Here is a 56,996-nt window from a genome sequence, read left to right as displayed (position 1 = left end):
GAGCCAGGCGTAGGTGCGCCGTTCGATGCCGGCCGGAATCCCGGCGTCCGCGGGATCCGTCCCGTCCTCCACCCCGACCTCGATCGGCCAGTCCTGCCCGTACTCACGGATCAGTCCGATGTCGATCGTGGGCTCGGGATCCTGCGAGAACCACACCTGTCGTTCATGAGGTTCGCCGAGCTTGACGGGCCCTTCGAAGGCGCCTTCGTTCTCGGCGACCTTGCTGCGGACGTAGACGAACTGACTCTCCTTCACCGCCTCGACGTCACTGCGCAGGGCGACGGAGGCGATACGGTCGAGCGTCACGACGGCGCTGTGAGTGGCCCCGCCCGTGCTGCTCGCGCCGGGCCGGGCCGCCGTACCGCCCCCGTGCCGCCCTGCGCCGACCCCGACGGTGAGCGTGGCGGCGACCGCGACGGCGACCGAGGCGGCGACGAGAGCGGGCCGCGAGAACCTGCGGGGACGGGGCAGAGAGCGGGTGCTCTCCGCACGGCGCTCGCGATCACGGTCGATGAGCTGCATCAGAACGTCCTTGTGATGGGAGTGACGCCCAGGAGACAGCCGCTGCTCGACGGGAACGACGGGCAACAGCCGCGCCAGCTCCTCACGCTCCTCGCGCTCCTCCTGCTCGGGACCGGCCGGAGTGGAGTTCATCGGGCTTCCTCCTGAAGGGGCAGGGCCACGAACGCGGCCTCACTCTCTACCTCTCCGCGACGGGAACGCGGTTCCATGAATCCCGTACGAGTGCCGGATCCCGTATGCGCGCCAGGCGCCGTACGCTCCCTACGCGCTGTACGAGCGGTACGAGCGGTACGAGCCGCATGTGTCGTCGTACGCCCCGCAGCCCCGGGGGCACGGCCGCCATCCCCCGCCTCCCGCTCCACGAACTCCCGAAGCCGAGCACGGGCCCGGGACAACCGGGACCGCACGGTCCCCACAGGCACCCCCAGCGCCTCCGCCGCCTGCGCGTAATCGAGCCCGGCCCACACGCACAGCGCGATGACCTCCCGCTCGTGCCGCCGCAGCCGCTTCAACACCCGCTGCACCTCAGCGAGCCGCCGAGCGTCGTCGATCCGCGAGACGGCCTCGTCGGCGAAGTCGTCAACGGCCTCCGGCTCCCCCCGCCGCGAAGCGAGAAAGGCCAGCCGCCGCCGCAGACTCCGCTGAGCGTTGAGGGCCTTGTTGGTGGCGATCCCCAGCAACCAGGGCCGCAGGGACCCCCCACCCTCCAGAACGTCCCCCCGCCCCCGCCAGGCAGCGAGAAACGTCTCCGACATGACCTCCTCGGCCACGGACCAGTCACCGGTCAGCCGAAGGGCATGGTTGTAAACGGCGGAGGCATGGGCCTCGTACAGCTCGCCGAACGCCTCCCGCTCCCCGCCCCGGACACGCACCCGCAGCCGACGGGCATAGCCGTCGTCACCGTCATCGTCTTCGTTGGACCTCACACTCGTACCTCTCCGGGGCGGGGGGAAGGTTCCAGTGGCGCTGCTCACAGACCGCCGGCCGCATCCCGCCCCCGAAAGCACCCCGTCAATGACAGCATCCGCGATACGATACGTATCGTCTTACTTCGACTAAGGGGAGTCGCCTCATGGAACGCTTCGTGGATGCAGCGCGCGGTGTGCGCTTGTGGGTGGAGGATCGTGGCCCCGCCGACGCTCCGCCACTACTGATGATCATGGGTGCTCAGGCGTCGGGCCTGGGGTGGCCGGACGCATTACTGGACAAGCTCACCTCCCACCATCGCGTCATCCGCTACGACCACCGTGACACCGGCCGCTCCACCTGGTCGTTCGACGAGCAGCCATATCCACTCACCGAACTGGCAGCGGACGCCGTCACCGTGTTGGACCGCCTCGGTGTCGAACGCGCCCACATCGTCGGCATGTCCCTGGGAGGGATGCTCGCCCAACTGCTCATCGCGGACCATCCCGACCGGTTGCTCAGTGTCACCCTGATCGGCACCAGCGCACTCAGCACCACCCCGTACACACACCCCGACGGAACACGGATCCCGCCCGAGGAGCTTCCCGGCGTCGCCCCCCACCTGCTGGAAATGTGGGCCCGCCCGATAGAGGACCGCGGACTGGATGCGGAGTTGGAGCGACGAGTCGAGCACTGGCGGGCCCTGGGGGGCACCCAGCTCCCCTTCGACGCCGACTACGCCCGCACCCTCGAACTGAACATCATCAAGCACACCGGGCACTACGCCACCAGCACCGCACACGCCCGCGCCGATGCATCCGGCATGGACCGCACCGAGCAACTCGCGCACACGAACATGCCCACCCTCGTCATCTCCGCGCCGGCCGAACCCGTCACCCCGCCCCCACACGCCCACCATCTCGCCCAGATGATCCGCGGCGCCCGCATCGTTGAAATCCCGGGCATGGGCCACGCGCTGTCACGCGAGGTACACGATCCCCTCGCAAGCGCAATTCTGGGCCACACGACGACACTCTGATCGAGGCGAGTGCCGAGCCTCACGACGTCCGCACCCAGCCGAGACGACCTCAAGTCGTGCACCTCAGCCATGGACGTCAACTGACCGCGGGGGAAGCAACTTCTTGATCGCTGCCACAGCGGCCTGGGGCTCGTCGGCGTGGAAGCGAACCGTGTGCACCTCCGCGCGCCGCCCCAGCAGGCTCACGCTGGTGACCGGCCGGGCCAGTTCGACGGTGACCGAGGTCTGCGAGGCTACGGCCACCTCCAGCACACCGTCCTCGGGCTGGTTCGCGTCCGGGAACCGGAGGTCGTGACGGACGGACACGATCCGTTCCAGCGGTATCCACAGATCAAGCCGCGCACCGCGCCGCACCCGCAGCCCGGCAGGTCCCACCACATGGGGGCGGGTGACGGCCGCGGCCTGCAGTCCCAGCACCAGAAACACCGTGTAGAGATCGAGAAGCAGCATCACCAGATGGACGACCGGATAGTCGGCGAGCATGAAGGACACGCCGACCGTCTCGACCACGAACACAAAAACCAGCCCGTATGCCGTCGGAGCCTGAGCCCGCGCGTACCCGACAGCGATGTCCCCGTCCCCGACCCCGTTCGTGCGCCGGGCCACCCACAGCCCGAGACTCACCATCCACCGTCTCTCGTGTGCCGCTAACAGCCGCGTCCACTCGATGAGTGTCCCGATCCCAATGATCGTCAGTGAATCAGACCGGCAGATCTTCTACGGCGGTGCTGTCGGGCTTCCGCCCGAAGGCGGCGCCAAGAACGGTCCGGGCGATCACCCATCTGCGGCGGCCCAGCCGTTCTTTGGCTCGATACCTTTGCGGGCGATGCGCACTCCGATCCGCTTGCCGCGGAGCCAGTTCCGCAGGTGGGGATGTCGTACGCCCTGTCCGCACGCAGGCGCTGGGGCTCGAAGTACCGGCCGCGGTGGGGGTCGTTGCCCACCCGCGGAGAAGTTGGTTCCTTACGCAAAGCACGGACGTTCATCGGCCTGTGCTGTTTGCGAGGGTCGCGTGGCCTTCCGTGTAAATCCTTGGGCGGCAACGCCAGCCATGCTCAGCATCGGCGGCAACAACGGCCATGACTCCTTCACATTTCCGTTTCTCTGAGTGATTCAACATAAGCGGGGCGCAATCGACGTGACGCGAAGCCCCCTTGAGTCGGACCGGAGGCGGCAAAAGACTTCTGCGGTAGCAAGGCCGCACACGCGTCCCGGGACCCGCGGCACGGCAGTCACCATCGCAATGTGAGGAGAACGTCGTATGCCCGACGCCGGCTGTCGAGACGCCACACACTCGATCACGCTGACCGACGGCACCGCCACCCGGACCCGGGAGGCGACCCCCGTCGACCTGGCGCCGGTCCAGGAACTGCACCGCCGCTGCTCACTGGGCAGCCGAGCCCTGCGATACCACGCGGGCAAGTCCCAGCTCTCACCCGCCGAATGGCGCCAGTTGTCCAATCCGGAGCGCGGCACCACCCTGGTGACCACTCCGGCCGAGCAGACGGACCACATCATCGCCATGACCAACGTCATGCGCACCGATCAGCAAGGGGTGGGGGAACTCGCGATCCTGGTCGAGGACGCGTGGCAGGCCAGGGGACTCGGCACCGCGCTCGCCGAACACGCGGCCACCGTGGCCCGCCGCGAGGGACACCACACACTGACCGCCGCGGTGGCGGCGAGCAACAAGCCGATGCTCCACGTCCTGCAGAGACTGGACGCGACGCCGGTCGATGCCACCGGGCCCGTACTCGACCTGCGCATCCCGCTGTAGCGGCCAGTGCCTCCCGCCCGCACTGACGGGGCGGGAGGCACCCACAGGGCAAGACATCCCATCCGGTGGGGAGAAGTGCAAGACTGACCAAATGTCAGAAGTCGCCTTCACGAACGTCGCGCCCGTTGTCCCCGTCCGCAACCTTGACGCCGCTCTGGACCGATACCGTCGTCTGGGCTTCGCGGCGCATGCCTACGAGGGGCCGAACCGTTATGGCTTCGCCGAGCGGGGCTCGGTATCGCTTCACCTCACCGAGTGGGCCGAGCACGACCCTTCTCGCACCGGCGCCGTCATCTACCTCTACGTCAGCGACGCTGACGCCGTCTATGCCGAGTGGAAGACTTCCGGCGTCGAGGGCCGCTTCCTGGAGCCGGCGGACACACCCTACGGGCTCCGGGAGTTCACGTACGTGGATGCGGATGGCACGGCTCACCGGGTGGGGTCAGCGCTGGCGAGCTGAGGTGGAGGTCACGCTGTCTCAAGAGCGTCGCAACTCCATGGTCACGGAACCTGTGCCTGCCTCCCGTAACGCTGCACCCCACCACTACACGTCACGGACCGCGAGCAGTTCGATCGCTGCTCCAGACGAATCCAGCAGTGGTGCAGCGGCGGAACGCCGGGGGCCGCCCGGTAGGCAGCGAGATCCTCGCTGTTGCAGTGAGATGGCGGCACTATCGGCGTCCGTTGCGGCTGTACCCGGCCCATAGCGGTCCGCCGACCAGGTTCAAAACCTCTTCTACCGTGCCTGTGAAGTCGTCCATCCCGTCAGCTGGGTTGGAGATCGCCGCAGCCGCACCTGCCGTCAGTCGACCGTGCAGCTCGGGATCGGCTGCGGCGAGCCGCCGTGACAGCCACTTGCCGCCGCCCAGCCAATGCCCGCCGGCCAGCAAGGCCAGTTCCGAGGCACGCAGCAGCAGACCGGCCACCAGGTGCACCCGCTCCAGCGGGTCGGAACAGCCGCGTAGATCTTCCAGCGCATCGGTGAGCCCGTACCGCCGGTCTTCGAGTTCTGCCGCCGACGCGGGAGGCGGCCCAGCTGCAAGCCGTTGCCGAGCTTCGGCCTGCAGTACAGCTCCGAGGCCGTCCGCATCGGACAGCAGCACGCCCTCGGCACACATGGCCAGCAACGGAGAGCGGCGGGCGGCAGTCTCTCGCTCGGCGTAGACATGCCAGTCGGCTTCGGTCTGTACGAATAGCTCCACGGGCCAGCCCCGATACACCAGGCTCTCCCGGCAGGGGGCGGGTGCACCGGTCAGCAGCACCACAACGTCCAGGTCGGAGGTGGGTGTGCGGCGGTCGGTCAGCACGCTCCCGGCGAGGAAGGCAGCCCGGGCCTCAGGGAAGCGGTCCCGCACCAGTTCCCCGGCGATCTCCACAGGGTCCATCGCCACAGTGTGGCGTCACCGGTCGGTACCGTGCACCGGGATTCTTCGCCGCTGGGGCCTGGCCGGTCACAGGCATCCGTTACATACGCTGCTGCCAACCCCGGCAGACGACCTCGGGGCTCGATCCGCGTCTTTCGGGGACCGCCGTGCCGTCTGCCTGTGTCGTCCTGGCAGCACCCCGAGCTGTTACGCCTACTCCGAGGAGGGCATGCGCCCCGAGCCATGCCGGATTACCTGAACGCCTTCCGTACGGCTGCCCGCCACACGGCGGCCACGGCATGGGCCTCGGCCGCGTCCTGCTGGTCATGCTCGGCCTGGACTCCGTCCGCGAGGTCACCTTCCTCTTCCGCGGGCCGAACCGGCTCACCAGAAGCCGGTTGCAGCCTGAGTGGCCGGCAGATGCCGTCAGCGCCTCGGCGACGGGTGCTCCCGCCGCACCACTGCTACGGTCGCGTGCATGACGCTCTCGGTCTCCACGGGGCAGGCTGTCGATCTACGGGTGCAGCCGGTTGACGAGGTTCTTGATCGCGTCGAGCGGTCTCTGCAAGTGCGCTTGCAGCCGGACACGGTGGTGCACAAGCGACGATCGGTGGGGGCCAGGACGGACCGCGACACCTGGGTACGAGTCGAGCGGCGCTTGCTCGAGAAGATCCCCGATCAGGGTTGGAACGGCACTGAATGCGCCGCGCGCCTGGAAGGCATCGCCCAACCCCAATGGCACGGATGTGTGGTCTGGCGGGACGTGGAAGAGCCGGTGATGTGGCGGGCCGACGAAACTGAACTCCTGCCGGGAGCTCCTGTCGGTACCGCCGTGTTGAGTGAGGCCCCGGAACTCCCGGATGAGTGGTGGGAGGCGCTGAGCGCTTCGTTGGACGCGCTGGCGGCTCAGGACACGAGGCGGGTCGCCACGCCGGACACCGTCACCATCACCCAGGCCCTCGTCACCGAGTCCATCCATGGTGTCTTCTCCGGCGACTTCGATACGACCGTCGAGCGGTGGGTGCCGGCCCACGCGGACCTGAATTGGGCGAACCTGACCGCTCCGGCCTTCAGCCTCTTCGACTGGGAGGACTGGGGTAACGCGCCGTTGGGGCTGGACTCCGCCTCGCTGTGGGCGAGCTCCCTTGCTGTCCCGGCTCTGGCCGATCGTGTGCGGCACGAGCGCCGGTCCGACTTCGAGAGTCGGGACGGCAAGTTGATGACGTTGTTCGCCTGCTCGAAGATTCTCGGACCGTACGCGCACCCAGAGGACCCTCGGCTGAAGCCCGCACAGCGCATGGCCGAACAGGTCATCAAGGAGCTTCAGGCAGGCTGACCGCACGAGCGGCCTCGAAGGAGACTCCGGTACTCCTGAATAGTCCGCTCCTCGACATCGCCCACCAGAGCACCGACGAGTTCGGCCAGATGGGCGGGTTCATCGGTGCCCACGGCAACGGAGCCGACCTGCGGGAGGTGATAGGCGGCTCTGAACGCTGCCTGTACGCGGGAGAGCCGGCTGCTGTCCCGGAGGAAGACGCGTGGGTCGATCCTGGCCCATACCCGGGCGGTGGCGCTGCCTCCGAAGGGGCTCATCCCCCACACGTCGCCGTCGCCCAGGTCCCACAGGTGATGCCGAGCCGGTTCAGCTCCGGATACATGCTTCCCACCGAGACCAACCCGATGATCGGGCCGAACTCCTTCGGCCACACGGGCCGAGGCGGCTCGCTCGGCTTCGCCGACCCGGAGCATGGCATCGCGTTCGGCTACGTGATGAACAACATCATCGGAGGCCCCAACGATATGCGTGCGACGTCCCTGGTCGATGCAGTGCGGAGGTCACTGGCGTAAGCAGCCCACACTCAAGGCTGTAGTCGAGGAGGAGCCGGAACTCGCCACCTGCCGCTGTACGGCTGCGATGACGTCGGTTACCGAATCTTCCTTCAGTGCGCCGGATGTCCCTGCGCCAAGGCCGCCACGAAGGCACGCCAAGCCCTGCTTCCCACGACCACCTCCGGCCCTCCCGACAACTTGGAATCGCGCACGACAGCGCCATGCTCCATCAGTCCACACTCGACGCACTCCCCGCCGGCACCGTTGCTGTAGGACGACGTGAACCACGCCGGACGGCTGGAAGTGCTGGCCTCTTCAATGCTCACCTTGCGTATTCCTTCAAGACGGTTTCGATCAGCTGGGTCGAACGCTGAGGGCTCAGGGCCGCGGCTCGCAGGCCGTCGAACGCCCGGGTGTACTCACGAACATGATGCTCGCCCTCCAGGTAGACGGCATCGGTGATGCCGTCACGGTAAACGAGGTCAGGATCCTCAGGGGCGGGAAAACCCAGCATGGTGAAGGAACCCGTGGCCGGATAGGTGCCCGAGTCGAAAGGGAGAACCTGCAGGGTCACGCTCGGCAACTGAGCCGTGTCCAAGACGTGTTCGATCTGCTCCCGCATCAGCGCACGATCTCCGATGACGTTGCGCAGAGCGCCTTCGTTCACGATGAACCAGGCTTCGGGGCCATCGGGCTGGCTCAGCATGGCTTGGCGCTCCATGCGCACACGTACGGCTCTGTCGATGTCCTCGGCGGACATGTGCGCACCGGTCCTGTGGAGCTCCGAGGCGTAAGCGTGGGTCTGCATGAGGCCAGGCACCAGTTCGCACTGGTACTGGCGGAAGGTGGACGCGTCCTGTTCCAGGCCGATGTAGATGTTGAACCACTCCGGAATGCCGGATTCGTGCACCTGCCACCACCCCCGTACCTTGGCCTGCCGGGCCAGCGACTTGAGGAACTCTCGCAGTTCGTCGGTGGTGCCGTAGAACCGGCAGAGGGCATCGATGTCCGATGGTTGGACCCGGCCGCTGCCCGTCTCCATGCGGTTGACCTTGGAGCCGCTCCAGTCCAGAGCCGCTCCGACCTGGGCGCATGTGAGTGTGCTCTGCTCACGGAGCTTCTTCAGTTCGATCGAGAGACGGCGCCGGCGTGCCGTGGGCGACCCAGCCATATCAACCCCGTTTCGGATAGCGGGCGTTCAGTCTCGCGCCAAGGGGGGTGCTTGCCAATCACTCAGAAGTGGGAATCCCGCCGTGCACATTGCACGAAGGGATGTGTGCACCGCACTCTGATGGCATCGCAACTCATCGTGAGTGCCCGTGACGCTGTGTCGCTCATGGGGTGCGCTGTAACGAGAGGGGTTCTTCGTGGGACAGGAAGCGTGCATGTCGCGCAAGCCTTGGGACCTTGCCTTCACGGCCGAGCCGACTGAGGTGGCCGCCTTGCGCCGGGTCATGCGGCTGCACCTGGGCATCTGGGGATTGCACGAAATCGCCGACGAAGCCCAGCTCTGCGTCAGCGAGTTGGTGTCCAACGTCATCACGCACGTCGGCCCCGGGACCCCGGCCACACTCGCGGTCTCGATGAACGGGGTACATCTGCGCATCGAAGTCCATGACCCCGACACGCGCGCCCTGCCCACCCTCCTCGACGCGAGCGTCGACTCCGAGGGTGGGCGGGGCATGGCCCTTGTCGACGCGGTTGCCGAACGATGGGGAGTCGAACTCAGCCCCGACCGCAAAGTCACGTGGTGTGAGCTTGCGACGGGTCTCGCTTCGCCGGACGGTCATGTGGAGGGCTCCGGCGTGCGGCGGGCCGAGGCCTTGTTGGAGTTGTGCACGGGTGCGAAACCGCCCCGCCGGGCCGGGGCGGGAAGACTGGGCAGGGCTGTGGCCGAGGAGTCGGTGATCACGGTCATCACGGACTTCCTTCATTGGCTGCGCGTGCACGGCTGCGACGTGGAGGATGCCTTGGACCGTGCCCAGACCCGTTACGACGCCCAACTGGACGGCCTGGGCGACGGGGCGTCCCGAAGCATCGAGTGTCTGACGCAGGAACCCTGAGGCGTCCTCGTGCGCGGCGAGCAGAAGTGCATCGTGCAGGCCACCTGGTACCCCTGCCCTGGGAGGGTGGTCATGCATCAGGGCGACAAGCCACTGCTCGCACCACCGCATTCGTGCGATGGAACGCCATGGATCGCGAGAGCTGCCTGGTCGGCCGCAGCGGCGGGGGCCTGTACGGACATCAGCTCCGTACAGGCCCCCGTCCCACAGGGATGACGCAGGGCTGTCGACCGGCCCCGGGCGTCAGCCGGCCACTATGTCCGCGAAAAAGCCCAGGCGAGGATCTTCCGGGGTGCCGACGAGCAGTGCGCGGTCCAACAGGATGTTGTTGTGCTCGCAGCTCGTCTCCGGGAGCATCACGCAGGCGTGGCAGGCGGCGAGGTTGGTTCCGCCGGTGCCGGACGCCTCGGTCTCCATGCAGAGCGGGTCGGAGGAACACCACTCGGCGCGGCGGACGGCCGAACGGACGGTGCGAGCGAGGAGCTCCGGTTCGCCTTGAGCGACGAGACCACCGAGACTGCCCGCCGAGTCGCTCGTCGCCGTGTAGACGAGAACCCCTGCCATGTCGTCGGCGGCGTACAGGCGCTCGCGCAGGGCCGCGGCCGGGTAGCCCGCCTCCAGACTCCACTCGTTGATGAGGACATGGGCCAGGGTGTGCAGCAACACCATGCGAGGGGTGGCCGGAGAGGGGACGACCCGGCTCGGGTCGCCGGCCCGCTGCTCCAGGACTCGCTGGTGAGCGGTGCGCATCCGCTCGATCCGGGCCGCCACCGCCGTGGCCTTCTCCCAGGTGTCGAGTCGGTCCTCGTCCAGGCGGAGGAAGACCCCCTCTCCCCGCACCTCCATGGCCGGGAGCCAGCGCAGGGGAGAGTCGGAGAGTGGCATCTCTTTCGACTCGGTCGTCGACTCGGGATCGGCGAGCCGGGTGAACGCCTTCAGGGCGCGCACCTCGCGGAGCTTCTTGACCAGCATCGGGCCGGTGACGCCAAGCGGAGCGAGCACGCTCTGGTCGCCCAGCGGGGTCTCGCAGACGAACTGCTCGTCGCGGGAGTGCTCGCGCTCGTCGTTGCCCGAGCGGAGACGCTCGTACTCCTTGTTGCGCAGCGCGCGGTAGCGGTGGTCGAAGGTGGGGCCCGCCTCGCCGTCGGGGTCCTCCTCGCGCTCAGCGTCGAGCAGCGCCATCACCTCGTCCAGCGGCATGGGGCACTTTCCCTTGAAAACACCCTTGAGATAGATCTCGACGTGCTCGCGCTTGTCGTACTCGCGGAGCGCGTCCCAGTGTTCGGCGAGCGGATCCGCGCGGCCGTCGCTCCACGGGGGGATGGAGAGCGCCGACTTCAGCACCGGCTGCCACACCGCCGAAGAACCGCGCTGGAGCGTGCGCAGGGGGAGTCCGCACTCCTGAGCGGGGGCGGACGTGCCGAGCCACGGACGGGGGCCTCGGCACTTGAGGCCCAGGTCCTTGAGCGCGTTCCTGCGGAAGGAGCCCTCCATCGAGACCTCAGGAGCCTGCCCACAGGTGCAGGAGACGAGGATCGAGCGGAGCGAGGACGTACGCCCGGACGAGCGCAGCCTGAGCTTCCCCCCGCACTGTCCCGCCGTCGAGGCACCGCGGTCGGTGGAACGGTGCACCCACTGCCAGTACGGGAACTCACCGAGGTGTCCGGCCTCGCAGGCGACGACGAAACGGGAGGGGACGAGGTCGACCTCACACGTGCCGCAGACGCTTCGACCGGCCGGCGGGTTGAAGTCGCGCTGTCGCTGCAGTTCGGTGCACTCGGGACAGGAGTGCATCAAGGGGAAGCGTCGGACCCGCAGACCGTCCTTGCTGGTGTCGTCGGACGAGGGTGGCAGCCGGAAGTAGTCGACGCCGAGCAGTCGGGCCAAGCGCCGTTCGTAAATCCGAGGTGACTCGTCGGAGCTCCAACTCTCCTCGGCTTCGTCCAGCCCCGAGACGACGAAGGACTCGTGGTCTACGGCGATGAGCGATCCGACGCCGTACGTGGTGATCGCCTGGGCGCGGCGGACAGCGCCGCGCCGCGGAAGGTTGTGGGCGGGAACGGCGCCTTTCGCGCCGGTCCGGCGACGGCGGGCGGGGGGCGGGGTCATCGGGTTCCCTCCATGAACAGGGCGGACTCGGCGTCGACGTCGCGCAGGCTCCACAGCGTGGACCACGCCTCGGCGTCCTCCGACTCGTCGTCGTACGCCTTCAGGAGCGAGGGGGCACGACTGCCCCTTTGGGGTTCGAAGAGCAGTCCGCTGTCGATGTCGGCCTCCTCGCACCACCACTCGACGAACTCGTCGAAGTCCTGGGACACGGCGTCGGTCTCCTCCGGGGTGACCTCGCGGACGCGGTCCAGAAGCATGGACTTGATGCGGCCGCGGACGATGTCTTCGTAGGACTCGACCTTGCCGGCCCCGTCGTTGGGGCGGGCGGCCGGGATCATGATGCGGGCGAGGGCGACGATCACCGCGTGCAGGCCCCGTTCGCGGGCGCGGGCGGAGAACGGGGTGACCGAGGTGGACTCGACCTCGCGGTAGAGGGCCGAGTGGAAGTGCTGGAAGCTCTCGTAGTGAGAACGGTCGCGGGATCGGGCCGAGTTGAGCATGACCGCGACCAGGCCCGGGTGCGCGCGGCCGACCCGGCTGGTGGCCTGGATGTACTCGGCAGTCGTCTGCGGCTGGCCCATCACGGCCATGAGACCGAGGCGGTCCACGTCCACGCCCACCGCGATCATGTTGGTGGCCAGGAGAACGTCCACGGTGTCCTCGTCGGGGAGCTTCTTCTCGATGCCCTTGAGTCGGGTGGGGATCTCGCTGGCGTCGACACGGCTCGTCAGCTCTGAGTAGTTGGCGACCGGGCGGACCGCCACACCCTCCCGTTCGGCGAGCAGCTCCAGATAAGCCACCACGTCGTCGTGAACCTGGAGTTCGGCCGCGGAGAGCAGCCGGAGGCTGTTGAAGTAGCCGACGAGACTCCAGTACGCGTCGCGCACCTCGTCCTCGGTCTCCGCCTGCTTGACCCGGTGCAGGAGCGTGGCGTATGTACGGATCAGCAGGGTGGACTGGCTGGTGCCGGGAGCCAGGAGGCCGACGTAGCGGCGGCTCGCCTTCTCCTCGCGCGGCGTCTCCACGGCGAACCATGAGTCGCGGGCGTCCAGACCGGCGGGCGGGAACTGCCGTACTTCGCGGGCGAAGAGATGGCGGCCCTGGTCGGCGGCACGACGGATGGTCGCCGTGGAGGCGATCACCTTGGGGCCGCCGGCGAGCGCGTCCACGGCGGTCTCGTAGAGGCCGGTGAGAGTTCCCAGCGGGCCGGAGATCAGGTGGAGTTCGTCCTGAACGATCAGCTCCGGGGGAGGGGTGCCGTCGTTCGGGTCGTCGAGGTTGAAGAGCGCGGAGGTCGCCGGACGCCACGGCATCGAGGCGAACTTGTCGACGGTGGCGATCACCAGCGTCGGTCGGACGTCGTACACCGCCTCGTCGATCAGGTGGACGGGCAGGCCGTCGACGAAGTCGCAGTCCGTGCCGGGGCAGCGGACGTGCATCCGCTTGGCGTCCTCGTCGATCTCGTAGTCCCGCGCGTCGAGGCGGGTCCCGCACCAGGGGCAGGCGTGCAACTGGACGGGGTTCTCGGTGGCGAGGCGCTTGTCGAGGTTCGCGCGCAGCTCGTCCAGTTTCCGGCCGGCCTCGGCCAGCGTGTTGGGGGTGGCCGAGCGTCCCACCCACATGCCGATGGAGAACTCCTCACGGCCCAACTCGGGTGTGCGGCGCCGCATGTGCTCCATCGCGCAGAGCAGGATCGCCGCGCGCTCGAACTGCTGGAGCGTGAGCAGCCGCAACGTGTAGCGCATGAGGACGGTGACACCGCCGCCGTCCGCACCCCTGCGGATGCGACGCAGGAACGACGTGAGGGCCATCAGCCCGAGATAGGCCTCCGTCTTGCCACCACCGGTGGGGAACCACAGCAGATCGGAGACCCGCCGGTCACGGTGCTCGGGATCATCGATGCCCGCCAGACAGAGCAGTACGAACGCGATCTGGAAGGGGCGCCAGCGACCGGCGGCCGGGTCGGGGGCGCCGACTCGTCCGCTCTTCACCCAGGCGCTGCGGGCACGCTGGTCGGCCATGGCACGGTTGGCGAGCCGGAACGCCTTCATCAGATCGGGCTTGGTCCGCAGCAGCTCGATGCCCTCCCGGATCCGGTCGAGCGCCTCGCGGCAGGTCTCCACCTGATCCCGCGCGGGCTTGTCGTGGATGTCGCCTGTCAAGGCCTCCGCCTCGGCCGCCTTGCGGTCGATCCAACGCTCGTAGCCCGTGGCGAGCTCCTCAAGAGCGGCCCAGACCTCGGTGTCGGACTTCTCCGCCAGCCCCAGCATGGACAGAGCCGAGCTGTCGATCTCCGGATTGGAGTCGGTGAGCAGCACCTCCACGGTGGGCACGAACTCGCTCCGCACCTCGGCGACCGCGGCCCGTACGGTGTCGGTCATGCCGATCGGCGGCGGAGTCCAGTCCCATTCGGCGGCGCAGCCGTGACCGACGGCGAAGGTCGGGGCGTGACGGTGCAGCAGCCGACTCGTGGCGATCTCCGGGTCGTGGGCGGCAGCCGGGGCGGGACGCTCGACGAACGCTGTGGAGCCGTCGGCGGCCCGAACCTTCAGACCGCACTGGAACAGGGAGAAGGCGTCCTGGAGATCCCGCTCGCCGACCTTCTGGGTGTTGATCAGCGTGACCGTGATCGTGACCGTTCCGGTGGTCGGGTCGGGGCGCCGGACGTTGACGTGCAGCGCGGCTTCCGGGGCGAGTGCGATCGGTTCGGCCGGACCCGGCTCGGTCAGGACGATGGACTGGTCCGGAAGGTCGAGTTCCCTGCGCCGCCACCGCTCCCGCTGGTCGGCGGTGGTGCGGGCTTCGGCGCGGCGGGCCGGGATCGGCTTGCCGTCGGCGTCTGTGGGCTCGTAGACGGCGGCGCGCGCCGAGACCACGATGGAGTCGCTTATGGCCGGGTCGACCGCGAAGGTCAGACCCATCGAGGAGGGGCGCCTGTCCCCCGCTGCGCCGACCTCCTGCGCGGTGCCGGACTCCTCGACGTCGTCGCGGGTGAGCAGAGGGGCGACGTCCAGGCCCTCCTGCTCGGCGGCGTCCTCGTCCTTCCGCTCCTTCGCGGCCCTGCCCGCGGCACGCGGGTACAGCACGCCGGTCAGGTAACGGTCGATCGGCGCGTCCTGGGTGAGCACCTCGTCCCGGTCGTCCGGCTCGGCGTCCTCGGCGGGGCCGAGGAGCTCACGGCGGAGCCCCACCAGGAGCTCCTCGTCCCGGACCCGGTAGTGCTCGGAGTGCCGTCCTGTCACGTGCGTCATGCGCCCTGCTCCTCGTAGTTGCCGGCCCGTCGGAATCTTCCGATGCCGGTGATCCTGGGGACGATCCATACGCCTCGGTCACCGAGTCCGGCGTTGGCGCCGGCGGCGGTGCTGCCCGTCACGGTCTCCAGGGTGTCGATCCGGAGGTCGTGGATCTCGTCGGGCCACCAGGGCTCCCAGGTACGGTTCACCTTCTGCACCTGGAACAGCTCCTCGCGGAACCGCTGCGACGCCTCGCCGATCTCCCGCCCGTCGTGCATCAGCGCGTAAGGGGGGCTCTGCGTCTCGCCCATCGGCACCGGGTGGCGCCTGCGCAGCACCACTTCCTGGCCGGAGCGGACCTCTCCCAGGAGATACGTCTGGGTGGCGGCGGCGTCCGTCTCGTGGCCGGGCGGGTTGTCCCGGCACACGTCGCCCGCCTCGGCGACGATCCCGCACCTGTCGTACGACCGCCACGACCCGACATAACGGCGGCCGTCGCGTCGATGTCCCGCCCTTCTGAAGTGCGGCAGCTCGGGAGGGTTCACGTGGTACAGGTCGTGGCGGGCGCGCGTCATCGCCACGTAGAGGGCGCGGGCCTCGGCGGGGAGGTCCAGTTCGTCCTTGTATCGCTTGTGGAGGTTTGCGACGGTCGGCGGGGACAGGACGATCACCCGGTCGAACTCCAGGCCCTTGGCCCGGTGCACGGTCGAGACGACGATGCGGGCGGTCTCCGGGTCGGCCGCCTCGTCGGGGAACCTGCCGTCGGCGACCGCGCGGCGCAGCCGGTTCAGATCGAGCAGGCTCCGCCCGGAACCGCGAGCGATGCGACGCAGTGTGGTCCAGAGGACGGCCGCATTCGGTTCGTACGGCAGGGGGATCTCGGCGAGGAGGGAGCGGAACCGGTCCTCGGTGAGACCGGTTGCCTCGGTACGGCGCAGCAACTCGGCCACCCAGTACGGCACCGGACGCTCCTCGAGGGGGCGCCGCAGCCGGTGCTCGATGCCGTGCGCGTGCAGCAGGCCGGAGACCACGAGGGCCTCGTTGTTGTCGCGGGTGAGGATGGCGCAGGTGTCGGAGAGGTCCCGCAGACCGTCCAGGGTGAACTCGTCGGTGAGGTCTCCCATGCCGTTCGCCGGCTCCAGGAGGAGGTCGCGCAGTTCGTCGTAGAGCGATCCCGCCTCGTCCGGGTCGGTGAGCTGCTGGAGGCGGGGGCCGTGTGCCAGCGCGATCCGGGCCTCGGCGGTGGTGGCCCGGAAGTTCGTGGTGAGGCGCAGCTCCACCAGGTCGTCGGGGTACGAGAAGCGCAGCCAGTCGAAGAACCGGCCGGTCTCGTCGACACGTTCGGCCGGGTCCGCGATCTGGAAGCCATAGACGGACTGGGCGGCGTCCCCGACGACGGTGAAGCCGCAGCTGCCCTGGTACCGGTCGAGCAGCGTCTCGACCAGCTCGCGGCGCCCGCCCAGCAGGTCCTGAACCTCGTCGATCACCACATGAGCGGGCGGGACGGCGTCGCCGATCTCCAGCGCGCCCTTCTCGATCGCGCGGGTCGCGGCAGCGATCCGCTCGTCGAAGCCGACCGCTCCCCACTCGCCGTCGGGATGCGCCTGGCGAAGCACCTCATAGGCCCATGCGTCGAAGGTCCGGGCGCGAACCCGCTGGGCCCGTTCTCCGTGCCGGGAGATCCGCTCGCGCAGCTCTCTGGCGGCGGCCCGGGAGAAGGTGAGCACCAGGATCTCGGCGGCCTCCAGCGCCTCCTCCGGGTCCTCGTGCCCGCACAGCACGTCGAGCCGCCGCACCAGCGTGTGGGTCTTGCCGGCACCCGCGCCGGCAGTGACCAGAACGCGGGCGTCCCAGGGCTGCTCGACCACGGCCCGCTGCTCGTCGGTGAGCAGGGGGCTGTCGAGGTAGACGTCGGTCACTTGCGGCTCCAGAGGTGCTCGAACTGGGTGAACGCGAGCTTGGTGTCGAAGTTGGCGATGTTGTCGCTGACGTTGAGGATCAGGCAGGAGTCCTTGCCGCCGTTCTTCGTGCCGCGCAGGCCCCGGCCGATCATCTGCTGGTAGACGTTGGTGCTGTAGACCGGGCGGGCGACCACCACGACGCGGGTGGCGGGAGCGTCGAACCCCTGGGTCAGCACCCCGTAGTTGGTGAGGACTCGGATGCGTCCCGCGCGGAAGTCCTCGATGCGTCGGCGTCGGTCCTGCGCGCTGGTCGTCGAGTCCACGGCGGCGGAGGGCACCCCCCGGTCGTTCAGCAGGGCGGCCAGGTAGTTGGCGTGGTCCACGGAGGTGGCGAAGAGCAGGGTCGGCCAGTCCTCGGGAAGGCCGGCCACCTCGTCGACGATGCGACGGCTGCGCGCGTGGTCCTCCGCGAGGCGCTGCTCGGCGGAGCGGGAGAGCATGGCCATGCGCTCGGCCTGCGCTTTCTCGTCGCGGGTCAGCTCGATGCTGCCGCCCTCGAGGGTGCGGTGTTCCACCTGCGCGAGCATCCCCCATTCCTGGAGGTCCCGGTACGGATCGCCGGAGGGAAAGACCCCCTCGTCGAGACGCCGCCGGCCGAAGCGGCCGGCCAGCCGATTGGTCTCCTCCTCGTTGGTGTTGCGGTACGGGGTGGCGGTCAGACCGAGCAGATGACGACGGGTCTCGTACTGGGTGAGTCCCAACTTCCCCAGGATGTCCGTGTATCGCGGGGAGATCGCCGTGTGGGCCTCGTCCACGATCACCAGGGAGGCCTCCAGCAGCCACTCGTACTGCTCGGTGCCCAGGCACCGCTCCAGCTTGGCGTCCGTGGCCACGACCAGATGCGGGTGTCCCTCGATGTCACCGACCTCGTTGCCGCTCCACAGCCGGCTGATGGTGAGGGGCCGCTCCGCTCCGACCTTGCTCCACACGAACTTCCAGCTCTGCACCGCCTGCTCGCACAGCTCCTCGGTCTGCGCGATCCACAACAGCGGTCCCTCCAGGTCGCCCACACGCTTCACCCAGCGGATCACGGCCTCCGCGGTGACGCGCGTCTTGCCGGCACCGGTCGGCAGCGACAACATGGCGCGCTGCGGGGCCAACCGGTCGAGCAACGTGGTGATGTTGCGGACCAAGTCCTCCTGATAGTCGTGGAGCCGGGGGAAGTCCCGGGGACCGTCGATCGTCTCGAAGACGGGCGGTGACGGCGTCCGGGAGCCGGCGAAGGTCACCGGCAGCCCGAGGCTCGACACGAAGGCGATGGCGGCCGACGCACCTCCGTACCCGACGGGCGCGTTGGGGAACCGGGCCTGGATGTCGCGGGCGTGGTGATGAAGCACCCTGTCGCCGCGCGAGTTGAAGGCCATCTGCGCGATCCGGTGCCCGGACGGCTCCGCGCCGCCAGTCGCCTCCAGCTCGGCCTCCATCAGTCCTTCCGGCAGCCCGGACCGCAGAGCCTCAGCACCGACCAGCAGCTCGATCTTGGTGACCACGTCGTCCGCGTCGCGTACGGCCTTCAGGGCGGCCTTGGTCCTGCTGTCCCGCGCTATCCGCTCCTGGTGCTCCAGGACGGCCTTGCAACCGGCCTTGCCCAGTCCGAGCTCCAGCTCGCGGTCGATCAGGCGGAGCATCGGCTCGGGCTCCAGAGGGACACGGACCTTGACCGTGGTGCCTTGGCGCACCGCGTCCAGCGGGCGGGGCTTCGCCGCGTTCTGGGTTCGGGTCACCTCTTCCAGCTCCGTGCACCGCTGCACCACAGCGTTCCGGTTGCCGCTGTTCAGCCGCTGGCGCAGGGCGGGGTACAGCTCCACGAGCGGGACCGGGTCGCCGTCCAGGACCTCGCGGGTCTCCCGGGTGATGGCCTCGGCGTAGCGCTTCATGCCCCACTTCTCGACCATCAGCTCGGCGTCCTCGACGGTCGCCACGAGCAGGGCGGGAAGCTGTTCCGCGCGCAAGGCCCGGTACTCGGTGGTGCCGACGGCGACCGTGATCTCGTCGTCGGGCCGGGTGCCCCAGGTGTCGCCGATCCGGCAGCGGGTCAGCGCGTCCTCGGGGAAGTCCGCCCCGAGCCGGGTGAGCATCACGTAGGTGTTGCCGACGAAGGCGTCGTCCTCGCTTCGGGTCACCTCCGACAGGAGAGTCTCCCAGTGTGCGGCCGGGACCTCGTCGACCGTGGTGGGCAGGCGCAACTTGCGGGCCTTCTCGGGGGAGATGTCGGCGACCGGCAGCACATCCCGGTAGGCGGAGAGCTGGGGGCCGACCGCGTCGCCCAGTGGCTTGACGCCCTGGGAGGTGGCGACGGTTCCGTACTTCCTGAGCATCCAGCGGATCGGCGACATCACGGCCTGGCGGGTGCTCGACTGCGCGCCGAGCTGCCGCGTCCAGTTGTCCACGACGGCTTCGTCCGGCAGCGCCTTCAGGAAGGCCGCGCGGGACTCCTCGGAGAGCGACCGGAAGAGATGCAGCGGTCCCCCGATCGCCGAGCCCTCCACCTTCATGCGGTTGAGGGCCGGGCGAGGAGCGCGCTGGTCCAGGCTGCGCAGGTAGGCCGCGTGGACTGCTTCCCGGTACTCCTCGAACCAGCTCTCGCCTTCCGGACGCACCGAGGTCGACGGCCGTTCGCGCAGGCCGATCTCGCGGAAGAAGGCGAGGTCGTCGGAGTGGAACCTCGTGTCGACGGCGATGCTCGGGTCGCGTCGCGCGTCGACCACCGCACCCGGCAGCATGCAGTCGCGCACCGGGCGGTACTTCCCGTCCGCCGTCCGCACGCGCAGGGTCTCCCGGGCGTCCGGCACGTGCCGGAGCACGGTGTGGGTCAGACGGCTTCCGCCGGCCTGGCGGAACAGGTCCCAGAAACGCTCCCATTCGGCGCTTCCGTAGCCGTCGAAGCCCTGGTCGAGGACGCTGATGAACCGACCTTCGAAGTCCGCCTCGCGGATGCCGAGGAGGTTGAGCGCGGAGGCGAGGTCCTGGTCCCGGGCGATCTCGCCGACCACGTACACCAGGGACTCGCGCAGCCCGTCCTCGCTCGCGCGGCGGAACACCTGACCGGGGACAGGGGGGACGAGGCCGTGCTCCTCGGTGAGCACGACCTTCGCCCGGCGGGCCTCCTCGGCGTGCGGGGACCCTGCCTCGACCATGTCGGCGAGGATGTGGATCGCCGTCGCGGACGCCTCGGCGGTGCCGCACTCGACCAGTGCCTCCAGCCATTCGCGCACGCTGGCCCGTCTGTGCCCGGCCGCACCGAGAACGTGCTCGACCTTGCCCGAACGCAGCGCGTCCGCATCGGCGTTCGGGTGCAGCCAGTTCGACGGCCGGCCGGGGCACTCGTGCCACATCCGCAGCCAGCCGGCGCTCCGTTCCTTGTCGAGACGCGGAGGGACACGCAGCTCGGTGGGGACACGCAGCACGCCCTCCTGGTCGGGCAGCGACGGACGGACCGCCGCCTGTTCCCATATCTCCCGGGTCAGGAACTCGTCGGCCCAGCTGATCGCCTCCTTCACACGGCCGGGCAGCAGCGGGAGGTACGCGGCGGGGTCCTCGGCGGGGGCCAGGCGAGGGAGGGAGCCGACCACCAACGCTGCCGAGGCCTTGACCATCTCCTCGTTGAACGCCGAGGAGTCGAGCAGGTTCTGCCGGTCCTCGTTGGTCTTCCAGGCGCCGTTGAGGATGCCGCTCAGGGACATCTCGTACTTGGTAGGGAAGAAGGACCAGAAGCGACCCCTTCCCCGCGACTGCGGGCTGACGTAGAGCCCGCTCTTGTCGTCCTTCTCCAGTGCGGGCACGGCCCAGGCGAGGTCCAGGGCGAGCCGGTCGTGCAGTTCGCCGGCGTCGGCCCGGGCAGCCGGACCGGGTTCGTGCGTGGTGGAGAAGACCCGCCAGCTCACGCTGACCGTCGGCCTCCCCGTCCGCTCCTCCACCACGGTGTGCAGGTCCCCGGACTGCTCGGCGGTCAGCACGCGACGGACGGCCGGGCGGGGCCGACGGTCCTCGAGAACGACCTTCGCCACGTGCGGGGAGAGGAGTTGGAACCCGAGCGGGAACTCCTCGCGGGCCGATCCGGCGGACGTCCGCCCGCCGTGCATGTCCAGCGCCAACCTGCCGGCGGCACCGTCGAGCAGCGGCAGGCGGACGACGGTCGTGGCCCAGCTCAGCAGCTCGTCGAGGATCTGGTCCTGAGCGCGCTCGGCGTCCGCGTCGAGGGGACGCGCCATGCGCAGCACCGGTGCCTCGAACCGCTCGCCCAGGCGCTCCCGCACTCCGGGAACCGAGCGGATCTTCTCGAGTGCCCATTCGCGGTCGAATCCGAAGGAGCCGGAGCGGCTGAAGAACTGCGGAGTGTCGGTGACGACCAGAACAGATTTCACACCCACGCCGAAACGACCGATCTGGCCACCTCGCTTGCGCGACATGCTCATCCGGAGAATGGTTTCCGCACCTTCGGCGGTCACCGGTTCGCCCTCGTTGGCGCAGTAGAGGTGCGTGTCGGTGAGGACGACCTGGACGGAACCCCCGGGCTCGGCGGCGATCTCGTCGGCTGCATTCTGTACGAGTTCGAAGAGTTGACGGTCGCCGTATCCTCCCTGCGTGATGCGGCGTTCTCCGTTGGCGTGTTCCGGGACGAGGCCGGGATCGACCTCGTAGGTCTGCAAGACGCGAGAGGACTGCTCGATGACGGTGTGAATGACCGACAGCGGGGAAGCGGACATTGCTTCTTCATGGCTCCTGCGATAGGTGGCATGACGTAAAGCGGACGACAGAGTTGGTCGTGTAGCGGTCTAAGCCTGTCTGACCTGCAGAAATGTGGTTCGGTGACCCAGTGATGATCAGCCGTCGTCGGGACCGGTGGATCCGGAACCGTGGCCGAAGAGCTCGTCGAATTCCTCGGTCGTCATACCGAACGAGTCGAGAATCTGCTTTCTTTCCGCGTCGGAGCTGGCCAAAGAGAGCCGTAAGGACACGGAGTGAATTTCACGCAGCGAATGAGGGGTGCAGTGGTACGGAGATTCCGTCTCCCCGGGAGGGTCTTCCATGGGAATTTCATGTCCTCCGGTTCTTGTCGAGGATCCCCGTATCGGCAACCACGTTCGGGGTCGAATGAATGCGTGAGGGTACAACTCACCCGTTGTCACACAGGATTTCCCGAGTGAGGCGGACACTGCCGCTGTTGACGATCCTAGAGTGCGTCACCCGTTCGTGTCACCCCCAATTCTCCGACGGCTTACCGGAGTTGACTTCTCCGCTCCGCGATGGGTGTTCGCGTCCGGAATTTTCGGTCGACCCTTCCGGGGTCTCGTCGCTCATGTGGCGCCACTGAGTGGCATCCGCGTATCGGCCATATTGGTCAAACCGGACGGGCGGTTGTCGATGGGTGTCGATCGGGTTGTGTCAAGCGTCAGTTGACGTGTGTCACGTTGTCAAATTAGCCTGTCCATGACCGTGGGCACAACGACATACGGCACAGAGCGGGGAGGCCCCATGGAGGTCGGCGAGGAGTTCGGGCCCTGGCTGTCCCGACAACTCAAACTCGCGGGCAAAACGCAGGCGGAGCTGGCCGATGAGCTGGGGCTGACCAGGGCCGCAGTCTCGGCGTGGATCACCAAGCGCTCGGTCCCGCGTCCGACCGTCATGGGAGAGATCGCCAAGGCGCTCGGCACGGACCTGGGCACCGTTCACACCCGGACCACCGACACGCAGGCCGGCCTCCCGATCACCTGGTACCACCGGCCCGGCTACCAGGACGGCGGGCGCGACGGTGGGAACGCCGCAGCCTTCGCCTTCGACGCGGACGTCCAGGTGCTGGCGCGGGAAACCTGTCAGAACAGTCTCGACGAGCGACTCGTGGGGAACGGCCGTCCGGTCCGGGTGCGGTACACGATCCACGAACTCACCGGCGAGAAGCTGGACGCGTTCCGTGCCGCCGTCCTCTGGGACGACCTTCAGCCGCACTACTCGGCGGTCTCCGAATCCGCCGCCGATCAGAAGGTCGGACGCGTCGTGGACGCCGGCGTGCGCGACATGTTCGAGAAGGGCCGCCTGGTCCTTCTGCGGATCGACGACTACAACGCCTCCGGTCTCACCGGCGACGACTACGACGACGGCAAGTTCGCGGCCGTCGTCCGTCGGCAGCTGGAGAGCCTCAAGTCGGGCCGGGGCGCGGGGGGTTCCTACGGGCTCGGCAAGGCGACTCTCTGGGCTACCAGCGCGCTCGGGATGGTGCTGATCAACTCCACGCTCTCCGTCCCTCACGAGGGCCGCACCGAGCGCCGTGTCATCGGACGACTGGAGTTGCCGTGGCGTGCCGTCGACGGCACGCCATACGCGGGCCCGGCCTGGCTGGGCCGCCCGGACCCCGAGACGCCCGGCGCGGAAGTGGTCCGCTCCTGGTGGGCGGACGAGGAGACGGTCGAACGTCTTCACCTCACTCGCGACAGCGAGGAACCGGGCACATCTTTCCTCATCGTCGGCGCCCATGACGTGGCGAGCCTTGAACAGGGCAAGTCGGACTCGGTCGACGACGAGGACGAGAACGGGAGCGACGACGACGGGACCCGCGACATCCGCGCCATGCACCGACGCCTGGTCGAGGCACTGGGTCGGGACTTCTGGGCGGCCATGACCGGAGGCGGCAGCAGGCTCCCGCTGCTGGAGACCTCGGTCCGCACGCTGCGCAACGGCGAGGTCGTCATCGAGGAGGAGAAGGTCGACCCCACCGACACCCAGCCCTCGCGTACCCGGGCGCTGCGCGCCTTCTACGAGGGGACGACCGTGGACCGGCTCACCGAGGCCGGTCAGGTGGCGCTCCGCACGGTCCCGCTGCGGTTGCCCCTGTCCGGAGGACGCCGCGGAACCCTGGGCACGCACCCGGGAGTGCTTCTGGTCACGGCGGCGGAGGACGACGACGGCGTGCCCAACCAGGTCCACTCACTGCGCGGCAACCGGATGACCATCAAGAAATCCGGCGTCTCCGGGCTGCCGCTGGGTGTCAATCCGTTCCAAGCGGTTCTCCTGGTGGGGCAGGCGGCGGGAGAGACCGTGCCTTTCGCCGAGGAGGCCGAGGAGTTCCTGCGCGCCGCCGAGCCGCCCGAGCATGACCGCTGGGGGCAGACCGAGGAGCTGACGCTCCGTTGGTCGCACAGCGCACACCACCGCATCACCAGGTTGACCACCGAGGTCAACACCGCGGTGAGGGATCTGGTCGTCCGGCCGAAGAGTGCCGGGTCACAGGAGAGCGCCAAGCTGCGGAAGAAGCTCACCGTCCCGCGCAAGAGCGCGGCGCCCAAGCGGGTTTCCGGGCCGGCTCTGCCCGAACTGGACGGACTGGACGCCGAGATCGGCGTCGGCGGGGAGTGGCAGATCACCGCAGAGGTGAAGTTGCCCCGGGTCGACGAACTGCCGGCCATGACACCGGTGGTCCTTCTCGACGTACGGTCGGGCAGCCGACCCAGGCTCGACTGGGCGGAACTCGTCGCCGTGGAGGGCTGTGAGGTAGAGGACGGCGTGCTCCGCTTCACGCCGCGCGCGCGCCGAGCCGTCTTTCGGGGCTCCACCGACGCCTCGGGCCATCCGGTCCGGACCGAACTCACGCGGCTCGTTCTCGAACTCCGTGCCGGTACAGGGGAGTGAGGCATGAAGTTCTATCCGTACAAGCGACTCAACCGTCCGATCACCCTGAGGGTGACCTCGGCCTCCCTCAAGCTGCCCGACGGCACCCGCGATCACCTGGACACCTCGGCGTACTCCATCCCCCAGCGGACCGTAGCCCTGGGCGTAGCGCAGCACGAGGACTGGATCTCGGCCAGGATCGGCCTGTCCGCCACCCTCCCGCCCGGGGCCACCGATCCCGACGCACCGTGGAGCGATCTGCGGGTCGTGGCGGTGCTCACCGACGGCGACACCAATGTGCGCACCACTGTCGACCTGCGGCAGGACGCTCCGGCGAGCAAGGAGTGGTCCGGTGAGATCGAGGTGCTGCGCGACGACCATGTGGGCCGTGCCTCCTTGGCCGTCCATGCGGTCGCCACGATCGACGACGTGCCGGGGCGGTCGATCACCGAGACCGATGGCGACTGGACCGTCGACGTGGCCGCCGAGGAGCCGGTCGGTGGCCTGCGCCTGGATGTGAAGCAGGCGAGTTTCTCCAAGAGCGCGCGGGAATGGTTGCGCCCCTACGCGGACGCGCCCTGGGCCGTCGACGCCTCGGGTCGGCTGCCCCTGGTGATGATCAACACCGATGTCGAGGGGTTCTCCGATCTCCTCGGCGGTGAGAGCGGCGGGATCGAGAACAAGATCCACGAGCTGTTGGTCTCCCAGATGGCCACCGATGTGTGGACTGCGGTGTTCCACAGCGCCGTGGGAGACCTGGAGGTCGAACCCGACGGCTCGCCCGTATTCCCCACCGACTGGCGGGGGGAAGTGCTGCGGGAGATGCTTCCCGACATCGTGCCGGGCCTTCGCGTCGAGGAGGCGCTCCGTCAGGTCCACCGCCGTCGGACCGGCGATTCGGGATGGGTGGAGCTCCAGAGCCGTGTCCACTACGCCGCCGTGCGCCGCGCCGGTGCCGGCAAGGCGCTCGCCAACGTCCTGCGCGCCTTGCAGCAGATGAACCGAGAGGACAGCGAGTGATCGAGAAGCCGCATCACGTTCCCGAGCGACTCGGCCTGCTCTCCGCGACGGCCGCCGACCCCTACCTCACCGAGGACCTTCTGAAGGGTGTCCAGGGGCACGGCGGCGTCGACCTGGCCAAAGTCGTCGAGCCTCTGCCGGAGGACGACGCCCGGTGGTCGGTGGAACCTCTCAGAGATCTCGTGGACGACGCGAAGTACCAGTTCAAGGACAACCGGACGGACGCCGACAGTTGGTTGGCGCCCCGGCTGCACGCGACGCTGCGCCTCACCCGGCGGGAAGCCGCGGACAAGCGGATCTGGAACCATCTCGCGCTCGCCGTCGCGCCGGACTACGTGGCTTGGCGACATGCTCCTGCGCCCACGCAGGGTGGGAGCGAGCCCCGCATCAACCCAGCCCGCTTCAAGGGCGCTCCCGACCGCCAGTGCTTCTCCCGCCTGTGGTGGGCGGCGGAGATGTTCCGCAATGGCCAGGACTACGCACCGGTGGTGGCGGCCTGCGCCAACCAGGACCTCATCCACAACGCGCTGCGCATGGACTTGGTCGACCATCGACCCACCGCCCAGGCACTGGTGCGTGTCCTGGAACGAGGGATCGCCGGCACTGGTCGCGAGATCAACGGCCTGATGACGGCGATCAACATCGCCGGCGCCACGCTGGTCTACGACGCGCTGGCCCCGGACGAGCCACGTGACCCCGAGGCGCTCCGCCAGTGGATCGCGGAGGCCGAGTCCGCGCCCCCAGTGCCGCGCCACGACCTGCCCACCGGACCCGACGAGGAGCCCGTCCCGGAGAAGTCGGTGGCGACGCTCACCGAGTACTTCGCCGAACTCTTCGAGACGGCCCCGGTCAGGGGACGGGTACCTCAGGCCTGAACGGGAAGGCTCATCTGCCGGTGAGCGGGTGACCCTCCCATTGCCCGTGCTCACGCACCTCCACCGACTCGCCGGGCTGCCAGGTCTCCAGATCCGAGACGGCCTGTTCCAGCCTGGCGCGGGCCTCCTCGCCGCTCAGCTCCGGTTCCAGAACCTGCCGCAGCACGTGCAGCGCCAGCCGGGGCGGTACGGCGTTGCCGATCTGCTGAGACTGGTCGCCACCGCTCCAGGGGTACGCGACGGGGAACGTCTGGAGCACGCCCGCCTCGGCGTGGGAGAAGCGGTCGAACCGGGGCAGGGCCGTGTCGGTGCCCTTGTGGACCAAGCGGTTCCGCGACACCTTCCCGGTGATCGTCGAGGACGGGGCGTCGTGGTCACGTCGACCGCGCGCACCGGGATCGCCCCCGGTGCCGTAGTTCGACACGACGGTGAAGGCGGGGCGGTCCGGCAGGTGTGGGGCGATGCTCCGCGCCTTCTTGAGAGCCGTCTCCATGGACACCCAGGCCGCTTTCGGTGTCCCGTCGAGGCTCATCTCCTCGGCGTCCCAGGGGAGGGTGTCCGCCCGGTCCGCCGCTGACGGCTCGGTGGGAACGTTCCGAGGACGGTAGCGCTCATGGGTCTCGGCCACCTCCGGGATGCCGCTCCCCCCGAGCCGTGCCATGAGCACTGCACGCTTCCGGGTCTGCGGAACCCCGAACGCCTCGGTGAGCATCAGCTGCGTCCTGGTCCGGTAGCCGAGGGTGGTGAGCACCTCGGCGTACTTCTCCCACACCGGCATCACGGCGGGCACCTGCTCCAGAACGACGGCCTCGTAGGGCTCCGACCCCGGGCGTCGGCTCCGCTCGATCACCCACCACAGCGGCTGGAGGACCAGCCCGGTCCGTTCGTCGCCCAGCTCTTCGAGCCTGGCCTTGAAGCCTTCTATCTCGGCTCCCAAGGCGCTGAACTGCTCGATCAGACGCTTGAGTTCCGCGTCCTCGAGGTCGAGGTCCCGTGGGGCCCTGAGCGTCTTGAGGACGACTTTGATCTCTTCCGGGGAGCTGCCGTGCTCCTTCAGGCTCTTCCTCAGCGCCTTGCGCGTCACGGTACGGCGCGCCTCGACCTCACGCTTCTCGTCCTTGACCTCTTCGGCCTGGACGGCCTTCCGCCGCAGTTCCTCGGAGATCTCTCGCCAGGTTCGGAAGATCTCCTTCCATTGCCTGTTCTCCGCACGCAGGGCGTCGTGAAGGCGGTCGATGTATTCGACCACCTGGTCCAGTGCCCTGCGACCGGCGCCGTGTCCGGCGACGGTGAAGGTCTGGCAGGGGGGCCCACCCGTCAACACCTGGGCGCGAGGGAAGAAGGCCGCGCGGTACTTCCTCACGTCGCCGGTGAAAGTGTCCATCCCCGCTGCGCCGCGGGTGGCGCACGCGTTCTTGTCCCACTCGATGCCGGTGACCTGGTGGCCCAGGACATCTGCCGCCACATCAAGTCCACCCGGCCCCGCGAACAAATCCAAGATGCGGAAAACCGCAGGTGAGGGGGGTGCGTTCTCGATGGGGCTCATGGGCTTGAAGTGTAGCCGGCGATCGGGGGTGGCATTCCCGCCTTGCCTATGCACGGGCGGGCGACCGTAGCGCGGTGGCGATGGCCTCGCCGAGCGCCCTTCCCACCGGGGGAGGGGTGGCGTGACCGATCTGCCGGTACCGAGCCGTCTTCTGGCCCGTGATCCGCCACTCCGGAGGGAACGACTGCAGCACGGCCGCCTGGTCCACCGTGATCTTCAGCATCCGGGCCATGTCGTCCGAACGCGGCCACTCGTAGTCTGGTCCCGGTACCTCGTCGGCGAACGCGCCACCGTTCACCCCCATCCGCGCCCAGGCCCGCTTCGTGCCGGTCGGGCCGAGATCCGCGCCGCCCCGATTGTCCGAGCCCCCGACGAGGGTCGGTGCCACGGCCAGTGCCTGGTCCGCCCAGACATCGGCCTCGGGCCAGCCCCGCGCGCCCATCGAGCGGCGCAGTGCCCGCCCGACCGAGACATGCTCGCTCACCGTCGGCTCCGGAGGAACGAAAGCGTGGAACCACGGCTCCTTGAGTGCTACGAGAACGCCCTGCAGCCGCTCCTGCGGAACGCCGAAGTCCGCCGCGTTGAGTACGAACCAGCGGAACCGGTATCCGAGATGCGTCAGTTCGGCCTCGATGAACTCCCGGACCTCCGCATACGCGGGCGAGTCGACGAGAGCGGGCAGGTTCTCCAGCAGCAGGGCGCGCGGCTGGATCGCGTGGACCAGGTAGACCGTGGCGGTCAGCAGCCGCAGTTCCGGCTCGCTGTCCGACCGCCCCACCGCGGCCGAGGACTTCACCCGGGGCAGACCCGCCGAGAGCAGATCGACGTCCAGGGTCTCCGGGTGCTCCTCCGGGAGGAACTCGATCAGATCCTCGCAGACGACCTTCCACTGCGGCCGGTTGGCCAGGAGCGTCTCGCACGCCTGGCGCTTGTTGTCGAGCAGGAGTACCGGCGAGAAGCCCGCGCTCTCCAGCCCCGACGCCAGGCCGCCCGCACCCGCGCAGACATCCACGAAACCCAGTCGGTCGGTCATTCGCTCCCCCTCTGTCCTTCACACGGTCCGACGACCGCGCTGTCCCCCGGCGGTGCCCCGACCCCGCTTCTCCAGGTCCACCGCCGCCCGTACCGCGGCTGCCACCTCGTCGGGCGGCACATGCTCCCAGAACCGCAGCACCGTCCAGCCCTGGGCGACAAGGTGCTCGGTGGTCTCTCGATCACGGGCCATGTTCCGGTCCAGCTTGCTGCGCCACCAGTCCGCGTTGGCCTTCGGGTGGGTGGCGTGCTGAGGGCAGCCGTGCCAGAAGCAGCCGTCGATGAGGACCGCGACCTTGGCCCGGGGGAACGCCACGTCGATGCGCCGCCGGGGCATGCCCGGCACGGGGAACTCCACGCGATAACGCAGCCCGGCCGCGTGCAATAGCCGTCGCACGGCCAGTTCGACCCCGGTGTTCTTGCTCGCCTGCCTGCTCATGCGGGCCGATACCCCGGGAGAGGAAGGCATCATGCTGTTCACTGTCGTCGAGCCTCACGAACGCATGTCGTCACGGTCGATTATCGCCGCTTCCGCTCTGGTCGAGTCGATCGCACGGAACCGCACCAGAGGCCGGTCGCCCTGAGCCGTCGACGACGGGGCGACGAAGGCGAAGCCCATGACGAGGTCGCGCGGATCGACCGAACCGTCGGACGCGATCCGAGGTTCGGATTCCACCACGGGATAGATCACGAGCGCACCCCGACGCGGACGGACGTTCTGCTCGACGGTCGCGTTTCCGGTCAGACTCGTGGCCCCCGCCACACGCTTCGCCGCTGCGACGTGCTTGGGATCACGGATCGCGCCGAAGAGAGACCCGCGGCGGCGCCTGCGGCGGGCCAGGGAGAAGGGGCCGTGCCCCAGAATGCGCGCCTCGTTCCGGCGGGCGGACGTCTGCATCGGAGCGATCACGAACCAGTCGTCGATCCTGCCCGGTTCCCGCCCGGCGTCCAAGAGGAACTCCAGGTGGGGCGAGAACTGCTCCGGGGCAGACCAGCGCAGGTCGCACAGCACCGTGAGCAGGTCCCTGTGCGACACCGTGCCCACCCGCGCGTCGTACTGCGGGCTGCCGTCCACGTGGAGCGAAACGGGAGCATGTGACAGAGCTCCGAGAACCGGTGCCCAGCACTCCGTGTTGTGGCGCAGGGCGTCGGGGTCCTCGGGATAGGCCGTGGGCTCCTCCCAGACACCCGGCGACCGCACCTCGACCAACTCCGCATTGAACATCTTGTTCCGAGCCGACGGCTTCACCCACGGCAGATGCTGGCCCACCAGTGGCGGAATCTGCGCCGGCGTCACTTGCGGGCGGCCGTCGACCAGCGGTGCGTAGCGGGCCAGTTCCTCGCGGAAGAGCTCCTCGTCGCGGCAGATCGCCTCGAAGGCCTCGTACAGGTCGACCGTCTTGGCGTTGCGGCCGCTGCCGAGAGTCTCCTCGCGTCCTATGTAGAGGCGTACGAGGTCCCGGTAACCGGGCCGGAAGCCGAACCAGCGGCCCATTTGCATCAGGGTGTCGGCCTGCTGCGTCGTGCGGCGGTAATAGGTGATCGTCAGGCCCTCCACGGTGAAACCGCGAGAGAGCTTGGTTCCGCCTACCAAGATCTTCCAGACGTGCGGTGTCCGGTCGAAGTCGAGGTTCAGCTGGTCGAAGTAGCGGTCGGAGTCACCGTTCACGACGATGACCGGCTGCCCTCCTGAGCCGATGCGCTGGCGTGCGGCATTGACGTAGGGCCGCAGTTCCTCGTAGGAGGCAGGAGCGGGGAGGTCGGACGCGCGTGCCTCACTGACCGGAGCGAAGTCCGAGGCCCACAGCGCAGCAAGACGTTCGTGACCGGCGGCCGAGCTGTAACCCGCCTGATGCCACATGGAATTGATCTGCAGTGCGAGATCCGCGTGATCGTCCTTCCGTACCGACTGATGAGCGAGCATCGTGTGGTGCCGGAACGGGCCGTCATCCACACCGTGGTCGGCCCGGTACAGCTTCAGCGCACCAGACAGGACGAAAGCGTCCATGGCCTCTTGGAGACGGTCCTCCGTCGACTCGTAGATGTCACGGATGTGCGCCTTCTCCTGAGAGTTGGCGTAGGTGCGCTCGTCCCGTGGTATCGCCAAGTCGAGATCGTGGAAGTCCTGGACGCCCATGTATCCGGACGGGCGAGGAAGCGAAATCAAGAAGTCGCTCGGGAAGATGTCCTCGTCGTCACCAGGATCGATGAAGACGTTGGCGAAGGGGGTGGCCGTGTAGCCCACGTACTGCGCTCGCGGAAGCAGCTTGAGGAGCTGGGAGAGCAGCCCGTTGATGGCCGTGCGCTCCGTGCTGCCCTGCTCCCACTTCTTGGGGTCCAGGGTGTTCACGGACGCCTGGTCGGACTCGTCATCGATGATCAGAGCCGGCAGCTCACCGAGCAGTCCGTGAATCTGTTTGAGGTCCTTGACGAGCTTGGTCAGAACGGACTTGTTCTTCTTCACCACCAGGATGCGGGCGGCCGCGTGGTGGAGATTCGCCGGATCATGCAGTGGACGGGTCGGTTCCCGCTTCTCGAACTGAAGGGCCCGGATGCCTTGCGCCAGGCTCTTGTAGTCGTTGTCGCGAGTCGTCAGGCGCTCGATGTCGAACGCACCGAGCACGGAAGGGCGTGCGCCGTGCTGGACGAACTCGTCCCAGTCCGCATCGTCGTCACCTACGTAGTCCACGCCTACGAGTGAGTCGAGATCCGTGACATCCGCGCCCCGCAGGATGTTCTCCTGCCCTATCAGTTCCATGTCGAGGCGGCGCTGGGTCTGGGCGCGCAGCAGGTTGAGCGTGCCGCCCAGCACGATGACCAGGCGGTAGCCGGCGTCGATCGCCTTGGCGGTGACACCAGTGAAGTTGGCGGTCTTGCCGGACTGCACGTATCCGACGACCAGGCCCTTCGCCTGCCGAGCCGCCTCCTGCTCTGGATCAGTGAGGCGTTCGACGACTGCCCGGCTTGCCTCGTCGAGGCTCGCGATCGCGGCATCGGACCAGCCCTTGGCACGGAGCTTCTGCTCGTACGACGTCCAGTAGAAGGAACGGGCGGCAGCTCGGTCAGGGGTGTACCAAGGCGTGAAATCACGCGTGATCACTGTGGGGCCCGGAATCGTCGCCACGGGTACGGCGTCGTCCAGCGCCTTCCGCAAGTCAACGCCGAACCGCAGCCGGTCGTACACGGCTGTACGCCGTTCATCGGTGCGGGCGGGGATCGCCAGGGCCCACTGAGGATCTTCGGCGAAGTCCCAGGCGGTGAGGTGACGGCTCCACAGGGCTCTGAGTGCCTCGTCGCCGTTGACGAGGCAATCGTGGAACAGTTCCTCGCTCAGGTCGGCGTCCGGATAGTCCTCGTCGGCTGCGAGAGCAGCCCAACGCGCGAAGTGCCGGGGGACGTTCAGCATGCCGGCCAGTGCGTGGGTGTGAATTTCGAGGAGCACGTCGGCTGGGGTGTCGCTCATGTGGAGAAGTCCTCAGTCCGCATCAAGAGGTGAAAACAGGAATGACTGCGCCGCTGGTGTCAGGAGAGTTCCTGCGCACGCCGCGTGCGCTGTGCGTCCACCGAAGCCAGGAGGATGGTGTTCCAGTAGTCCAGACGGTCTTGGCGACTGCGCTCCCAGCGCCCGAGCCCGAAGCAGTCCTCAAGAAGCAGGTACAGCAAGGTCTTCGTGACAGGGGCGTCGTTCGCGCCGCCGCGCCTGCCGTCGTTGAAGTCCTCCCGGTAGGCCTTGTTGAGGATGACCGAATTGCGCTCGCGGTCCAGGTCGAAGAACTGGTTGGGGGGAAGCGCACCCCAGGTGAAGGTGATCGGTTCCTCGCCCGGCTTCTCAGGCAGCTCTTCCTTGACGACCCGCTTGACCTTGGGATCCAGACCCTTGCCCGGGGGAGTGACAGGCTTGCGGACGATCTCGTTTCGCCTCGAACCGTCTCTGTAGGCGGTCTCGGCATCCAGCAGGTAGCTCCGGAAAGTGTGCCCCTTGGAGTCCACCGCTTTATCGAGCCCGTCGGTGAAGGCTGGAGTGACGGTGACGCTCTCCTTCTTCACGTCGAGGCTCAGGACGTTGTTCTCGCGGGACGGAAGGTCGACCGCGACCCGGGCGAGAACATGATGCCCCTCAGGGTTCCGCCAGCCGTTCCATCCTCCCGCCTGCACGAGGCGGTCGTTCCGGTAGAAGTAGAAGCCTTGTCTCTCCGTGAGTGAGCCGATCTGGCGGAAGCCGGCCTGCTTGGACTTGGCAGGCCAGATGTGGGCGGTCAGGCGCAGGTCTCCCAGACCTTCCACCGGCGCCATGAACTCGCGGGGGTAGCCCGGCTTGCCCGGCACCTTGTACCCGAACGGGTCCAGGGCTTCTACGGCGATGTGGTCCACTTCCTCGCCGAGGCCGCGCTCCCCGCTGCTCACGTCCCATACAGCTATGTCGAGCTTGAGACCGCGCTGCAGATACCGGTGCAGGTAGAGGCCAAGGTGGGTCTCAAGACGGGATATCGCCTTGGACAGGAACTGGTCGCTCTGGCCGCGCGCGACTGTCTCAAAGGCCCGCACGCCATCCCAGCGCACGACGGTGCCCTGCCACTCGATGATCCCGTCGTAGCGGTCTACGAGATCCTGCGCGTACCGCGGGTCGACGGTGTCGCAGCGGAAGCTGTCCTCGATGCCCTCTGCGGTAAGGCGGCGCCCCGAGGCTCGGCTTCGCCTGGTGCGGCTGACCACCGTGAGTGAAGAAGCATGGGAGAGCGAAGCGGCCTTCAGGCCCGTGCCGTACATGCCGAGCGCACCCTCGCCGTAGTCACGGCGGCGTCCCACCGTCATCGCGGCGTCCAGACCGGCCTCGTCCATGCCCTTGCCGTTGTCGATGATCAACAGCGTGAGGATCCGGTCGGCGTCACGCAGGAAGTGCACGACGATCTTGTCGGCGTCGGCGTCGATGGAGTTGTCGATGAGGTCTGCGACGGCGACCTCGAAGCCATAGCCCTGGTTGGTCAGAGCCCTGCCGTAGCCCGCATCTGGCGGCAAGTGCGTGCTACCGGTCGTGGGGACGTCGTACTGCCAGTCGGTGCCGGACTCGTAGGGCATGCTTCCTCAAATGCACAGGTCAGGGGCTGCTTCACGAAGTAGCAGCCCCTTACATACAACAGACGGAGAGTGTGACCGTACTGCAAAGGTTGGACATAGAGGGAGGTGGGTGCAGAACGCGGGCGATAAGTCCCTTATTTGTCGGCAGCTTTGGCCAAGGATGTTTCTCAAATATCCGGCTTGTGCGCATCCCTTGTCGGCGACGGATTGCCGGGAGCCCCGGCGTGGTTCCGGAGGAGCGGCGGGCGCCTGAGGCGGGTGGCCGTGGGCGTCGGCTGCGTTGCGAGCCGGCGTGACAGGGCGCCACCCGGCCTGGTGGCACGCCGGGCGGCCTGGCGGGCCTTCCTCACACCAGGCTCCACAGCCCCAACCCCACCCCGAACAAGCACAACGCCACCCCACACACCAGGTATGTATAGGGACTGAACGACGCCTGCGTGCGCACAACGACAACCCGTCGAGGATCCGCAGGGTCGTACCGCACCACCACCTCGTACCCGACCCGAAGCACATGCAGGTCCGCGTTCAGGGGTGCCCGTCGGTACGTCTGGTCCCGGGGCCCCGCCCGATAGCGGACCTGGGCAGGGTGCATCACATCCCCTTCGCGGCGCGGCCCCCGGGCGACCTCGCCCTCCGTACGCGTCCCCCGGACGCCGAGCCGCCGTAGGCCTGCGCGTCCTCGGAGGGCGCCCAGGGTGACGCGGAGGCCGTAGGCCAGCCAGCCCGCGGCGAAGATCAAGGCGAACGTCAGCCATGGCTGGGTCACCGTGGCCTGCCTTGGGTGGTGCGGTCCGCCTTATGCATACGCCTATGCCTGCGTACTCCCGTGGCACCCCTCATACGCCTGCCCCACCCCACACCAGCAATCAGCCCCCCTCTGCGGCGGCCAGGCCACCGCTCGTCCCCTCGCCGCCAGCGTCGTCGCGTACTGCGGCAGCAGCGCCACATCCGAAGGCGAAGCCCCCTCCGAGGCCGCGAACGCCTCGTACGACGGCACAGTCCCCGTGACGATGCCCAGGTTCGGCGTCCCGCTGGCCGCCAGCTCCCGCAGTGCCCCCTCTATCGACGCCAGGTGCTCCTTGTGCGAGGGGTACTCCACCGCGAGCGACGGGTAAGCGGCCACCAGCTCCGCCAGCTCCCCCGCCGGCCAGTGCAGCACGGCCACCGGGAAGGGGCGGGACAGGGCCTGTCGGTAGGCGCCCAGCTCGGCCTGCAGTCGTGAGATCTCCGCCTGCAGTTCCAGGGGGTTGTCGGAGCCGAGGGACCAGACCCGCTTCGGGTCGTGGAGCTCGTCCAGGGAGACCGGTGAGGAGTGCAGGGTGTCCGCCAGCATGTCCCACTCGTCGTGGGCGGCGCCCAGCATCCGCCGTACCCGGTGGCGGCCGAACAGCAGTGGATGCGTCGAGTACGAGGGTTCCGCCACGTCCGTCAGGAGCAGGCGGACACCCTCCGTGAACGTCTCCTGCGCCGCCTCCAGCTCGTCGTGGGACTCCAACGCCTCCGCGACGATCACCCAGGGGGCCGGGTCGCGGGGTGCCGTCGTGCGGATGCCCTCGATGATGGCTCTGGCCTCCGCCTCGTGGCCGTACTCCCAGAGGTTGGACGCCTTGAGGGCCCGTACCAGATGCGGGTTCTCCAGGGTGTCCGGAGAGGACAGCAGGCGGTCGTAGAGGGTCGTCGCGGCGGGGCGGTCGCCGGACAGTTCCAGGTGGGCGGCGGCCTGGAGGAGCAGGGCCTCGGCGTCCGCGGGATACAGGCCGGCGGTCCGCTCCAGGCGTGCCGCTTCGGCGGTGTGGTCGACGTTCTCGGCAGGCGTGTCGGGGCGCATGAGGGACACCGTACTGCCGCCCGGTGACAAAAGGAGAGGTATCTGCAGGCCAGGGGGCCGCAGCCGGCGTACGGCCCCCTACCCCTACGCCCCAGGCGCTTACACCGTCACCCCGTCCACCTGCAACGTCTGCACCGCCCCCGCCGCGAACGGCACGCTCACCGTCTTCCCGCTCAGGAAGCGGTCGGAGCGGGCGGTGTAGAGGTCGCCGGAGCCGTTCGTCACCGTGTTCCAGCGGGGGACGAGGCCGCCCGAGCCGCCGGTCACCGTGGAGAAACGGGACAGGTCGAACGTCAGGGTCTGGGCCGACGACGACGTGTTCGCCGCCACGATCACCAGGCGCCTGGCCGTCCGGTCCAGCGCGGCCACGGCGTAGCTCACGCCTGTGTCGAGGATGGTCATACCGGGCCGGATGTGCCGGCTGAACTGGGCCATCACGTAGTACTTCGTGGTGACCGCGCCGGGCTGGAGGGTGTTCGCGTCGTACGCGATCATGGCCCAGTTCGCCGTCGGGTCCATGACCTGCCAGTACACCCAGGCCGTCGGGTGCAGCCAGCGGAAGTCGTAGAGCAAGTTGCTCGCCATGGTGAGGCCGGTGCCGTCGTTGTCGCCGGTCTCCGAGTTCCACAGCTTCTTGCCGGACGTCGTCACCACGTCCGTGTAGAGCAGGTCGCGGCGGCCGCCCGAGCCCTGGTAGCCGTGCACGTTGACCTGGCTCACCAGGGCCTTCGTCGAGGAGCCGAACGCCGCCCACGTCGAGCGGGCCGTGTCGTAGTTCGTCTCGTCGGAGGCCGAGATACGGACGCCCGTCAGGCCCCGCTTGTCCAACTCGCTGCGCATGTAGGGAAGTACGGCCGCCTGGACCGTCGCGTCCATGTGGCAGCCCTCCTGCGTGCCCGTGGCCGTCCACCAGGACGACGAGGGCTCGTTGAAGGGGTCGACCGTCGCGAAGTTCACGCCCCAGTTGTTCTTGGCGTACAGGGCGACGGCGGCCAGGTGGGAGGCGTGCTGGCGGTAGTTCCAGGACTGGAGGTTGTTGCCGCCGCCCGCGGCGCCCGAGGGGTTGTGGTTCAGGCACATCCACCACATGGGGGAGTTGGCGAACAGCTCGGTGGTCGCGCCCCGTTGCACCGCCTTCACCAGCATCGCGCGCTGGTTGGCGTCCGCGGTCCAGTCCCAGGCGGAGGAGGTGGGGTCCTCGTTGTTCCAGTCCTGCCAGAAGCCCTCGATCTGCTTGAAGCCGGGGATGTTGGGGGAGGCGACCATGGTCTCGCCGCCCACGCTGTTCCAGCTGCACGCCCCGAGGTTGTAGCGGGCGATGTTCAGGCCCAGGCCGGGCAGGGTCCGGCCGCCGTACGCCACCGACTTGGTCGTGAAGAAGATGTCGGCGAAGTCGTTCCGGGAGCCGAAGACGTTGGCCCACCAGGCGAGGGAGGTGCCCCAGCCCTCCCAGGTGCCGTACGTCGTCGACGGGGTGACGGCGATCGTGGCGTCGGCGTGGGCCGTGCCCGTCGCCATCGCGCTGCCGAGGAGGGCGCCGCCCGTGGCCGCCAGCAGGGTTCTGCGTCGGATCATGACTTCTCCGCTTCGCTCGACCGAGACCGGGCCCGGCCGTCCCGGCAGGCCCGTCCCGCCGGTCGTCCCAACCGGCGTCATCGGATGCGTCACGAAGCATCGGGTGTGGTGTGTGGTGTTGTCGAGGGTTCCGACAGCCCTTTCTCAAACCTGTGGAGGAAGCCAAGGAGGAAGCCTCCCTGGGCGGTTCGAGGGGGCGAACAGCAAGGCCTGTCGTGTACGGGGCTGGAGACCTTGTGCCGCTCCCCTTATGGTGCCCCGCGTGCGGATTCCCCTCGTACAGCACAGCACCCGGCGGCGGCGCGCCCGGTACCGGCGGGTGCTCTGGAGCGGCGCCGAACTCCTCGTCACCGCCGGGGCGTTGGTCCTCCTCCTCGTCGCCCATCAGCTGTGGTGGACCAACCGGGAGGCGAAGGACGGGGCCGAGCGGAGGGTGGAGGCGCTGGAGCGGGAGTGGGAGGCCGGCGGGGCCGGTGACACCGTCGGTGACGGCGGCTCCGGACCGGACTCCGGTGCCGGTGACGCCACCGGTGACGATGGCTCCGACTCCGGTTCCGGCAGCGGTCGTACGCCCGCGCGGTCCGGCGGTGGCGCGGAGGGCTTGTCGTCCGGTGCCGGCCCTCGGCCCTCCCAGGCCTACGCCGTCCTGCGCATCCCCCGCCTCGACCTCCGCGTCCCCGTCGCCGAGGGCACCAGCAAGCAGAAGGTCCTCAACAAGGGGTACGCCGGCCACTACAGCCACACCCAACAGCCGGGCCAGGCAGGCAACTTCGCCCTCGCCGGGCACCGCAACACCCACGGCGAGCCGTTCCGGTACCTCAACCGCCTCAAGAAGGGCGACAAGGTCGAGGTGGAGACCAGGAACGCGACCTACACGTACACGGTCGACGTGATCCTGCCGCGCACCTCACCCCGTGACGCGGGCGTGATCCAGCCCGTACCGCGTTCCCTCACCAGGCCCTCCTACGGCTACGACAACCCCGGCCGCTACCTCACCCTCACCACCTGCACACCCGAGTACACCTCGCGGTACCGCCTGGTCGTGTGGGGGAAGCTGACCGCCACGGAGCCGCGGTCGCGCGGGTAGGGCTCGCATCGCGCCGCACGCCCTCTGCTGCCAGATCGAGGACGGCGAGATCTAGCGCGCCGCGGTCGGTCGCTGCGCGCGGCGTACGGCCTCGAGGTAGTTCGAGATGGCGTCCCGGCTGCGGAGCAGGCATTCGATGCGGTCGGTCATGCGTCGGCGCTCGTCCTCCAGGGTGGCGATCGTCTCCGGCGTGGGGTCGGAGACGTGGATGGCCCGCGGGTCGTTGATGCAGGGCAGGATCTGCTTGATGATCCGCGTCGGCAGGCCGGAGGCGAGCAGTCCCCTGATCTGCAGGACCCGGTCCACGCAGCCCTCGGGATAGTCCCGGTAGCCGTTCGGTGCGCGGTCGGCGGCGAGCAGCCCCTGCTCCTCGTAGTAGCGCAGCAGTCGGCGAGGGGTTCCGGTCCGTTCGGACAGCTCCCCGATCCGCATGTGACCCACCTCATTCGCACGAGCTTGACCTTCACACCGATGTGAGGGTTTGAGGATACGTCCATGTCAACCACTCAGACGGAGCTGTCGAGCACGTCCGCTCCGGCAGCAGACCATCGGAAGCTGCCCCTTTCACCGCTTCTGGCCCTGGCCACAGCGGCCTTCATGGGGATCCTGACCGAGGCACTCCCTGCGGGTGTGCTTCCCGAGATGGCCCGTGACCTGTCGGTGAGCGAGTCCGCGATGGGACAGGCGCTGACGGTCTACGCCATCGCCACCGGCGTCGCGGCCATCCCCCTGTCCGTCGCCACGGTGGCCTGGCGGCGCAAGCAGCTGTTGCTGCTGGCCGTGACGGCGTTCGCGGTGGCCAACACGGTCACCGCCCTCTCCTCCAACTACCCCCTGACCATGGCGTTCCGACTCGTCGCCGGTGTCGCCGCAGCTGCGGTCTGGGCCGAACTGGTCGGCTACGCACGGCGGCTGGCGCCCCCGCACCTGCAGGGCAGGGCCATCGCCGTCACCATGGCGGGCGTCCCGCTCGCCCTGTCGCTGGGCATCCCGCTCGGAACGTTCCTCGGTGGACTGTTCGGCTGGCGCCTGACGTTCGGCCTCGTGACGCTGGTCTCCGTGGCGCTGCTGGGGTGGATCACGGTGTCGGTCCCGGACGCCCCGGGGCAGCGGGCGGAGGCCCGCGAGCCCGTCCTGAAGGCCCTGTCCCTTCCGGGGGTCGCGGCGGTCCTGTTCGTGGTCGCGGCCTACGTGCTCGCCCACAACATCCTCTACACCTACATCGCCACCTTCCTCGACGCGTACGACATGGGCGGCTCGCGCGATGTCGTGCTGCTCGTCTTCGGTGTCGCCTCCGTCGTGAGCATCTGGATCACCGGCGCCCTGGTCGACCGCAGGCTGCGCCAGCTGACCATCGTCAGCAGTGCTCTCTTCCTCGTGGCCGCCGTCCTGTTGGCGGTTCTCGCCGACAACCTGGTCGTGGTCTACGGCGCGATGGTGCTGTGGGGTCTCGGCTGGGGCGGCGTCACCACGCTGCTGCAGACCGCGGTCACCGACGCCGGCGGCGATCGGGGGCAGGCCCTGCTGGTCACCACCTGGAACGCGTTCATGGCCGGTGGCGGCGCCGTCGGCGGCATCCTCCTGGACGGCTTCGGCGCCAAGTCCTTCCCGTGGAGCGTCCTGGCGCTCATGGCCCCGGTGCTGGCCGTGGTGGTCATCGCCCGCAGGCACGCCTTTCCCGCACGGCGTCCGCGGACCGAGTAGAGCCCACGAGCACGCGCGGAAACGCCTCACCTGAGGAACCGCCCCCTCACGCCCTCGCGCCCTCACCCCGCTCCCGGAAGCCCCACACTCCCACCGCCCCCACCACGGCCAGCCCCGCCGACACCGCCATCGCCACATCCGCGCCCCGAGCCAGGCCCCCGCCCGCACCCGCCGCGATCGCGATCGTCAGGGCCACGCCCGCGCACGAGCCCACGTACCGCAACGTCTGCTGCGCCCCCGATCCCATCGCCGCGCGTGCGGCAGGCACCGACTCGACCGCGAGCAGGGGCAGGCCCGCGTTCAACAGGCCGCTGCCGATGCCCGCCACGATCAGGCCCGGGAGCATCCGGGGCCAGGAGCCGGCGTCGATCGCGCCGAGCATGGCCAGGACACCGGCCGCGTGGAGGGCGAAGCCGAGGGCGAGTTGGGTGCGGGGGGAGACGCGGCCGGCGAGGCGTCGGGCCTGGAGGGCCACCGCGAAGGAGAGGCCGGACCAGAGCAGGAACAGCCATGCCGTGTCCATCGGGGACAGGCCCAGCGTCTGCTGCAACACCGTCGGCAGGAAGCTGAACAGGCCGATCACCGCCAGCCCCGTGAACAGCCCGCCGGCCGAGGAGGCCAGGAAACGGGGGCTGCGGAGCAGGGAGAGGTCGATCAGCGGGGTGGCCGTCCTGCGTTCCGCGGCCGTGAAGAGGGCGAGAAGGATCACGGTCGCCAGGAGGAGCAGGCCCACCGGCGCTCGCAGCCAGCCGTCCCTGCCCAGCGTCAGCGCCGCGACCAGGGCGACCAGTGCCGCCCCGAAGGCGGACGCGCCGAGCAGGTCGGGGCGGCCGCCGCGCGGTGAGCGGGACTCGGCGAGGGTGCGGGTGCCGACGGCCGCGATCAGCAGGGTGGCGACGCCGAGGACGCCGTAGACCAGTCGCCAGTCAGGCAGGGCGCCGCTGAGGACCGGGCTCACCGCGATGCCGGCGCTGACGCACGCGCCCCACACGCCGGTGGCCCGGAGCCGGCCGCGGGGGGTGGGGAAGGCGTGCACGAGCAGGCCCAGGCTGCTGGCGAGCAGGGCCGCGCTGGCCGCGCCCTGGGCGACCCGGGCCAGCGTGAACTGCCAGGTGGTCGTGGCGAACGCGCCGAGGAGTGTGGTCAGGCCGAGGGCCAGGGTGCCCGCGACGAAGACGCGGCGGCGGCCGTGGTCGTCGGCCAGGCTTCCGGCGACCAGCAGCACCGCGGCCAGGCCCAGCGGGGTGCCGTTGAGCAGCCAGGCCTGGGCGGACGGCGAGGTGTGCAGGGCGGCGGCGGTGTCCACGAGCGTGACCGCAGGGGCGGTGTACGCCATCAGCGCGAGGGCGGTGGCCGCGCTGGTGACGGCGAGCGTGGCGCCGGGGTGGACGGCGGGCTTCGCCGCCTCTCCCGCGGGTGCGGCCGCCTTGTCCCGGCCGGCCACGACCTCGGTTCGTTGATTGAATCCACTCATGCCGCCCTACCGTAGCAGGGAAGTTCATTCATTGAACCTTGGATGGGAAAGTGGCACAGTGGACGCCATGCCCCTCGGTAAGGACTACGCCCGCCAGGAGTGCTCGATCGCCCGGGCACTGGAGATCGTCGGCGAGCGCTGGACACTGCTCGTCGTGCGCGACGCGCTCTACGGCGTCCGGCGCTACAACGACTTCCTCATCCACCTCGGCGCCCCGCGCGCCGTCCTCGCCGCCCGCCTCCAGGCGCTGATCGCCGAGGGCATCCTCGAGAAGCGCCGCTACCAGCAGTCGCCGCCGCGCGACGAGTACGTCGTCACCCAGCGCGGCCTGGCCCTGTGGCCCACCCTGCGCTCCCTCGGCCTGTGGGGCCGCGAGCACTTCGGCGAGGCCAAGCTGCGGATCTTCCAGCACGCCGACTGCGGCACCGAACTCGGCCCGTACGGCGAATGTCCCACCTGCGGAACCGTCGTACCGGTCCCGGACGTCCTCATGGTGCCGGGACCGGGGCTCGACCCCGACCCGGCTGATCCGGTCAGCCGCGCGCTGCTGAAGCCCAAGAGGCTTCTGGAGCCGATCGAGACCGGTCAGGGGTAGTCAGGGATGGTCCCGTACACGGGTGTACGGGTATAACCGACGGCAAGTACACGGCAAGTACACGGCAGAGAGGGGGAGTGCTGGTGATTCGCGACCGGGCCACCGCGCTGCGTCCCGCCGCCGTTCTCCTCTTCTTCCTCCTCGACTTCGTCCTCTTCGACACCGGCGGTCTCTCGGCCACCGTCGCGCTCGCCGCGACCGCCGCCGCCGGTGCCGCGCTCGCCGTCTGCTGCCTGGTCGCCGCGCGCTGCGTGCCCGCCGTGCCGCCCACCCGGGTGCGTACGGCCATCCGCGACCGGGCCCGCCGTACGGCCTTCCTGCCCCAGCGCGACCCCGACTCCTCCGGCCGGCCACGGCCCAGGGCACCCGGGCACGCCCTTCCGACGGCCGTCGCGTAGGGCACACCACCTGAGCCACACCATGAGCCAGGACCACCTGAGCCAGGACCACCTGAGTCAGCAACACCTGAGTCAGCAACACCTGAGCCAGGGCCACCTCAGCCGCATCACCTGAGGCTCACCGTGCTCCCGCGCGGGTCGTCATGCCGCCCGTCATCACTTCCCCGGCACGACGAGACCCCCGGAGGGCTCCTCACCCATGTCCGTCTTCGTCCACCTCGTCGAGTGGTTCGCCGACCTGCTCGAACCCCTCTTCCACGCCTCCGCGGCCGCCGCCGCGATCGTCCTGTTCACCGCGCTCGTACGACTGCTCGTCCATCCCCTGTCCCGGGCCGCCGCGCGCGGGCAGAAGGCCCGGGCCGCGCTCCAGCCGCGCATCGCCGAGCTGCGCAGGAAGCACGCGCGGAACCCGGAGCGGCTCCAGCAGGCGGTGCTGGAGCTGCACACGAAGGAGCAGGTGTCCCCGCTGTCGGGCTGCCTGCCGAGCCTGCTCCAGCTCCCCGCGTTCTTCCTCCTCTACTACGTCTTCTCGCGCTCCACGATCGGCGGCGAGACGAACGACCTGCTCACCCACCGGCTGTTCGACGCCCCCCTCGGCGACAGCTGGACGGACGCCCTCGCGGACGGCGGGATGTTCGGCGGGGCGGGGCTCGTCTACCTCGGGCTCTTCGCGGTCGTCACGGCCGTCGCCACCTTCGGTTACCGCCTCTCGAAGCGGATGATGGCCTCCAACCCGTCGATGGCCGCCGCCGCGGACGACCTGCCCGGGGCCGGCGCCGCCGGCGCGGTCAACGCCGTCACCAAGGTCATGCCGTTCATGTCCTTCTTCACGCTGGTGACGGTGGCCGTGGTCCCGTTGGCCGCCGCGCTGTACGTCGTCACCAGTACGGCGTGGAGCGCGGTCGAGCGGGCGGTCCTGTACCGGTGACCGTGGGGGGCGCGGCCCAGGTGACGGTCCAGTACGTGAACCGGGTATTGCGGAGCGCACGACCAGCTTGGAGGATCGACCAGTCCTCCGATGGCTGCCCCCGTCGGCGGGCGCCGCTCCGCCATCGAGGGAGATTGTGATCATGAAGCTGCTGCGAGTCGGCCCGGCGGGCGCGGAGCGCCCCGCACTGCTCGAGGCCGACGAAAGCCTGCGGGACCTGTCGGGCGTCGTGGACGACCTCGACGGCGCGCTGCTCGCCGACGACGAGGCGCTCGGCCGGATCCGGGCCGCCGCCGACTCCGGCGAGCTGCCCTTCCTGGACCCGGCCGGGCTGCGGATCGGGCCGCCGCTGGCCCGTATCGGCAAGATCGTGTGCATCGGGCTGAACTACCACGACCACGCCCGGGAGACGGGGGCGGAGCCGCCCACCGAGCCGGTGATCTTCTTCAAGGCCGCGGACACGGTCGTCGGGCCGAACGACACGGTGCTCGTTCCGCGGGGGTCCACCAAGACCGACTGGGAGGTGGAACTCGCGGTCGTCATCGGGCGTACGGCCCGCTATCTGGAGTCGGCCGAGGAGGGGCTCGCCCATGTCGCCGGCTACGCGGTGGCGCACGACGTGTCCGAGCGGGAGTTCCAGATCGAGCGGGGCGGGACCTGGGACAAGGGGAAGAACTGCGAGACCTTCAACCCGCTGGGGCCCTGGCTGGTGACGGCCGATGAGGTGCCGGATCCGCAGAAGCTGTCGCTGAGGCTGTGGGTGAACGGTGAGCTGAAGCAGGACGGGACGACGGCCGAGCAGATCTTCCCCGTGGGGGAAGTCGTGCGGTACGTCAGCCAGTTCATGACCTTGTATCCCGGTGATGTCATCAACACCGGGACGCCGGCCGGGGTGGCCCTCGGGCGGCCGGAGCCCAAGCCGTTCCTTCGGGCCGGGGATGTGGTGGAGCTGGAGATCGAGGGACTGGGCCGTCAGCGGCAGGAGTTCAAGAGCGCGTGAGCGCTCCGCTGGGGGCGGGGAACTGCGGTGGTCTGTTCGGCTGTGGGTCGTTTGTGGCCGGTCGCGCAGTTCCCCGCGCCCCATATGGGGCGCGCCTCACGGGGCGCGCCTCAGCCCAGGTACTTTTCCAAGAACTGTTCCAGCGCCTCCACCACGAACCGGTGGTCCTCCAGCTGCGGCAGGCCCGACACCGTCACCGCGCCGATCACGCCGACCCCCTCGACGTTGATCGGGAAGGAGCCGCCGTGGGCCGCGTACGCGTCCGGGTCCAGGCGGGAGGAGTCCTCGAACGTCGTGCCCTTGGCGCGGTGGCGGGCGCCGACCAGGTAGGAGGAGGCGCCGTAGCGCTCCACCACCCGGCGTTTGCGGGCGATCCAGGCGTCGTTGTCGGGGGTGGAGCCGGGCAGGGCTGCGTGGAAGAGCTGCTGGCCGGCGCGGTGGATGTCGATGGCGACCGGCGCCTGGCGTTCGCGGGCCAGCTCCACCAGGAGGGAGCCGAGCGCCCAGGCGTCATCGAAGGTGAACTGGCGGAAGACCAGACGTCGTTCCTGTGCCTGGAGCTCCTCCAGGGTCGGGGTGATCTCCGGGGTGAACTTCGGGGTGATCTCGTGGGTCACAGCGCCACCGCCATTCCGTCTCGTGCCGAACGGCGGGCCGCCTCCAGGACGTCGAGGGCGGCGGCCGCCTCCAGGGCGGTCACCGGGTTGGGGCCGCCGTCGGTCAGTGCCTTGGCCACCGCAGCGTAGTAGGCGGGATAGTCGCCGGGCAGGGTCCGTACGGGTCGTCCGCCGCCGGTCAGCGGGGACTCTCCGGCCCCGACGCGGCCCCAGAGGTCCTCCGGTTCCGTACCCCAGTCGGGGCCCGGGCGCCGGCCCTCGCGCAGGGCGGCCTCCTGGGGGTCCAGGCCGTACTTCACATAGCCCGCCCGCGAGCCCAGTACCCGGAAACGGGGGCCGAGCTGGGCGGTCGTCGCGGAGACGTAGAGGTGGGAGCGGACGCCGTTGGCGTGCGTGAGCGCGAGGAAGGTGTCGTCGTCCGTCTCCGCGCCGGGGCGGCGGGTGTCCGACTCGGCGTAGACCTGCGTGACGGGACCGAAGAGGACCAGCGCCTGGTCGACGACATGGCTGCCGAGGTCGTACAGCAGACCTCCGATCTCTGCGGGGTCGCCGGACTCCCGCCAGCCGCCCTTCAGCTGGGGGCGCCAGCGCTCGAAGCGGGACTCGAAGCGGTACACGTCGCCGAGTTCGCCCTCGGTGATCAGCCGGCGGAGGGTCAGGAAGTCGTTGTCCCAGCGGCGGTTCTGGAAGACGGAGAGGAACACGCCGCGCTCCTCGGCGAGGGCCGCCAGTTCGCGCGCCTCGGCCGAGGTGCCCGCGATCGGCTTGTCGACGACGACCGGGACGCCGGCCTTCAGGGCGGCCGTGGCCAGCGGGACGTGCGTCTTGTTCGGGGACGCGATGACGATCAGGTCCAGGTCGGCGGCCCGGGCGAGGAACTCGTCGGGGGCGGCCGTGACGCGTACGTCCGGGAACTCGGCGCGGGCCTGCTCCTGCCGCTCCGGGTTCGAGGTGACCACCGTGTCCAGGGCGAGGCCCTCGGTGGCCGCGATCAGTGGGGCGTGGAAGACGGAGCCCGCGAGACCGTAGCCGACGAGGCCCACGCGGAGGGGAGTGCCAGTCATGAGATCTACTTTCGCAACGCTGTTGCCAAAGTGCAAGCAGCGAGGAGAATGGAGGGGTGAACAGGACGAACGGCGGTACGGCCGGCAGGACGGCAGGCGGCGCGGCGGGCGTCACGGCAGGGGTGAACCTGCTCGCCCTGCGCAGTCACAACACCGCGCTCGTGCTCGACCTCCTGCGCACGGCCGGCCCGGCCGGCATCAGCCGCCTCGAGCTCGCCGAGCGCACCGGGCTCACCCCGCAGGCCGTCAGCAAGATCACCGCGCGGCTGCGGGAGGAGGGACTCGCGGCGGAGGCGGGCCGCCGCGCCTCCACGGGCGGCAAGCCGCGCACGGTCCTGCGGCTCGTCCCCGAGGCCGGGCACGCGGTCGGCGTCCACCTCGACCGTGACGAACTGCTGGTGGTCCTCACCGAGCTCGACGGGCGCGTGGTGGGGGAGCGGACCGTGTGGCTGGACCTGGGGGCGGGGGCCGAGGCCGTCGTGGGGACGGTGGTGCGGGAGGTCGACGGCGTGGTGGATGAGCTGTTGAAGGGAGGTGCCGGGGGCGGCGCGGAGAGTGCCGGCGATGCCGGTCGTGCCGCGGGTGCCCGTGGCGCCCCCACCCTCCTCGGCGTCGGGGTCGCCCTGCCCGGCCCCCTCGACCACATCCACGGCGTCCTGCACCGCGTCACCGGCTTCCCCGAGTGGGACGGCTACCCCCTGCGGGACACGCTCGCGCGGCGGCTCGGAGTGCCGGTCGTCGTCGACAAGGACACCAACGCCGCCGCCCTCGGCCTCGCGGTCCTCGGCGAGCGCGGCTCCTTCGCCTACCTCCACCTCGGCACGGGGCTCGGCGCCGGGCTGGTGATCGGCGGGAGCGTGCACCGGGGGACCCGCACCGGCGCGGGCGAGTTCGGCCACCAGGTCGTCCAGCTCGACGGGCCGCTCTGCTCCTGCGGCAACCGCGGCTGTGTCGAGGCACTGTGCCTCGCGGCCATCGACCGCGGCGACGTACCCGGGGCGGCCCGCGTCCTCGGCATCGCCGCCGCCAACCTGGCCGGCCTCCTGGACATCGATCTCCTCCTGCTGGGCGGCCGCACGATCGCGGCCACCCCGGCACCCTTCGTCCACGGAGTCACCACCGTCCTCATCGAACACGCCCGCCGCGAGGGCGCCCATGAGGTCGCGGTACCGGTACGCCTCGCCACGGGCGGCACCCGGGTCGTGGCGGAGGGCGCGGCCCAGCTGCTGCTGGGGCCGGTGTTCGGACGGGCGGACGGCTGAGGGCTTCTCGGCCGAACGAGCGCATTCGCACGGCCGTGCGGAGTGGCAGCCGCCGTTCGACCGCGCCCTCCGGCAGGCTCACGTGTCCATGAGACTGTGCACGCCTGTCTCCCTCTGCCTCGCCGCAGCCGCCGCCCTCCTCCCGGTGTCGGCGCCGGTGCCGGCGTACGCGGAAGCCGGTCCGAGTTGTGCTGTGCCGGACACCGGCGACTTTCCGCTGACCACCCGTCTCCACGGCGGGCCCGCCTCCTACCGGGCCGGCGGCGGATTCGGCACCTGGTACCTCGACCTCACCAACACCACCGACCGCACCTGCGCCGGAGTCCACCCGGTCGTCGTCCTCGTCGACGCCCAGCGCGCCCTGAAGCCGTCCCAGCCCCAGCTGGAGTTCTACGCCGACGGCCGGCCCCACCCGGTGCGCTTCGAGACGACCGACGAGGACGAACTCGTCGGGACCCTCACCGACAGCGACCAGCCCACCCGGCCCGGCGAACCCCAGGCGTCCGCCACGCCCTTCCTCGGCTTCACCGTCCCCCCGGGCAGGACCCTCACCGTCAAGCTGCGCCTCGCCCTCACCTCGGACGCCGTGCCCAACGAGGTCACCGCCAACGCGGCCGTCGTCCAGCGGCAGGGCGAGGACGGCGAGTGGGTCGGGCAGTCCAACGACTACCGCTTCACCGTCGAGGCCGAGCCCCGCCCCACCACCCCGCAGCCCGACGCCTCGACCCCGGACTCCGCTTCGGACTCAGCCACCGACCGTGCCTCTGACCCAGCCACCGACTCTGCCTCGGACTCCGCCTCGGACTCCGCCTCTGATTCAGCCTCCGTTGCCGCGTCCGCCCCGCCCTCGGCCTCCGCACCGGCCACCGGCCTGCCCGCCCTCGCCCTGGAAGCCGAGGAACTCGCCCGCACCGGTCTGACCTCCCCGGTCGGCGCCGTCGTTGTCACCCTCTGTCTCCTCGGCGTGGGCACCGCCCTGGTGCTGTCCCGCCGACGCCGCTGAGCCAGGTCCTCAAGCAAGCGGAAACCGGCCATTCCCCATGATCGGGCCTGTGATCAGGCTCAGGTGTTTCCTTTGGGATCTGTGGTGATCCGTCGTGGTGTGTCATCCGTCGGTGTCATGTGGTGGGGCGGGCGCTGTCAGTAGCGGGGTCGTATGTGAGTGCGCAGATCGAATGCGTGACCTTTCCACGGGCGTGTCGTTGATCGGATGACAGCACCACGGGTGAGAGAAGGGGGGCGGGTGAGCCGGATTCTGTCGTTCGGTGAGGGTGAGACGGCCCGCACGGCCTGTGCCCGGGGTCTGCTACGGACGGGTGTGGTGGAGAAGACAGGTGACGTACTGTCGGCCGCCGTTCTGGCCGAGCGAGTGGGCTGGGCGGCGGATCTGGTCGCCGGCATGGTCACCGGATTGCTGGTCGCGCACTGGAACGCGGCCGACGTGGAGACGCTGGCCGCGGGTGTGGATGCCGGGGGCAGGGCGTTGCCGTCGAAAGCGTGGATGGCGTTGCGGCGTCTGGGCTGGACTGTGGCTCCGGCCGAGGGGATGAGGGTCAATGACCGGATCGTGCGCATGGCGCAGGAGCAGGCGGGGCGTCTGCTGCGGTCGGCGAAGTGGCGGGCCGATCTGACCGCCGGGGTCCTTGCGACGTGGCCCGCCGATCCGGGCAGGCGTACCCCGGGCGAGTGGGATGCCGTCCGTGAGTCGATCCCCGACGGGAAGCACCTGCCGTCCGGTGTGATCAGGTCCCGGACCCGGCAGATCGCCGCCTTCCAGCGTCGGCACAGCCGAATGCCGAGCGACGTGTTCGAGCTGGAGGCCGCACCTGACGCGGCGCGGATGCTGCTCCTGTCGGCCTGTGACAGCCAGCAGGCGACCATCGTCCGCGGTGATGATCCGAGCCGGGCGCTGCTGCGGCTGCAGCTGCCCGCCCGCCCCGACCCGCGCTCCTACTGGGACTGGGCGTGGGTGGCCTGCCCGATCACACTGCCTCCGACCGTCCCGCCCGGCGCGGTGCTGCACCTGCCCACCCTGCGCATCCACCGGGGCCGGGTCCACGCCGACCTCGCCCACACTCATGCCGTGCCTACGGCCCGGCGCACCGGGCACACGATCGCGCTGGGTGTGGACTGGGGGCTGAACACGCTGCTCAGCGCGGGTGCAGTCCGGCTGCGCGACAACGGGACGATGACCGCTCTTGGAGCCGGTGCCCAGTTCCGCGCGGCCGGGGTGCTGGCCAAGCAGCACCGGCTACGCCGCGCAGGCGAGTTTCTGCACGCCAAGACCGCCCACTACCAGCGGCTCATCGGCGACACCGACAGTCACTGCCTGGCCGACAAGCACGCCGTGCTGGCCGAGGAGATCCGGCATGTGTCGGCCCGGCGCTCGAACCTCAACGACGCTCTTGCCTGGGCCGCCGCCCGGTGGACGGTCGACCAGGCGATCACCGCCGGTGCGAGCGTGATCTACGTCGAGGACCTGCGCTCGCTGGAGGCCCGCGGCATGGGCCGCACCCTGAACACCCGACTGTGCCAGCAGGTCCGCGGACAGATCGTGGACCGGGTACGGCACCTGGCCGCAGAGGCGGGCATCGCCGTCGTCACTGTCCCCGCCCGCGGTACCTCCCGGCACTGCCCTCGCTGCCTGGTCCCGCTGCGCCACCGCACAGCCCCAGACCGACCCACCACACGCGGCTGGAAATGGGCCGCATGCCCCAACCCCGACTGCGGCTGGCAGGGCGACCGTGACACCGGAGCATGGCAGCGCATCGCCGCCCGCGGCATCACCCACCAGACCAAAACCGTCACCGACCGCGCCAGCGGGACCATGGTCATCCGCAGCGTGGTCGACACACTCGAAGCCACCGCAGTGGTCGAACCGGCCACCACACAGACTCGCCCGGACCGGTCCAAGACCGGACCCACCCGGCGCAGAGCCACACGCCCCGCGCCCAGGCGACGCGGGGCACCCTCCCCCACCGGCCCCTCGGGTCCGGCGGGCAAGCGTCCGGAGGGGCACGCACCACCGGGCCGGACGAGGCTGCCCCGCGCAGCCCACCGGCACCAGGACGTGACGACGACCAGCAAACCCACCACCCGCCGCCACCGGCCACGAGGGGCAGCACTGGGCGCAGGCTTCCACCTGCACGCCCACGCCACCCCACCACGGTGGGCAGAACCCACACCGAACCCCACGGTTCGCATAGGTTCGCTTAGCTGATCAGAGACGCTGGGGCGGACGCAGCACCGCCTGTCTCATCCACGAGGGCGTGATCCCCGGCGCCGACTCCTTCCTGAAGAAGCTGCGCGAGCAACAACTCGATCTACACCCCGCGTGACCTGCACGCCCGCCTGCGCCGCATGGGCTTGGACGTGCCGATCGAGAACATCTGGACCGCGGCGCTGGCCACCGCCAAGTTCCTGGACGACCAGCGGCCGAATGCGTACGTCATAGGCGAGGCCGACCTGACCACCGCGCTGCACGACATCGACTGCATCCTCACCGACCACGAGCCGGACTACGTCCTTCCGGGGGAGACCCGCACGACCAAAGAATACTTGGCCCGGACCTGCGGTTTGTCAGCCTCTGTGATACGGCGACCACGCGCCGAGCCCAACGAGAAGGCCCTCCCGCGATACCAAAAGGGCCTTCTTCTTTGTCGCGGATTCCCAGCTATCACACGTAGTCGATCAGGTCCGCAATCGAGTCCACGACCTTCGAAGGTCCGTACGGGAAACGGTCCACCTCGTTTGGCTGAGTCACCCCGGTCATGACGAGGAAGGTCCGCATACCGGCCTCAAGACCCGCCAGTACGTCCGTGTCCATCCGGTCGCCGATCATGGCCGAGGTCTCCGAGTGGGCCCCGATTGCATTCAGTCCGGCGCGCATCATCAGCGGGTTCGGCTTGCCGACGAAGTACGGCTTCTTGCCGGTCGCTGCGGTGATCAGTGCCGCGACAGCCCCTGTCGCGGGGAGCGCACCTTCGGTGGAGGGCCCCGTCTCGTCGGGGTTCGTGGCGATGAATCGGGCGCCGTTGTTGATCAGCCGGACCGCCTTCGTCATGGCCTCGAAGGAGTATGTCCGAGTTTCACCCAAAATCACGAAGTCGGGGTCGGTGTCGGTCAGTACGTACCCGATCTCATGCAGGGCAGTCGTCAGGCCCGCCTCGCCGATGACGTACGCAGTGCCGTTTGGCCGCTGGTCGTCGAGGAACTGCGCTGTCGCGAGAGCCGAGGTCCAGATGTTCTCGATCGGCACGTCCAGGCCCATGCGGGTCAGGCGTGCGTGCAGGTCACGCGGGGTGTAGATCGAGTTGTTGGTCAGAACCAGGAAAGGCTTCCCGGACTCCTTCAACCGCTTGAGGAATTCCTCGGCGCCGGGGATCGGGATGCCTTCATGGATCAGCACCCCGTCCATGTCGGTCAGCCATGACTCGATCGGCTTGCGCTCTCCCATGGGGCGTTTCTCCTGCCGGACGCGTGTACGAGGCGGCTTGCGCTCGACGTAGACACTACCGCTGGCGCGTGTTCGATTTCGGTGTGGGTGGAAGTGTCCGATAAGCGGTGATCAGCGTTCGGGGTTACTCGCTGGGGTGCGCGCTCATCTGCTGGCGGCGGCTGGCCTCCCTGGGCCAGTGTCAAAAGTGACGCATTACGTCACGATGTCCCCGATGGAGAGGAGATCAAGTGCCTGCAGAGGACCCCGACAACACGACATCCGCACGTTCCGCCTGGTCGTACAGGTGTCCCCAGGCCGCTGCTGCACCGCGACTTCCAGCGCCGACAGCAGCACGCAGATCGAGTGGAGAGTCGCCGACATAGGCAATGTCGACGGGATCGATACCGAGTTCCTTCGCAGCCAGGAGGACGCCGTCCGGTGCCGGCTTGGGACGCGACACATGGTCGCCACCGATCAACACGTCAACATGCAAGCCTGCAGACCTCAACAGCATCCCGGCCGCCCTGGAACTGGCACCGGTGAACACCGCCAGAGCCCGGCCCTGGGCGCGCAGGGCAGCGAAGACGTCAACCACCCCGGGATACGGCGCCCCTTCGGCACCTTCGAGCTCCCGGTAGTACACCTCGGTCTCCGTCACCATCAGAGGCCGGCCAACCAGGTGCTCCATGATGACTTCCGGCGTGCCTCGCCAGTACTCAGCGACGATGTCGTCGGCGTCGACTCCGGGTCCGCCCAGCGCACGCACCGCACGAGCCAAAGCAGCAGGCACCACGGGAGTGGTGTCCAGCAGGGTGCCATCCATGTCCCAGACCAGCTCTTTGACAGTCATCCCAAGATCCTCGGGCAGCCCAAGCTCCTGATCAATACATCCAGTGCCCGCACGGCACCCAGGACCTGTTCTTTCTGTCAGGGGTTCTAAGCGGCTGTTCGCGACGCAGCTCGGGCTGCCGGGGGAGGATGATGACGGGGAGAGGGCCCGCGGTCTTGTCCCAGCCGCGCCCGGTCTTGACTGCGGCCTTACCGGTGTCGGCGATGCCATCGCGGACCGGGGCGAGGAACGTCTTGCGGCCTGATGGGGCCCTTGGCACGCCGAAACCGCGCCCGAACCGCATCCGAAACCGCGTTCCCGGGGAAAGCGACCCGTTCGGAGTAGCGAGACCCCTGTGGAGATGCGGGCCGTCGTCGCCGGGGGGAGCCTCCAGATAGCTGGAGGTTCACGATGAGTTCACTGAAAGCAACTCTCCGTGCGGGCGCTGCGGTGGTCGTCGCGGCACTCTCCCCGACGGCGTCCGCGGCATACGCGGCGGACGGTGGCAGTGGGGGAGGCGAGGTCTCGGTGACCCCGTCGGCCCCATCGCCGGGCGCCGAGGTTTCGCTGGGGGTGCGCGGCTGTATCGGGAAGACGGGCACGGCTGCGTCGGCGGCGTTCGTCGCGGACGCCCGGCTCACCGGCACCGGCGGCACCCTGGCCGGTGAGACCCGGGTCCGCTCCTCCCTCACTCCCGGTTCCTACCCCGTGACGATCGTCTGCGCCGACTTCCGGGTCAAGGGCACGATCCGGGTCGTCGCGGGCTCGGCGAACCCGTCCGTGTACGCCTCCCCGGTCGCCCCCGTCCGCGCGGGCGGCGGTGGTGCCGCCCCGCTCACCACCGCGGACGAGGCCCGCGTGGACGGCCCGGGCACGGCCCACGCGATCACCGGGCTGGTCCTGGCGGGCGTCGCCGCCGTCGTCGTGGCGCTCCGGACGGTGCGCCGGAGCCGCGGGACGGACTGACCGTGTCCGAGCGGGAACGTTCCTCCGGGCGCCTTCTGACCGGCGTGGCCTGGGCGGTGCTGCTGCTCGGGCTGTGGCTGTGGGGGCGTGAGGTGACCGATGTACGGCCCGGGCTGTCCGCGCCGACCACGGGTGACGTGGCAGCCGTGGGCAGGCCCGGGGGCGTCGAACTGCCGCCCGCCGCCAAGCCGTTGCGGGCCGCGCTGCCGCAGCGCATCGACATCCCCGAGCTGGGTGTGCAGGCGCCGGTCGTGGCCCGCGGCCTGGACGCGCAGGGCGCGATCGACCCGCCGCCCTACGACCAGGCAGGCGTCGTCGGCTGGTACGCGGCCGGCGCGAAACCCGGCGTGGCCGGTACCGCGCTGATGGTCGGGCACGTCGACACCGAGACCCGGCCCGCCGTCTTCTACAAGCTGAGCACGCTCGAGGCGGGCGAGACGATCCGCGTGGTCCGTGACGACGGCAAGGTCGCCGAGTTCACCATCGACGACGTCGAGGTGGTCCAGCGCGACCGCTTCGACGCCCGCCACGCCTACGGCACCCGCGCCTCGGGCCGCGCCGAGCTGCGGCTGATCACCTGCGGCGGCACCTTCGACCGGGCGAGCCGCAGCTACACGGCGAACGTGATCGTGTCGGCGTATCTGACCGGCACGGAATCCGGGACCGGGCGGTGAGCCACGACGGCAGCCGGTGGTGCCGGGTACCGCCCCGCCCGGACATGCAGCCAGACATGCAGAAAGCCCCTCGCTTGTGCGAAGGGCTTTCTCGTCTGTGCGCCGCCAGGGACTCGAACCCCGGACCCGCTGATTAAGAGTCAGCTGCTCTAACCAACTGAGCTAGCGGCGCCTGCTGACATCGTTAACTCTACATGACGTCCGGGGGTGCTCCTGACCACCGTCCGGTCGGGCGACCCCGCCCTCCGGCCCCCTCGGAGGGGGCCGCGTCCATCGTTCGGACCGCCAGCATGGGCGTCCGTCGGACAGTTGAGAAAGACTGCGCATGTGGACGGTCGCGGACATTTCCGTCTGGGATGTGAGGTGAATCGCATGGAGACTCCGGTGTTCGAGGAACTCGATCCCGCGAGCGGCCGCGACTGCCCCGGGTACGTGCACCGGCGGAGAGTGGGTCCGTCACCTGGCTGGGGAGGCAGCTGGTGAGGAGAGGGTTCGGCAAGTACCGAAGGACGGGGACCGGGCCGCGCCGGGGTGAGCCGGACCGGCGGGGCGTCGAGGCCTTCCGGCGCGTGCAGGGCCGGCGCGGCGGCGCGGCCGACGGCTGCCCGGGGCCGGAGACCCGGCGGCGGCTGTTCGTGTAGCCGGCGTCTGTCGGTCCACGAGTGTCGGCCGGCGCCTGTCGGTCCACGGGCGTTGGTCCACGGGTGTGGGCCCACGGGCGTTGGTCCACGGGTGTCGGCCAACCCCCGTCGGCCCACGCCGCCCCCGTTTCACCCCCTGTCATGGCGTATCTGGCGCGGAGGCTGGAGGCACGCAGTGAACACGACCACTTCACAGACGCCCGAGCCCGAGGGGTCCCCGCGGCCCGCCCGGCTGATCCACAACGAGTCGACCACTGAGATCCCGGTCCATCTGCTGTTCCGTGACGAGGCCGGGCCGCGGTCGGTGCCGCTCGAGCCCGCCGTGGTGGGGAGCCGGGCGGGCACCGGCGAGCAGCCGCGCATCCGGCGGCCCGGGCCGGCGAAGCCCCGGCCGGTCGCGGAGGTGGACCCCGAGCTCGTGGAGCGGTCGGCCCGGGTGCTGCCCGGCGTGGTGGGTGTGGTCGCCGGGGTGTGCGGGGCGGCGGGCTGTGTGGCCACCTCGTGGTGGGCCGGGACCCTGCCGCGGCTCGCGGAGGAGGCGCTGCGACTGCCCGAGTACGGCGGTGCCGGCCTCGGTCCGATGCAGTGGGCGGCGTACGCGGGGGCGGGTGCCCTGGGGCTGTTCGGCTTCGCCGGGCTCGCCCGTGGCCGGACCGGTGGGGCCTGGGTGCTCGACCTGTTCGGCCGTTACCGGGGCACGGTCCGGCGCACCGGCCTGCTGTGGGTGAACCCGCTGCTGCTGCGCCGCCGGGTCGACGTACGGCTGCGGCACTGGCGCAGTGAGCCGATGCCCGCCGCCGACGGCAACGGGGTCGCGCTGCGGGTGGTGGTGCTGGTGGTGTGGCGGGTGCGGGACACCGCGCGGGCCACGCTCGGCGTCGAGGACCACGAGACGTATCTGCACGAGTGCGTCGAGGCGGCCCTCGCCCGGATCCCGGTGGAGACGCCGGGCTCGGGCCGGGGGTCGGTCGAGGCGACCGGGGAGGCGCTGACCCGGCGGGTGGCGCAGGACGCGGGCGCGGTCGGCCTGGAGGTGTACTCGGTGCAGCCGGTACGGGGCGAGTACCTCCCCGAGGTCGCCGCCGCGATGAACCGCCGCCGGATCGCCGCGCTCGACGCCCAGCACCGGGCGTCCGTGCTCACCTCGGTCGTCGACTCGGTGGAGGACACGGTGACGCGGCTGACGATGCGCGGTCTTGTGGAGCTGGACGACTGCGAGCGCAAGGCGCTGGTGAAGGACCTGACGGTGGCGTTCTGCGCGGGGCGCGGCGAACAGACGCAGTGAAGCCGGCCCCCGATTGGTATGGACATGTTCAACGGGCGGCAATAATCTCAGACTTGGTCTAGACCTGCACGCACAGCTCCCTGCACGGCTCACTGAACTCCCCACGTTCTCCAGGAGCGGCAGCATGCGCAAAAAGACCAAGTGGTACGCCGCCGCGCTCGGGCTCACCACGGCAGGAGCCTTCGTGCTCACCGCCGGAGGCGCGAGCGGCCACGGCTACACCGACCTCCCCGTCAGCCGGCAGAAGCTCTGCCAGAACGGCACCGTCACGGGCTGCGGCGACATCCAGTGGGAGCCGCAGAGCGTCGAGGGCCCGAAGGGCTTCCCGGCGGCCGGACCCGCCGACGGGCAGCTCTGTTCCGCCGGTCACAGCCGGTTCAACCAGCTCGACTCGCCCACGAAACCGGGCGGCGGCGCCTGGCCGACGACCAGGGTGACGGGCGGCCAGAACTACACGTTCCGCTGGCAGTTCACCGCCATGCACGCCACCACCGACTTCCGGTACTACGTCACCAAGCAGGGCTGGAACCAGAACCACGCCCTGGCCCGCTCGGACCTCAACCTCACCCCGTTCTTCACGGTCCCGTACAACGGCCAGCGTCCGCCGTCCACGCTCTCCCACACCGGACGGCTGCCGTCCGGCCTGAGCGGTCACCACGTCATCCTCGCGGTGTGG

At 69.5% G+C, this 56,996-nt stretch carries 46 protein-coding genes, 1 tRNA gene and 4 pseudogenes (2 of these 51 only partly in view); 25 read left to right on the top strand and 26 right to left on the bottom strand.

All coding sequences use genetic code 11. The features are described from left to right. Positions 1-654, bottom strand: partial view of a CU044_5270 family protein gene (locus tag IE263_RS32920; RefSeq protein WP_189941505.1) — the 5' portion only. 447 nt of this gene lie to the left of the window's left edge; 654 of the gene's 1,101 nt are visible here — the first part of the coding sequence; its start codon is at positions 652-654; the stop codon falls past the left edge of the window. Further along, positions 651-1,400, bottom strand: coding sequence for an RNA polymerase sigma factor (locus IE263_RS32915; RefSeq protein ID WP_189941582.1), 750 nt, complete (start codon positions 1,398-1,400; stop codon positions 651-653). Before IE263_RS32915 ends, IE263_RS32920 begins: the two co-directional genes overlap by 4 nt. A 194-nt stretch (positions 1,401-1,594) precedes the next feature. Here IE263_RS32915 and IE263_RS32910 point away from each other — a divergent pair, with 194 nt between their 5' ends. Next, a complete protein-coding gene (locus tag IE263_RS32910; protein ID WP_189941504.1) occupies positions 1,595-2,467 on the top strand; it encodes an alpha/beta fold hydrolase in 873 nt (290 codons plus the stop codon). A gap of 63 nt (positions 2,468-2,530) precedes the next feature. Here the strand turns inward: IE263_RS32910 and IE263_RS32905 are convergent, their stop codons facing one another. Together IE263_RS32905 and IE263_RS32900 are read right to left on the bottom strand one after the other, a co-directional pair. Next, entirely contained in the window at positions 2,531-3,094 is a 564-nt protein-coding gene (locus IE263_RS32905; RefSeq protein ID WP_189941503.1) for a hypothetical protein, read from the bottom strand. A gap of 133 nt (positions 3,095-3,227) precedes the next feature. Next, positions 3,228-3,405: pseudogene (locus IE263_RS32900) on the bottom strand (IS5/IS1182 family transposase); the annotation flags it as partial. Between the two features lie 323 nt (positions 3,406-3,728). Between IE263_RS32900 and IE263_RS32895 the strand changes: the two are divergent. Both IE263_RS32895 and IE263_RS32890 read left to right on the top strand, forming a co-directional pair. After that, positions 3,729-4,244, top strand: coding sequence for a GNAT family N-acetyltransferase (locus IE263_RS32895; protein ID WP_189941502.1), 516 nt, complete (start codon positions 3,729-3,731; stop codon positions 4,242-4,244). Positions 4,245-4,335: 91 nt separating this feature from the next. After that, positions 4,336-4,704, top strand: a complete 369-nt coding sequence (locus IE263_RS32890) for a bleomycin resistance protein (protein ID WP_189941501.1) — start codon at positions 4,336-4,338, stop codon at positions 4,702-4,704. 211 nt (positions 4,705-4,915) lie between these two features. Here IE263_RS32890 and IE263_RS32885 read toward each other — a convergent pair whose 3' ends face one another. Further along, positions 4,916-5,629: a nucleotidyltransferase domain-containing protein gene (locus tag IE263_RS32885; protein WP_189941500.1), complete on the bottom strand. Its 714-nt coding sequence runs from the start codon at positions 5,627-5,629 to the stop codon at positions 4,916-4,918. 278 nt (positions 5,630-5,907) lie between these two features. Between IE263_RS32885 and IE263_RS50115 the strand changes: the two genes are divergently transcribed. From IE263_RS50115 to IE263_RS49790, 3 genes and pseudogenes are all read left to right on the top strand, one after another. Continuing rightward, on the top strand, positions 5,908-6,090 hold the full coding sequence (locus tag IE263_RS50115; protein WP_373312155.1) for a hypothetical protein: 183 nt from the start codon (positions 5,908-5,910) through the stop codon (positions 6,088-6,090). After that, positions 6,087-6,944 (top strand): hypothetical protein, encoded by an 858-nt coding sequence (locus IE263_RS32875; protein ID WP_189941499.1) that lies wholly within the window; start codon positions 6,087-6,089, stop codon positions 6,942-6,944. The genes IE263_RS50115 and IE263_RS32875 overlap by 4 nt, the downstream gene beginning before the upstream one ends. A 290-nt stretch (positions 6,945-7,234) precedes the next feature. Continuing rightward, positions 7,235-7,456: pseudogene (locus tag IE263_RS49790) on the top strand (esterase); the annotation flags it as partial. Between the two features lie 92 nt (positions 7,457-7,548). Here the strand turns inward: IE263_RS49790 and IE263_RS32865 are convergent. Both IE263_RS32865 and IE263_RS32860 read right to left on the bottom strand, forming a co-directional pair. Continuing rightward, positions 7,549-7,764, bottom strand: a complete 216-nt coding sequence (locus IE263_RS32865; protein WP_189941498.1) for a DUF397 domain-containing protein — start codon at positions 7,762-7,764, stop codon at positions 7,549-7,551. Next, the gene (locus tag IE263_RS32860; RefSeq protein WP_189941497.1) at positions 7,761-8,609 is read right to left on the bottom strand and encodes a helix-turn-helix domain-containing protein; all 849 of its coding nucleotides are present in this window, start codon (positions 8,607-8,609) and stop codon (positions 7,761-7,763) included. The genes IE263_RS32865 and IE263_RS32860 overlap by 4 nt, the downstream gene beginning before the upstream one ends. A 214-nt stretch (positions 8,610-8,823) precedes the next feature. Here IE263_RS32860 and IE263_RS32855 point away from each other — a divergent pair, with 214 nt between their 5' ends. Continuing rightward, positions 8,824-9,501: an ATP-binding protein gene (locus tag IE263_RS32855; protein WP_189941496.1), complete on the top strand. Its 678-nt coding sequence runs from the start codon at positions 8,824-8,826 to the stop codon at positions 9,499-9,501. Positions 9,502-9,744: 243 nt separating this feature from the next. Here the strand turns inward: IE263_RS32855 and drmB are convergent, their stop codons facing one another. From drmB to IE263_RS32835, 4 genes are read right to left on the bottom strand one after another with little or no spacing between them, the layout of a single operon-like run. Continuing rightward, positions 9,745-11,610 (bottom strand): MrfA Zn-binding domain-containing protein, encoded by a 1,866-nt coding sequence (gene drmB / locus IE263_RS32850; RefSeq protein ID WP_189941495.1) that lies wholly within the window; start codon positions 11,608-11,610, stop codon positions 9,745-9,747. Next, entirely contained in the window at positions 11,607-14,861 is a 3,255-nt protein-coding gene (locus tag IE263_RS32845) for a helicase-related protein (RefSeq protein ID WP_189941494.1), read from the bottom strand. Before IE263_RS32845 ends, drmB begins: the two co-directional genes overlap by 4 nt. Next, on the bottom strand, positions 14,858-16,762 hold the full coding sequence (locus tag IE263_RS32840) for an ATP-dependent helicase (RefSeq protein ID WP_189941493.1): 1,905 nt from the start codon (positions 16,760-16,762) through the stop codon (positions 14,858-14,860). The genes IE263_RS32845 and IE263_RS32840 overlap by 4 nt, the downstream gene beginning before the upstream one ends. Continuing rightward, positions 16,759-21,510: a DEAD/DEAH box helicase gene (locus tag IE263_RS32835; RefSeq protein WP_189941492.1), complete on the bottom strand. Its 4,752-nt coding sequence runs from the start codon at positions 21,508-21,510 to the stop codon at positions 16,759-16,761. The genes IE263_RS32840 and IE263_RS32835 overlap by 4 nt, the downstream gene beginning before the upstream one ends. A 769-nt stretch (positions 21,511-22,279) precedes the next feature. Between IE263_RS32835 and IE263_RS32830 the strand changes: the two genes are divergently transcribed. Genes IE263_RS32830 through IE263_RS32820 form a run of 3 tightly spaced genes read left to right on the top strand, consistent with a single transcriptional unit; the run spans position 22,280 to position 26,301 of the window. Continuing rightward, a complete protein-coding gene (locus IE263_RS32830) occupies positions 22,280-24,427 on the top strand; it encodes a helix-turn-helix domain-containing protein (RefSeq protein ID WP_189941581.1) in 2,148 nt (715 codons plus the stop codon). Between the two features lie 3 nt (positions 24,428-24,430). After that, complete coding sequence (locus IE263_RS32825) at positions 24,431-25,426, top strand: hypothetical protein (RefSeq protein ID WP_189941491.1); 996 nt, start codon at positions 24,431-24,433, stop codon at positions 25,424-25,426. Next, the gene (locus IE263_RS32820) at positions 25,423-26,301 is read left to right on the top strand and encodes a DUF6339 family protein (RefSeq protein ID WP_189941490.1); all 879 of its coding nucleotides are present in this window, start codon (positions 25,423-25,425) and stop codon (positions 26,299-26,301) included. Before IE263_RS32825 ends, IE263_RS32820 begins: the two co-directional genes overlap by 4 nt. A 10-nt stretch (positions 26,302-26,311) precedes the next feature. Here IE263_RS32820 and IE263_RS32815 read toward each other — a convergent pair whose 3' ends face one another. The 8 genes from IE263_RS32815 to IE263_RS32785 all read right to left on the bottom strand — a co-directional run bounded on the left by IE263_RS32815 (position 26,312) and on the right by IE263_RS32785 (position 37,358). After that, positions 26,312-27,847 (bottom strand): DNA cytosine methyltransferase, encoded by a 1,536-nt coding sequence (locus IE263_RS32815; protein ID WP_189941489.1) that lies wholly within the window; start codon positions 27,845-27,847, stop codon positions 26,312-26,314. A 46-nt stretch (positions 27,848-27,893) separates the two neighbouring features. After that, on the bottom strand, positions 27,894-28,880 hold the full coding sequence (locus tag IE263_RS32810; protein ID WP_189941488.1) for a DNA cytosine methyltransferase: 987 nt from the start codon (positions 28,878-28,880) through the stop codon (positions 27,894-27,896). 18 nt (positions 28,881-28,898) lie between these two features. Then, entirely contained in the window at positions 28,899-29,318 is a 420-nt protein-coding gene (locus IE263_RS32805; protein ID WP_189941487.1) for a very short patch repair endonuclease, read from the bottom strand. Positions 29,319-29,372: 54 nt separating this feature from the next. After that, positions 29,373-32,342 (bottom strand): Z1 domain-containing protein, encoded by a 2,970-nt coding sequence (locus IE263_RS32800; protein ID WP_189941486.1) that lies wholly within the window; start codon positions 32,340-32,342, stop codon positions 29,373-29,375. Positions 32,343-32,401: 59 nt separating this feature from the next. Next, a complete protein-coding gene (locus IE263_RS32795; protein WP_189941485.1) occupies positions 32,402-33,955 on the bottom strand; it encodes an ATP-binding protein in 1,554 nt (517 codons plus the stop codon). A gap of 346 nt (positions 33,956-34,301) precedes the next feature. Then, entirely contained in the window at positions 34,302-34,721 is a 420-nt protein-coding gene (locus tag IE263_RS50110; RefSeq protein ID WP_373312154.1) for a DUF3592 domain-containing protein, read from the bottom strand. Between the two features lie 42 nt (positions 34,722-34,763). Further along, a complete protein-coding gene (locus IE263_RS32790; protein WP_189941484.1) occupies positions 34,764-35,783 on the bottom strand; it encodes a hypothetical protein in 1,020 nt (339 codons plus the stop codon). Positions 35,784-35,882: 99 nt separating this feature from the next. After that, positions 35,883-37,358: a glycoside hydrolase gene (locus tag IE263_RS32785; protein WP_189941483.1), complete on the bottom strand. Its 1,476-nt coding sequence runs from the start codon at positions 37,356-37,358 to the stop codon at positions 35,883-35,885. A gap of 262 nt (positions 37,359-37,620) precedes the next feature. On the opposite strand from IE263_RS32785, the gene IE263_RS32780 reads away from it, so the two are divergent. Next, the gene (locus IE263_RS32780; RefSeq protein ID WP_229911297.1) at positions 37,621-38,445 is read left to right on the top strand and encodes a class E sortase; all 825 of its coding nucleotides are present in this window, start codon (positions 37,621-37,623) and stop codon (positions 38,443-38,445) included. A 51-nt stretch (positions 38,446-38,496) separates the two neighbouring features. Here IE263_RS32780 and IE263_RS32775 read toward each other — a convergent pair whose 3' ends face one another. Further along, positions 38,497-38,877 carry a MerR family transcriptional regulator gene (locus tag IE263_RS32775; protein ID WP_189941481.1) on the bottom strand — a complete coding sequence of 127 codons (381 nt, stop codon included), beginning with the start codon at positions 38,875-38,877 and terminating at the stop codon, positions 38,497-38,499. A 63-nt stretch (positions 38,878-38,940) separates the two neighbouring features. On the opposite strand from IE263_RS32775, the gene IE263_RS32770 reads away from it, so the two are divergent. Then, positions 38,941-40,149, top strand: coding sequence for an MFS transporter (locus IE263_RS32770; RefSeq protein WP_189941480.1), 1,209 nt, complete (start codon positions 38,941-38,943; stop codon positions 40,147-40,149). A gap of 46 nt (positions 40,150-40,195) precedes the next feature. On the opposite strand, the gene IE263_RS32765 is transcribed toward IE263_RS32770, so the two are convergent. Next, the gene (locus tag IE263_RS32765; protein WP_189941479.1) at positions 40,196-41,623 is read right to left on the bottom strand and encodes an MFS transporter; all 1,428 of its coding nucleotides are present in this window, start codon (positions 41,621-41,623) and stop codon (positions 40,196-40,198) included. A gap of 67 nt (positions 41,624-41,690) precedes the next feature. On the opposite strand from IE263_RS32765, the gene IE263_RS32760 reads away from it, so the two are divergent. From IE263_RS32760 to IE263_RS32745, 4 genes are all read left to right on the top strand, one after another. Next, on the top strand, positions 41,691-42,218 hold the full coding sequence (locus IE263_RS32760) for a winged helix-turn-helix transcriptional regulator (RefSeq protein ID WP_189941478.1): 528 nt from the start codon (positions 41,691-41,693) through the stop codon (positions 42,216-42,218). 77 nt (positions 42,219-42,295) lie between these two features. Next, positions 42,296-42,616, top strand: a complete 321-nt coding sequence (locus IE263_RS32755) for a DUF6412 domain-containing protein (RefSeq protein ID WP_189941477.1) — start codon at positions 42,296-42,298, stop codon at positions 42,614-42,616. A gap of 199 nt (positions 42,617-42,815) precedes the next feature. Beyond that, the gene (locus tag IE263_RS32750) at positions 42,816-43,544 is read left to right on the top strand and encodes a YidC/Oxa1 family membrane protein insertase (RefSeq protein WP_189941476.1); all 729 of its coding nucleotides are present in this window, start codon (positions 42,816-42,818) and stop codon (positions 43,542-43,544) included. A 142-nt stretch (positions 43,545-43,686) separates the two neighbouring features. Beyond that, a complete protein-coding gene (locus IE263_RS32745) occupies positions 43,687-44,544 on the top strand; it encodes a fumarylacetoacetate hydrolase family protein (protein WP_189941475.1) in 858 nt (285 codons plus the stop codon). 110 nt (positions 44,545-44,654) lie between these two features. On the opposite strand, the gene IE263_RS32740 is transcribed toward IE263_RS32745, so the two are convergent. Then, positions 44,655-45,161 (bottom strand): heme-degrading domain-containing protein, encoded by a 507-nt coding sequence (locus IE263_RS32740; protein ID WP_189941474.1) that lies wholly within the window; start codon positions 45,159-45,161, stop codon positions 44,655-44,657. After that, positions 45,158-46,225 carry a Gfo/Idh/MocA family oxidoreductase gene (locus IE263_RS32735; protein WP_189941473.1) on the bottom strand — a complete coding sequence of 356 codons (1,068 nt, stop codon included), beginning with the start codon at positions 46,223-46,225 and terminating at the stop codon, positions 45,158-45,160. Before IE263_RS32735 ends, IE263_RS32740 begins: the two co-directional genes overlap by 4 nt. 56 nt (positions 46,226-46,281) lie before the next feature. Between IE263_RS32735 and IE263_RS32730 the strand changes: the two genes are divergently transcribed. The 4 genes and pseudogenes from IE263_RS32730 to IE263_RS32715 form a co-directional block, all read left to right on the top strand. Beyond that, a complete protein-coding gene (locus IE263_RS32730) occupies positions 46,282-47,487 on the top strand; it encodes an ROK family transcriptional regulator (protein WP_189941472.1) in 1,206 nt (401 codons plus the stop codon). A gap of 88 nt (positions 47,488-47,575) precedes the next feature. Beyond that, the gene (locus IE263_RS32725; protein WP_229911296.1) at positions 47,576-48,490 is read left to right on the top strand and encodes a hypothetical protein; all 915 of its coding nucleotides are present in this window, start codon (positions 47,576-47,578) and stop codon (positions 48,488-48,490) included. 240 nt (positions 48,491-48,730) lie between these two features. Then, positions 48,731-50,707 carry a zinc ribbon domain-containing protein gene (locus IE263_RS32720; RefSeq protein ID WP_229911295.1) on the top strand — a complete coding sequence of 659 codons (1,977 nt, stop codon included), beginning with the start codon at positions 48,731-48,733 and terminating at the stop codon, positions 50,705-50,707. A gap of 37 nt (positions 50,708-50,744) precedes the next feature. After that, positions 50,745-51,037: pseudogene (locus tag IE263_RS32715) on the top strand (HAD family hydrolase); the annotation flags it as partial. A 126-nt stretch (positions 51,038-51,163) separates the two neighbouring features. Here the strand turns inward: IE263_RS32715 and IE263_RS32710 are convergent. Next, a complete protein-coding gene (locus tag IE263_RS32710) occupies positions 51,164-51,943 on the bottom strand; it encodes an HAD-IIA family hydrolase (RefSeq protein ID WP_189941469.1) in 780 nt (259 codons plus the stop codon). A gap of 226 nt (positions 51,944-52,169) precedes the next feature. Further along, the gene (locus IE263_RS32705; protein ID WP_189941468.1) at positions 52,170-52,775 is read right to left on the bottom strand and encodes an HAD family hydrolase; all 606 of its coding nucleotides are present in this window, start codon (positions 52,773-52,775) and stop codon (positions 52,170-52,172) included. Between the two features lie 390 nt (positions 52,776-53,165). Here IE263_RS32705 and IE263_RS32700 point away from each other — a divergent pair, with 390 nt between their 5' ends. Both IE263_RS32700 and IE263_RS32695 read left to right on the top strand, forming a co-directional pair. Next, positions 53,166-53,720, top strand: a complete 555-nt coding sequence (locus IE263_RS32700; protein ID WP_189941467.1) for a hypothetical protein — start codon at positions 53,166-53,168, stop codon at positions 53,718-53,720. Positions 53,721-53,722: 2 nt separating this feature from the next. After that, positions 53,723-54,394 (top strand): class F sortase, encoded by a 672-nt coding sequence (locus IE263_RS32695; RefSeq protein ID WP_189941466.1) that lies wholly within the window; start codon positions 53,723-53,725, stop codon positions 54,392-54,394. A gap of 98 nt (positions 54,395-54,492) precedes the next feature. On the opposite strand, the gene IE263_RS32690 is transcribed toward IE263_RS32695, so the two are convergent. Further along, a tRNA-Lys gene (locus IE263_RS32690) sits at positions 54,493-54,566 on the bottom strand. Between the two features lie 196 nt (positions 54,567-54,762). Here IE263_RS32690 and IE263_RS32685 point away from each other — a divergent pair. From IE263_RS32685 to IE263_RS32675, 3 genes and pseudogenes are all read left to right on the top strand, one after another. Then, positions 54,763-55,035 (top strand): annotated as a pseudogene (locus IE263_RS32685) (peptidoglycan-binding protein); the annotation flags it as partial. Positions 55,036-55,210: 175 nt separating this feature from the next. Continuing rightward, complete coding sequence (locus tag IE263_RS32680; RefSeq protein WP_189941465.1) at positions 55,211-56,320, top strand: SPFH domain-containing protein; 1,110 nt, start codon at positions 55,211-55,213, stop codon at positions 56,318-56,320. Between the two features lie 124 nt (positions 56,321-56,444). Beyond that, positions 56,445-56,996, top strand: partial view of a lytic polysaccharide monooxygenase auxiliary activity family 9 protein gene (locus tag IE263_RS32675; protein ID WP_189941464.1) — the 5' portion only. It continues 54 nt past the right edge of the window; only the first 552 of its 606 coding nucleotides appear in the window; it begins with the start codon at positions 56,445-56,447; the stop codon falls past the right edge of the window.

It is taken from the genome of Streptomyces aurantiogriseus (assembly GCF_014649375.1).
GTDB classification, from domain to species: Bacteria; Actinomycetota; Actinomycetes; order Streptomycetales; family Streptomycetaceae; genus Streptomyces; species Streptomyces aurantiogriseus.
This window is presented reverse-complemented; position numbering and strand designations above follow the sequence as displayed.

Excerpts from the sequence above, each read along its gene's own strand:
- IE263_RS32910 (WP_189941504.1), top strand. The coding sequence starts at position 1,595 with ATGGAACGCTTCGTGGATGCAGCGCGCGGTGTGCGCTTGTGGGTGGAG.
- IE263_RS32905 (WP_189941503.1), bottom strand. The coding sequence starts at position 3,094 with ATGGTGAGTCTCGGGCTGTGGGTGGCCCGGCGCACGAACGGGGTCGGG.
- IE263_RS32895 (WP_189941502.1), top strand. The coding sequence starts at position 3,729 with ATGCCCGACGCCGGCTGTCGAGACGCCACACACTCGATCACGCTGACC.
- IE263_RS32890 (WP_189941501.1), top strand. The coding sequence starts at position 4,336 with ATGTCAGAAGTCGCCTTCACGAACGTCGCGCCCGTTGTCCCCGTCCGC.
- IE263_RS32885 (WP_189941500.1), bottom strand. The coding sequence starts at position 5,629 with ATGGACCCTGTGGAGATCGCCGGGGAACTGGTGCGGGACCGCTTCCCT.
- IE263_RS50115 (WP_373312155.1), top strand. The coding sequence starts at position 5,908 with ATGGGCCTCGGCCGCGTCCTGCTGGTCATGCTCGGCCTGGACTCCGTC.
- IE263_RS32875 (WP_189941499.1), top strand. The coding sequence starts at position 6,087 with ATGACGCTCTCGGTCTCCACGGGGCAGGCTGTCGATCTACGGGTGCAG.
- IE263_RS32860 (WP_189941497.1), bottom strand. The coding sequence starts at position 8,609 with ATGGCTGGGTCGCCCACGGCACGCCGGCGCCGTCTCTCGATCGAACTG.
- IE263_RS32855 (WP_189941496.1), top strand. The coding sequence starts at position 8,824 with ATGTCGCGCAAGCCTTGGGACCTTGCCTTCACGGCCGAGCCGACTGAG.
- drmB (WP_189941495.1), bottom strand. The coding sequence starts at position 11,610 with ATGACCCCGCCCCCCGCCCGCCGTCGCCGGACCGGCGCGAAAGGCGCC.
- IE263_RS32845 (WP_189941494.1), bottom strand. The coding sequence starts at position 14,861 with ATGACGCACGTGACAGGACGGCACTCCGAGCACTACCGGGTCCGGGAC.
- IE263_RS32835 (WP_189941492.1), bottom strand. The coding sequence starts at position 21,510 with ATGTCCGCTTCCCCGCTGTCGGTCATTCACACCGTCATCGAGCAGTCC.
- IE263_RS32830 (WP_189941581.1), top strand. The coding sequence starts at position 22,280 with ATGGAGGTCGGCGAGGAGTTCGGGCCCTGGCTGTCCCGACAACTCAAA.
- IE263_RS32825 (WP_189941491.1), top strand. The coding sequence starts at position 24,431 with ATGAAGTTCTATCCGTACAAGCGACTCAACCGTCCGATCACCCTGAGG.
- IE263_RS32815 (WP_189941489.1), bottom strand. The coding sequence starts at position 27,847 with ATGAGCCCCATCGAGAACGCACCCCCCTCACCTGCGGTTTTCCGCATC.
- IE263_RS32810 (WP_189941488.1), bottom strand. The coding sequence starts at position 28,880 with ATGACCGACCGACTGGGTTTCGTGGATGTCTGCGCGGGTGCGGGCGGC.
- IE263_RS32805 (WP_189941487.1), bottom strand. The coding sequence starts at position 29,318 with ATGAGCAGGCAGGCGAGCAAGAACACCGGGGTCGAACTGGCCGTGCGA.
- IE263_RS32800 (WP_189941486.1), bottom strand. The coding sequence starts at position 32,342 with ATGAGCGACACCCCAGCCGACGTGCTCCTCGAAATTCACACCCACGCA.
- IE263_RS32795 (WP_189941485.1), bottom strand. The coding sequence starts at position 33,955 with ATGCCCTACGAGTCCGGCACCGACTGGCAGTACGACGTCCCCACGACC.
- IE263_RS32790 (WP_189941484.1), bottom strand. The coding sequence starts at position 35,783 with ATGCGCCCCGACACGCCTGCCGAGAACGTCGACCACACCGCCGAAGCG.
- IE263_RS32785 (WP_189941483.1), bottom strand. The coding sequence starts at position 37,358 with ATGATCCGACGCAGAACCCTGCTGGCGGCCACGGGCGGCGCCCTCCTC.
- IE263_RS32775 (WP_189941481.1), bottom strand. The coding sequence starts at position 38,877 with ATGCGGATCGGGGAGCTGTCCGAACGGACCGGAACCCCTCGCCGACTG.
- IE263_RS32770 (WP_189941480.1), top strand. The coding sequence starts at position 38,941 with ATGTCAACCACTCAGACGGAGCTGTCGAGCACGTCCGCTCCGGCAGCA.
- IE263_RS32765 (WP_189941479.1), bottom strand. The coding sequence starts at position 41,623 with ATGAGTGGATTCAATCAACGAACCGAGGTCGTGGCCGGCCGGGACAAG.
- IE263_RS32760 (WP_189941478.1), top strand. The coding sequence starts at position 41,691 with ATGCCCCTCGGTAAGGACTACGCCCGCCAGGAGTGCTCGATCGCCCGG.
- IE263_RS32750 (WP_189941476.1), top strand. The coding sequence starts at position 42,816 with ATGTCCGTCTTCGTCCACCTCGTCGAGTGGTTCGCCGACCTGCTCGAA.
- IE263_RS32745 (WP_189941475.1), top strand. The coding sequence starts at position 43,687 with ATGAAGCTGCTGCGAGTCGGCCCGGCGGGCGCGGAGCGCCCCGCACTG.
- IE263_RS32735 (WP_189941473.1), bottom strand. The coding sequence starts at position 46,225 with ATGACTGGCACTCCCCTCCGCGTGGGCCTCGTCGGCTACGGTCTCGCG.
- IE263_RS32725 (WP_229911296.1), top strand. The coding sequence starts at position 47,576 with ATGAGACTGTGCACGCCTGTCTCCCTCTGCCTCGCCGCAGCCGCCGCC.
- IE263_RS32710 (WP_189941469.1), bottom strand. The coding sequence starts at position 51,943 with ATGGGAGAGCGCAAGCCGATCGAGTCATGGCTGACCGACATGGACGGG.
- IE263_RS32705 (WP_189941468.1), bottom strand. The coding sequence starts at position 52,775 with ATGACTGTCAAAGAGCTGGTCTGGGACATGGATGGCACCCTGCTGGAC.
- IE263_RS32700 (WP_189941467.1), top strand. The coding sequence starts at position 53,166 with ATGAGTTCACTGAAAGCAACTCTCCGTGCGGGCGCTGCGGTGGTCGTC.